The organism is Desulfovibrio sp. MES5 (genome assembly GCF_002237645.1).
Classification (GTDB): domain Bacteria; phylum Desulfobacterota; class Desulfovibrionia; order Desulfovibrionales; family Desulfovibrionaceae; genus Desulfovibrio.
Window position 1 is genome coordinate 1 of the sequence record NZ_MJUZ01000013.1, and the last position, 57,671, is coordinate 57,671.

Consider the following 57,671-nt stretch of genomic DNA (forward strand, 5'->3'; position numbering starts at 1 on the left):
TTCCCTGGCAAGGTGTGCATAGCCCATACGCCCCTCAATCTTTGGTTGGATGGAGAGGCTAAAGGGCTATACCACCTTGCCTTTTCATTCAACTTTGAGGGTGTTGCACTTGCAAGTTGAATCCGCCAATCAAGACAACCATATATGACTGTGGCACAATGAATGCAAAAAACCTTGCAATTCCAGCATGTTACGAGACCGTATTAATTTCATATAACATACTGTTTTTATTGGCAAAAATTTCATGCTTCTTTTGCCATAGAACACCTTTCAGACGGCCGCCCCTTTTGCAACACCCGCCATCCTCGACTCTCTATTTAAAAACGCATATCATTTAGAGGCATGTTTGAGCAACACCCTTTGCTAACGCCTCGGCTTCAGACTTGTTTTGCAACATACCTCTTTCGTGATGCTTTTTCTTTTCCCGGCCTCTTGTGTTGCTGGACAGGGGCGGACTTTTTCAGGCGGCTTCATTGCACAACGACAAGCGCTGTTTCTGCATGCCGCAATGCCGAAAAAGGACCATGCGATTCAAACGAGGGCGTACCGGGGGGATCATTGAACCGGGCGTGCGCACCAGCAGACAAGGCATGGCGGACAAAGCCTGAGGGGCAAGACGCGACAGCCGAAGCATGGCGGGCCATGCTCTCTGCCTTTTACCGCCCAAAGGCTACGGCGGCGGGGCGGCGCTTCATTGCCGCTTCGGGAATCTTGAAAAAGCGCCTGTATGGCTGCCGCTGTGGACGCTTTGACCATGTTGCGCGCCGCCGACACTACACTGTTCGCTGCTCTTGATGAACTTGGCAGACTGCTGCGACCATGCGTCATGCGCCGCTCGGTCAGAGTGTCGTGAGCCGCCGTAAATGTCAAGAAAGAGGCCAGCACGGGTGTGGGGCGAACAAACGCCCCGCAGCTTGGAACCCCATCGCCCTGCCCGTGACTGTGCCCGTGATTGTGTTGTGATTGTGCCCGTGACAGCGCGCGGGCGGACGGAACGTTCGCGAAATGAGTGGTGAGTGCAGTTCCGTGACAGCGCGAGGGCGCGGGCGGCCCGCAGCCTGACGGCATTGAACCCTGGTCGGCGACAAAAGATCAACGCTCGGACGAGGGGTGACCGCCCGGCGCAAGGCTTTTCCCGTCCGGCGCGGGACTGAAAAACACCGCAGCCAGATCAGGCAAGCCACAGGGCGCAACGGCCCCGGCGGGGAAAAGGGGCTTTTCGCTCAGGTTCGCATCCCTCGTTCGCCCGCGCCTATCCTTCAAACTACAATTATTTCAGCGTACCGGCCCGCACGCCCTATTCTTCGAACCGCAGACGCTTCAGCGTGCCAGCCTGCACGGCCAGCAGTTCGGCCACAATGGACACGGCTATCTGCTGCGGGGTTTCAGCTTCAATGGTCAGCCCGATGGGGCAGCACACAGCGGCAAGTTCCGCGTCGGGCACGCCCTGAGAGCGCAGAATGGCATAGATCTGGTCGCGTTTGGTTTTGCTGCCTATCATCCCTATATATTGGGCATGGCTGGTCAGGGCCTGAGCCAGGGTTTCGCGGTCAAAACCGTGCCCGCGCGTGATGACGGCCACATAATGATGCCGCCCGATGCCGCAGGTTTCCACCAGATTTTCATAGTCGGGCAGCACATGGCAGCGCCGCGCCATGGGGAAGCGGTCCGGATTGGAAAACTCCGGCCTGTCGTCCGCCACGTCCACAATAAAGCCGCAGGCATGGGCCAGACGCGCCACCTCAAGGGATACATGCCCGCCCCCGCAAAGAAGCAGCACCGGCGGCGCAGCCAGCGGCTCAACATAGATACGGCATGCATCCGCCGTGACCAGACCGGGCTTGCCCTTGCGCTGCGCAAGCAAGGCGCGCACCGGGGCTATGTCCAGGCTGGCGTCCAGCGGCAGGGACGAATCCGCGGCCGGGTCAGCGTTTTCGGGCAGGCAGTCGAGATACAGTCGGCGCAGGGGCGGCTCGCGGTTCACGTCCACGACCCATACGCCCCCCACTCCGGCGCGCAGGGCACGGGCGGCAAGCGTGAACAGGGGGGCCGTGTCCGGCGTCAGAACTTCGCACAGCACGTCCATGCCGCCACCGCAAATCATGTCGCTGTCAGGGGTGAACCCGCTCATGTCGCAGGAAACCTGACTGGACTTGCCCATAAACAGGCTCTGGGCCGCAGCCTCAAAGGCGCGGGCCTCCAGAAGGCCGCCGCCCACGGTGCCTTCAGGCCCGTTTTGCGTGTACAGCGCGCGGGTGCCCGCATCACGCGGAGCCGAGCCTGTGCGGCTGATGACCGTCAAAAGCGTTACGCTTTCCCCACTGGCAAGCAACTGGGCCACGCGGGCTTCCAGAGTTTCCGCCCAGGGCGCGGCCATACCCCCTGAAGGGGCGGAAGGAGCGGAGGGCGCAAGAGGCGCGGAAGTCTTCATCGAGTCGGATGCGTCAGTTTTGCTCATCTCCGTCCTCCTTTACGTAGCCGCACCCCTTGACCGGGCACATGATCTTGGCGCCGGCCCGGCCCTTTTTTTCAACAAGGTATGGCGAATTACAGCGCGGGCAGGGGCCTGGCACGGGCCTGTCCCACAGGGCGAAATCACACTGGGGATACTGGTCGCACGAGTAGAATATCTTTCCGCGTTTGGTGCTCTTTTCCACCAGCTGGCCTTTCTGGCAGCGCGGGCAGGGAACGCCCGTGGACAGCGGGGCCGCATGCTTGCACTCGGGGTAGCCGGTGCAGGCGATAAAGCTGCTGCCAGTACGGGATTTTTTGATGACAAGGTCACGGCCGCACTGGGGGCACTGCCCCACTTTTTCATACTGCGGCTTTTCGGCGGCCACAGCTTCAACCCGACCTTCTTCGTTACGGGAAAAGTTGCTGGTGTAATTGCAGCCAGGATAGCCGGAACAGGCAAGAAAAGCCCCTGCCTTGCCGAATTTGATCATCAGCGGCTTGCCGCATTCCGGGCAGGGCAGGTCGGCGGGGATGCCGCCCTTGACGCTCTGCATATTTTTTGCAGCCGCCGCCAGCGTGGGATTAAAATCATCGGAAAAGGCGCGCAAAAGCTCTACCCAGTGGGCCTTGCCCTCGGCCACCTTGTCGAGCCCTTCTTCCATCTGGGCGGTAAAGCCCACATCCATGAGCCTGCCGAAGTGTTCGGTCAGCTGGCTGCAGACTACACGCCCAAGATCCGTGGGCACAAAGTGCCTGTCCACCAGACTGACGTACTCTCTGTCCTGAAGGGTGGAAATGATGGCCGCGTAGGTGGATGGCCGCCCAATGCCCCGCTCTTCCAGCTCGCGCACGAGGCTTGCTTCGCTGTAACGCGGCGGGGGCTGGGTGAACTTCTGCTCCTTGTCCAGCTTGTCCAGCTTGAGGGTCTGCCCGGCTTCAAGGGGCGGCAGCTCGGCGTCGGCGTCTTCCCCGGCGCGCGGCAGGGCCGCCAGAAAACCGGGAAAAAGCATCCGCTCGCCCTTGGCGCGCCACTGGCTGTGGGCACAGGCAATGGTTACGGTGGTGTCGTGAAAGCGCGCCCCGGCCATCTGCGAAGCCACAAAACGCGACCAGATGAGCCGGTACAGGTTGTACTGGTCCGGCGGCAGATGCTGCTTCACTTCATCGGGGGTGATGGTCACATCCACCGGGCGGACGGCTTCGTGGGCGTCCTGGGCGCTGCCCTTGGTCTTGTAGACGCGGGCGCGCTTGGGCAGATAGTCCTTGCCAAAGTGCTTGCCGATAAAATCCTTGGCGGCATCGCGCGCTTCATCGGCGATGCGCGTCGAGTCCGTACGCATATAGGTAATGAGGGCCGTAAGGCCACGGTCGCCAAGCTCCACGCCTTCATAGAGGCGCTGGGCGATATTCATCGTGCGCTTGGCCGAATAGGAAAGCCTCTGGTTGGCCGCCTGCTGCAAGGTGGAGGTGATGAAGGGCGGCTGCGGCGCGCGTTCGCGCTCCTTCTGCTCCACGCTCTCCACCACAAAGGGCTGGCCCCTGAGGGCGTCTTCCAGCGCCTGCGCCTCTTCGGCATTGGCGATGACCGCTTTTTTGCCGTTGATCTTGGCGAGGTCGGCCTTGAAGGGCGGCGGCGTTTCACCCGAAAGCAGCGCCTTGAACAGCCAGTATTCCTCAGGCTTGAACACCTCGCGCTCTTCCTCGCGCTCGGCGATGAGGCGCAGGGCCACGGACTGCACGCGCCCGGCGGATATGCCCCGCTTGATGGTCTTCCACAGCAGGGGAGAAATCTTGTAGCCCACCAGCCTGTCCAGAATGCGCCTGGCCTGCTGGGCGTCAAAAAGGTCTTCATTGAGGTCGCGCGGGTGCGCTAACGCTTCTTTGACAGCCTTGGCGGTAATTTCGTTGAACTGTATCCGCTTGATGTCCTTGGCCTTGTCGCGGATGAGCTCGGCCACATGCCACGCAATGGCCTCGCCCTCGCGGTCAGGGTCAGGGGCAAGGTAAACAGTGTCGGCCTTGGCGGCGGCGGCGCGCAGTTCGCTAACCACATTTTTTTTGTTATCTATGATTTCATACTGGGGCGCGAAGTTGTCCTCTTCATTCACACCGAGAGCCTTGGCGGGCAAATCACGGACATGGCCAACACTGGCCTGCACCATGTATGACGGCCCAAGAAACTTTTTGATGGTCTTAACTTTGGCCGGAGATTCCACTATTATCAACTGTTTGCCCATGCTGTCCTCGACTGCTTTCCGGCTGCGCCGGTACTGTCTGACGCGCCTTTTATGTAACGGCAAGATACGATAAAACCCACAGGCGTCAAGTGCGCATCGTCGTAATAATGCTGGTTGCCCCGTGCCTGCGGCCCCGATATGGCCCGGCTGCGTGCAGAGCGGCAAGCGTGACCAACACGACCGCACGGCAGTAAAAACTTTTAATTATTGGGGAGATGCCATATGTCTGCCATTCGTATGACAAAAGGTACGGCCAACTGGACAGGCATGTGTAACTTGCGGTAATCTTGTAGAAGATTTCAACCAAAATGAGAGCTATATGCGTATATGTTCAGTACTATACCGCCTTACGGCGGCACTGTGTCTTACCATGCTGTTCATGGCGGCGGCGGGTTGTTCCTCCCACCAGAACAGCGGCAATACGGAAGAATCGGGCTTTCCGCCCGGCTCGCCCGCTGACCCGCGCGCCAACCAGGCCCAGGCCAGCCCCGAGCCGCTGCCCACAATAAAGGCCAAACCGGGGCAAAGCGTCTTTGTGGACGTGAGCGGCGGCAGCGCCAGTTTCAATGCCGACCTTCAGTCCATGCTCACGGCCTACCTGCAGAGCGAGCGTGAACTTGTGCCCGCCGAATCGGCCAAGGAGGCAGACCTGACCCTGCGCGTGGTGGTGGAGGACGTCACCCCTCTGGGCTCGCGCAGCACGCCTGCCAGCCCGGGGCGGACCCTGGGCCACGCAGGCACGGGCGCCATGCTTGGCGCGCTTGTGGGCGGTTCCGCAGGCGGAGGGCGCGGCGCGGCCTGGGGCGTGGGCGGCGGCCTGCTGCTGGGCCTCGGGGTCAGCATGCTTGACGGCGGCACAAGCAACATGTGGGGCATGCGCGCCCAGGTGGGCGTCGGCAAAAAGGGCAAGCAGCCAGACGCCATGCACACGGTGGTTGTAAGCGCCGAGGGTGAAAACATGGGGCGCGACGCCATCCTCCCGGCCCTGGAAGACAAGCTGAGCAACGAGATCGTCAAGGCCGTGAAGCCCTGACAAAATAATAACCTGACAGGCCAGCCTGTCGGGACGCCGCAACGGGCGTTGCCAAGATTTTGTTCACGCCGCAACGCTCCCGGCCACCCCCCTGCCGGACGAATAACGCCCCGGAAAATTCGCGCTGCAATTCGGAAAAACCCGCGTGCTGCAGCCCTGAAAAAAACCCTGGCGAAAGTACGGATATTCCGAAAATTGCCCAACCCATAACACAGCGAGAACTCTTGGCCCTCGGGCACAGGATATTTCGCCATAAAACATACCGCATTTCATGGATTTGCAGCAGACCACCCCCTGCGGATGACAGTCCTGCCACGAAGAAATGTTGCTGCGGACGTGTTCATAGGCCCAAAAAATGCATGTATGGGGACATGCATGGCGAAAGCCACATGCTTTCGCTTTCAATACCAGCCGCGTTTGTGACGGCAAGGATCGAGGTTTTCTTATGATGTTTAAAGGACTGCGTTTTATTGCACTGCTGCTTTGCGTGAGCCTTGTGCCGCTTGCAGCCTGCGTGCGTCAGGCCGCTGACCCGGACAAGCTGGAAGTGCTGCGTTCAGGCAAGCTGCAGGAAGCACTGGATGATGATACAGTTGCGGACACTGTTTACGTAAATGTGCGCGACAACACCAACCGCGTTTTCGGGCTGCGCGCCCAGGCCGAATCCTGGCTGCAACGCAGCGGATTCACCATTGTGGGCAATCCCAGCGAGGCTGGAAACATCGTGCAGATCACGGTGCTGTCCGCCGGAAATACGGAGCCCACCCACCTCAGGCAGACGGTTGCGGCAGGCTACGACACGCCTTCCATCCTCAAGGGGGCTGGCGCCACAGCGGTAATGGCCGACGTATTGCTGGTGCAGCGGCGTGTTCCCAGCGCACAAAGGGAAAGCAAGGCCAAACTCAAGAACATATCCAGCCGCAACGCCCTTTCCAACAGCCAGATGCGCATAGCCGTGCTGTTGCCGGGGCAGATACGTATGGACGCCGGAGCGCCCACCCTGTTTACGGAAACGCTGGCCCGTGAAATCGGAACCGCCATTCATGCCACCAGCAAGGCCGCAGGCCAAAGCCCTGGCCAGACCTCAGCCCAAATCCCTGGCCAAAGCCCTGACCAAAGCCCTGGTCAGACCGCGCCCGCTGGAGCTGCAAGGCCGCAACAATAGAGCAGTTTACAAATGAAATGAGTTAACGGCTCTGCAAGGATTTTCTTGAAAATCCTTGCCGCGAAATGTGCGTACGGCAGGCTTTTGCCTGCCGTACGCGAGCATTTCAAGCGTTAACCGCTCCAGAGCGGGCACCTCTTGATTTGAAATGCTTTGTGGGGGAGGAGCCTTTGTAACAAGGGGGCTTCGCCCCCACGCCCCGCCCATAGATTTTTTATTGTCCTTGCGTGCGACGCCTCCGGCGGCTGCCGCCCGCCGCCGCAACCGGCAGCGCCCTCCGCTCCCTCAGCGCCCTGTCGCGCACTATTGCCTGAGGCAAAATGGACTGGCCGGATTTTCCTGATGTGTTTCAGGAGAATCCGGCCAGTTTTGTCTTGTTGCTCTCGTAATATCGGGGCTGAAGCGGGAGTGGCGGCACGTTGATTTTGCCGCGCGCCATCACGGCATGTCCGTCACGGAGCGTCAATCGCCACGCGCCAGACGCGGATCAGCACTCCCCGTTTGCGCTCGCGGCGCGTCAGCCTCGCTTCAGGGTATCGACCAGGGCGTCCAGGGCCTGCGCCTGCGCCGCCAGGTCAGCCACGGCCTTGGAGGCCTCGGCCATAGCTTCGGCGGTCTGCCGCGATACGGTATTGATATGCACTATGGTCTGGTTGATCTGCTCGCTGGCGGCAGACTGCTCCTCGCTGGCCGTGGCAATGGCATTTACCTGATCCGCCGTGGATTCCACAGTGCCGACGATCTCGCCCAGGGCCTGACCCGACTGCCCGGCATAGTTCGTGGCCTGTTCCACCTGCCGTACGGCCTCGTCCACGCTGGCCATGCTCTTTGTGGTGCTCTCCTGAATGGCCCTGATGGCATTGCCCACATCAGTGGTGGACGCCATGGTTTTTTCCGCCAGTTTGCGCACCTCGTCGGCCACCACGGCAAATCCGCGTCCGGCATCCCCTGCCCTTGCAGCCTCAATGGCCGCATTGAGCGCCAGAAGGTTGGTCTGGTCGGCAATGTCGGAAATAACGCTCATGATCCGGTTGATGTCCTGAGCATGCGTGTTCAGAAGCGCCATGTCGCGGCGCAGCGTTTCAGAAACCTCACGTACCTGCCGGATGCTCTGCAACGACTGCTCCACTATGCTTGCGCCCGCCAGCGCTCTTCGCTTGGTTTCCGTCGACGCTTCAGACGCCTGGCTGGCGTTGCGGGCAACTTCCTGCACCGTGGCGTTCATCTGGTTCATGGCCGTGGCAGCTTCGGCAAGCCGCTGTGAAGACTCCGCCGCGCTCCTGTCCGACTGCTCGATCTGGGCCGACAGCTCCGTGGAGGCCGACGAAACCACCGACACCACCGCTTCAAGCTGTTCCGCCGCAGCCAGCATGCCGTCCCTGCGGGCGCTTTCCGCAGCTTTGCGGGCGTCCTCAGCTTCCAGCATGGCATGGTGCGCCTTTTCCGACTCTTCGCGGGCCGCTTCGGTCAGGGTTTCCGCCCTGCTGATGCCGTCCAGCAACGCGGCGATCATTTTTTTCAGCGCTGCGGCGAGTTCCTTCATTTCACCGCCGAAGCCGCTGTCGTCAATATTCTGGTCCAGCTTGCCCCCGGCGATGACGCCGGCAGTCTCCGCCAGATAGTTGACCGGGCGCAGCGCGCCGCGAATGACGAGATAACTTATGCCAAGCAGCACCAACAGGGTTATGGCCGAGATAATGACCGTAATGCGGCTGATGTCCCTGGCCTGGGCCAGCACCTCGTGTTGCGGTACAGTCACGGCAAGATACCAGTGCTGTTTGCCGCCCCTGAAATCAACGGGATAAAAATAGTGCAGCAGTACGCCCTGCGCGCCGCTGACATCCTCGGTATAGGCCTTGCCAGCGGCAAAGGCCTTTGCGGCCGCCTCTTTCTGCCTGACAACGCCCAGATCAAAAATGTTTTTGCCGATCAGGGATGCGTCGTGATGCGCCAGAATATCGCCCTTCTCGCTGACAAGCGAGGCATAACCACTGCCGTACAGACTGATGGCCGAGACTATCTGCTGCAACCGTGCAAGGGAGATATCCACCAGCACCGCGCCGAGCAGGTCCTTGTCATGCAGTATGGGACAGGCCACCGTGGACATGAGCACGTCCTCGCCATTGACCTTGAAGGGAATGGGGTCGGAAACATAGGTCTGCCTGGTTTGCCTGGGGATGGCATAATAGGGCTGATCCACCTGCTCGCCCAACTCTACAAGCTCGGCCCCACGGGAGAGGTAGGGCATAAAGCGCCCCTTGGCGTCGCTGCCTGGCGCGCCCGCATACAGCATATCGCGGTTGTCAAACGCGTTCGGCTCCCAGATGATGCCCACGCCGAAAAAGTCGGCATTGCCCAAAAGCATGCCGCTGATCATGGCTATTACGCCCTGCCGGGTGGGAGCCTCATTTTGGGCTACGCTCTGCCCCAGAGCGCCAGCCAGGGCCGATGCCTCATCCACTGCCATGTTCAGGAACCGGGCCATGGAGTTTCCCTCAGCCGCGCCAAGAGCGGCCAGCTCACGGCGGGCGACGGCCTCTATGGCCACGCTGCTGCGCGCCTGAATCTGCCAGGTCAGCAGCCCCAGACACACCACAAGGGCAAGGGCCACGGGAATCACAATCTTGGGAGTCATGCGCAAGGATTGATACCAGGCGAACATAAAGGCTCCATTGGTTAACGGGACACCAGAACACGTCAGCTTTGCCAATGCATCCTGCCAGAACTGACAAAGCGCTCTCTTGGCCCTCAGGACCGTTTCATCCTGAAACCGCCCTGACGACTGAGGGATCAGCCTCATCGCGAAGGCACACGCGCCGTGCATCCACGCGGGTATGCGCGACGCGGACAATTTCAAGCGCCGAGAATAGATATTCTCACAGGTTGTCTGCCAGCCGCAAGCTGCCCGTGCCTACGCCTCCCCGTAGGGGGACGCTGCCCGCCAGCCATGGGAGCATTGGCACAGCAACGCCTTTTGGACTGCTTTTTGGAACCGCTGGCAGCACAAGCAACGCCACCGGCCATATCAGGCTTTTCGGTATTTTTTTTGACCAGCTTTAGCGGACGGGCAGGGTGCGAGAGCCCTTTTACATTGCAATATTCTGACGGCTGCGGAAAAAACGCCAGCTGTGGAAGAACAAACACTGCTTATCCACACGGTTACGCGCCGACGCCAACCATTCAGAAACACAGGATGCTATTGATAATTTTTTTACGCCCCCGCTGGGCAAGATACGTGTCAAAGACCGCGAGAAGGGCTTTATGCAGGGGAGGGCGTCAAAAACCGCGAGAAGGCGCTATACGCTGGCGGGGCTGCACTCTGTCGGGTGTGCCTGCGCCGCCGCGCGCTACGGTGACGCACAAAAGCACGCAGGAAGGCCGTGATGCGAATGGCAGTCACGCATCCGGCAGTGTCTGCCGGAATATTTTTCATCAATGCACATTTTCTTCATCTTTTCTCATAAAAACAATATTTTTGGCAGGTTACATTTAAAAATATCTCCTGGATCCGCAAACGGCCCACACCGCCCGCCATACCGACAACCACCTGAAATAAAAAAAGTTCCACAAGAAAAAAAATACAACGAAAACAGCTTTGTCAGTGCGCGAAACCCATAAAAAAATCAGCTCGGCATAAAACAGAGTAAAAAACTATGTATTTTTGGCGTGTTCTGAAAAATCTATAAATAGATATTAATTTTTGATCCATTATATGTGGACCTGGCCGTTATAAAATAATAATAAATTATATCAAACTACTATCTGGATGCACATCAAATAAAACCCACACAATAGAAGAAGTCTTGTTATAGGCCAGCCGCCGTTGACAAGGCTAATGACAGACATTATCAAATAATCGATGGGTTCTGCCCAGATCGTGAATCACACATCCACTGATTCACCCACATGCTTCCCAACAGTGCACTCTTCACCAGAGGCAGAGGGGTTCCCCCTCAGAGAAGCAAGCCACACGCTTGCCGATCTCTCCTTCCCAGCCTTTCGGAATGCTCGCAGAGCGTTACCGTAATATCAATAGATTAAAGCTCATTATGGAGGCTCCATGCCTACAGTCACTCTTTCACGTCCTGCCCAGGGGCAGGAAAAGATAATTATTGCATCCGACCAGAACGCCATGTTCGCTCTTGAGTTCTCGACCAACGACGTTACCCTGTCGCGCGATGGGGATTCACTGGTGTTTACCTTTGAAGATGGCGCAGTCATTCGTATAGATGATTTTTATGCCAGCTATAACGCTGATAATATTCCTGAATTTGAAGTGGCGGGCAAAGTTGTTTCCGGTGCGGATTTTTTCAGCGCTCTTGGCCCGGATCTCAGTCCTGCGGCTGGTCCGACCGCTGTGGAACGCTCTTCTCATTATACGGAGCACGGCGATTCCGCCCTTGCCTCGGGCCTTGACCATCTGGACAGTCTTGACTACCGCACTGAAAACGCGGCTTTTTCCGACGGTCCCCTACTTATGGTCGGTCCCGACATGGCGCGCGCGCCTTCGGTTGCCAATGGCGGCCCCGGCGGCGGTGGCGGAGGTGGCGATGACGGCGACAACGGACAAAACACGCATACTCCCTACCACACAAGGCTCATTGTCTCCGACACAAACGCCAACACCTTCAGCTTCTTTGCCGTGGACGAGGACGGAAACATCGTCAATGACGCCAGCAAGATCACCAATCTGGAATTTGATGGCGACAACACATATTTTACCATTACGGGCGTTGCCCCCGACGGCAGAATAACCGTGGAGCTTACCGCCGCCGGGCTTGACGCATTGAACGACGGCACGCTGGCGTCGGACATGCTGCTCATTACCGTTGACGGCGTGGAATATAAAATGCCGCTGCTGATCACCGGCGGCCCTGCGGGCCAAAGCTATGACGCCGCGGACGAAGAAGCTCGCGCCCAGATAGGCACTGACCTCAAGGCCGAATGGTATGCCACTGACTCCAAAACTGTGAGCAATGACACCATCACCCTTGGCGGCACGAGCTACAATCAGGTAGACATTGACCAGTCCAACAGTGACCCCGTCAACGACGTTGCGGGTGCAGTGAATTCAAATATTGACATCTCGGCCTCCTCAAAGGGAGAAGTCAATATCACAGCCATCACACCTGGTGACATCAACAACCCTACATACGGGGTAGCCACTCATGAGAGCGACAACGCCTCATCTTCTATTCGCGGAGGTGATGCCAGCTCCATAAATATCAATGCTCAAAGCAGCACGTCAGGTTTTGTCTATGGCGTGTATACAAAGGCTGACCAGAACTCCACCGCCGCAACAACGATTGAGGGCGGCAATGTTTCCATCACGGCGCAGGGAGGCGTAGGCTACGGCGTGTATGCGGGCGCAAACTCCAGCAACGTCATCAATGCCGCCCAGAATGTGGACATCAATATGCAGGCGTCTTCCGCCAAAGCCTGGGGCATATTCGCCTCCGCTGCCGACAACCAGCCTGCAACCAACATAATTACCGGGCATGACATCACGGTAAGCAGCAGCTCCGACATCGACGACGCCTACGGCATGCTGGCAAAAGAGGGTGGAACCAATAGCATTACCGGCAGTGGCGATGTGACTGTTACTGCCAACAGTGTTCTCCTCGGTTCTGGCATGAACGCGAGCAATTCCGGCAGCAATACCATCACTGCAAGCGGCGATGTGAACATCGCCGCCAACAGCGTAACCAATGCCAGCAGAGGCATGTTTGCCGATACCGACAGCAGCAACACCATCAACGCAAGCGGCAGCGTAAGCGTGTCGGCCACTGCCCCAGGCTCCAATTTCCAGGCATTTGCCAACAGCTACGGCATGTATGCCGCTGACGGCAGCAGCAACACCATCAACGCAAACGGCGATGTGGACGTCTCCGCCCACAGCATAACCCAGACCGGCACTGGCATATTGTCCTTTGCTTCAAGCAGCAACACCATCAACTCCCAGAGCGGCAATGTAACTGTCAGCGGCTCCAGCGACTCGCATCTTGCTTATGGCATTCAGAACTCTGGCGGCGCCACTACCATCAACGCAGAAAACGGCGATGTGAACGTCTCAGCCCACAGCGTAAACCAGGCTGGTTACGGCATGGAGGCATCTGGCGGCGATGCCGTTATTACCATTAACGCTAAAAACGGCAATGTGACCGTCAGCGGCACCAGCGATAACGCTTACGGTGTCGGCATGCAGGCCTACTCCGGTAGCGCCACCATTAACGCGAGTGGCGATGTAACCGTCTTGGCCGGCACCGAAACCAGCGGCAACAGCTACATCCTCATGGGAGCGAACTCAGGCGGCAGCAATGCCATCAACGCTGGCGGCAATGTGACCCTTGCCCACACCGGCGCCAGCCCCGGCAAGGGCGGCGGCATGTATGGCAGCGGTGCTCACAGCAGCAATACCATCAACGCTGGCGGCAACGTGACCCTTACCACCGGCAGCAGCAGCATGAGTGCCAGTTCTTCCGCCAGCAACGCCATCACCACTGACAGCGGCGATGTGGCCCTTACCGTCAAAAGCGACATCGGAAATTCAAATGCAACCATGTCCACCTATGCGTCCGGCAGCAACACCATCACCACTAAGAGCGGTAATGTGACCCTGACCAGCACCAACGGAATCATGGTTGCCGATTATGCCAGCAACGTTGGCCAAGACAATGGCAGCAATACCATCACCACCGACAGCGGCAAGGTGACCCTTACCGGCGGTGGCGCTGGCATGCAGACCAGGTCCGGCAACAACGCCATCACCACAAATAGTGGCGATGTGACCCTGACCACCGCCGGTGGCATCATGAATGCCAGTATATCAGGCAGCAATGCCATCACCACCGACAGCGGCGACGTGACCCTTACCGGCGGCGGGGCAGGCATGGTTGCCGAGGCATCCGGCAGCAATACCATCACCACAAAAAACGGCAATGTAGTCCTTACCAGCGGCGCACGCGGCTCAGACGCCGGCACTGGCATGCATGCGAACTCCGGCAGCAACAGTATCTCCACTACGGGGGGCACTGTGGAGGTTACCAGTACCACCAGCAACAGCAAGGTAGAGAACTACGGCATGTCTGCCGCGTATAAATCCAGCAATAACATCACCACAGAGAGCGGGGATATCAACGTTACAGCTACCGGACCCAGCACCAACACATACGGCATGTCTGCGAGAACTGCCAGCAGCAACGACATCAAATCTGACAGCGGCAATGTGACCGTTATCAGCAACGGTTCCATTGCCAGCAGTTACGGCATGTTTGCCGTGGGCGCCAGCAACACCGTCAACAGCAACTCCATCACCACAGTAAGCGGAGATGTGACCGTATCAGCCCTCGGCCACAAAGGGGTTGGCATGCATAGCGATATTGGTAAAAACACCATCATCACGGAAAGCGGAAATGTGAACGTGTCAGGCGCCGGCACGGGCACTGACAGATTCTCCGACTCCTCCGGCATGCACGCTTCCGGCTCTGGCCTCGGCGAAAACGCGATTACAACAGGCAGCGGCAAGGTGACTGTATCAGGCGTTGGCCACAACGCTTCCGGCATGTGGGCAGAATATTCTTCCGGCAACAGCAACATTATCACCACTGATAGCGGCGATGTAAGTGTATCCGGCATCGGCACAGGTTCCGGCTATGGCATGGTTACTGCCGTTGGCAACGGAAAAAACAGCATCACCACTGTAAGCGGGAACGTAAACATTGACGCCCAAGGTGTGAACGAATCCTCTGCCTTGCGGGCTGATTCGCAAGGCGGCAATACCATCACCACCGTAAGCGGCGATGTGAACGCTTCCGCCAGCGGCGGCATGACCAGCACCGGCATGGACGCAGCCGCCAACGCCAGCAATACCATCATTACCGAAAGCGGCAATGTAACCCTCAGCGCTCAGGGCAATAGCGCGAGCCAGGCCATGTATGCCGAGGCTTCAGGCAAAAATGCCATCACCACAAGGGACGGCGATGTGAACGTCTCCGCCCACAGTGCAAACGGCGACGGCAATGGCATGTATGCCACGAGTGGCGGCAGCAACACCATCAACGCTGATAACGGCAATGTGACGATCAGCGGCAGCAGTGATGCACAACTCGCCTACGGCATGTTTGCCTCGCTTTCGGGCGGCAATACCGTCAACGCTGGCGGCGACGTGACTATTATGGGCGATAGCAACACCGACAGCGCCGGCATGGCCGCGATCAGTTCCGGCAGCAATACCATCAATGCGGGCGGCAACGTGACTGTTACCGCCAACGGCAACGGCTCAGGCGTGTACGCCGGTGGTTATGCCCAAAGCACCATCAACACTGACAGCGGCAACGTGAATGTTACTGTCGACGGAAAGAATGCCGCCGGCACGACCCTTGGCATGGCCAGCTCAGACCACGCCAACAATACCATCAAGACTGGCAGCGGCGATGTCAGCGTTACCGCCATCGGCAACACCAACAATACCGCCTCGGCCATGTACGCCATCACTTCCGCCAACACTGTCATCACCACCAAAAGCGGCGACGTGACCCTTACCAGCAGCCACAACGGCATGTTTGCCGATACTTCCGGACGCAACACCATCACCACTGACAGCGGCAAGGTGGACATTACCGCCGGCAGCGGCTTCACCGATGGCTCCGGCATGTATGCCTCGCAATTCGGGCGCAACGACATCATCACCGCAGGCGGCGATGTGACGGTTACCGCCAGCGGCAGCAACAACAACCAGGGCATGTCCGCTGAATCCGGCTCCAACAGCATCACCACCTCCGCCGGCGGCAACGTAACCGTTACCGCTGGCGGCAGCGGCACGGGCTACGGCATGCGTGCCGATGGCGTCGGCGGCAATGTCATCAAGACTCAAGACGGCAACGTGCATGTTGCCGGTGGCGAGTTGGGCGTATCCGCCGCTGGTTACGGCATGTTTGCCGATAATAAAGCCACTAACACCATCACAACCAGTGGCGGCGATGTGAGCGTTATCGGCGGTGGCGACAGCGCCCACGGCATGGCGGCCGCCAACGGCGGCTCCAATATCATCAAGGCCATCGGCGGCGAGGTGGACGTTACTGCCCATGGCAGCAGCAACAGTTATGGCATGGCTGCCACAGACGGCGGCATCAATCTCATACAGCCTGGCAGCGGCCCGGTGACCGTCACCATTACCGCCACAGCGGACAGTGCCGAGAAGGCCATTGCCATGTGGGCCGATGGCGGAAACTCCGTAAACTACATCACTGGCAGCTCCACATCGGGAGGCCCGGGCGACAGCATCACCCTGAATGCCAATAACGGCCAGGGCATCGCCATGCAGGCCGAAAACGGCGGTCAAAACATTATCACCACCGGTGCGGGCAACGACAGCGTGACCATCAACGGCGCTGTCAAAGGCGCAGGCAATGAGATCAACTTGGGCCGTGGCGACAACACCCTCACCATCAACGGCGCGGTAGACCCCGGCAGCCTCAACGTCAAGACCGAGGGCATCGGCGCCAGCGCCGGCACCTACACGCTCATACTCCAGGCGCCCGATGCCGAAAGCTTTGTCAGCCACTATGGGGCCTGGCTCAACGACATCGGCTCAGATCCCCTCATTACAGGCGGCATGACGACCATACGCTTTGACGGGCTGGACGTCGCTACCCTGCCCCCGGACTTCCTGGCGGAATTTAACGACATTCTGTGGGACTTGCAGGCTGGCGGCGTTGCCATTGAGCCTGCGGAGCTTGCCGACCAGTTGCACGACCCCGCCGGTTCCTTCAGCGCTCCCCTGTCCGTCATGGCTGACGAGACCGGCGCGGAGCACCATACGCAGGACGCGCAGCATGCCGCCGGACACGACGACGCGCAGTCTTCGCTGCTGCCCGCGCATGACGGTCAGGACTCCGTGACTGACGACGGCCAGCACGCCGCCAACGAGCACAGCGACCCTGCGGGACATATAGGCATTCCCGGAGCGGGCATTCCTGAGACAGGCAATCCCGGGGCGGACTCTCCTGAGCATGACCCCACAGTAGCGGCGCACTTCAGCGCACAAGCGGACGAGCAGATTCAGCCGCTTTTCGCCTCCCTGAGCGGCCATGCCGACGACATGTCCGCAAACGCCTCGACAGACCTGCCCCTTGAAGGGGGGGATGACATCTTGCACAGCGGCCATCTGGGCAATGAGGCTGCCGACAGTGGCGCTCTTGCCGGGCTTCATGCCTCCATCACGCTGGCCTACGCCAATGAAAAATTCGACAGCCTGTTTGTAGCCACCACCGTGCAGGTTGCTGAACAGGACGAAACCGGGCCCGAAGCAACCGCCCTGCATGACGTGCCCCTGACCAACATGAACGCGGTTCTTGCTCAGAGCCACTTTGCCGGATCAGCTGCCCACGATGCCCCTGCCGTGGTTGCAGAAAGCACGATCACCGTAACGGGCGAAATCAGCAGCGTCTCCAGCTTGATGGACTCCTGCCAGGAAAACACGGACAACGCCGCAAGAGAAATGGCAAGCAGTTAGGGCATTTCAACTTCGAAAACGTGTGCATGCTCTAACTCTGCACGAAAGTGCAGCGCCCCACAACGTGGCGTGCATTCAGCCGAAAATCGTATTTTTCGACTGAATGAAAACTTTGAAATGTGAAGCATTTCAAAGTTAATCTGCCTAGGGCAGGTTCACTTTGAACTGTTTTGTGTGGGAGGAGACCCTTTTGCAAAAGGGTCTCCTCCCATGCCCACGCTCATTCATACCATTATTGCTTGCAGTACAACGAGCCTGCGAATCTGAACGGGGAGAGGCCAGAGGCCGCGTCTTCCGGGGCATCACACCATTGCAGCGTTTATTGCTCCAGGGCAATGCGTTGCGAATATACCCAGCGCCTCAAGGCGTTCGCGATAGCGCATGCAGCGCAAACAAGCGCAGCTGCATCCATTGGCCCCCAGGGCAAAGGATGCAGCTGCGCTTGTTTCTTTGCGGCGGACGTCTGCTCACGCAACCGCCAGAACAATCTTTAACTTATGAGGCTCTGATTCCTGTTTTTCAGCCTGTCGATAAGCTCCCGTAGTTCAGTCGCCATCTTGGCCACCGCCCGCACCTGATGGTCGGCTTCGCCCATGGCCGTTCGGCTGGACTCGGCAATGTCCTGCACGTTCTTCATGCCCTGCGTCACATGCACCACAGTGTCGCTCTGCTGCTGCGCAGCCACGGCCATGCCTGCGGCGTTCTCCACGTTGGAGGCGGCCAGATCAAGAATCTGCGTAAGCGCCTCCCCTGACTGCTGCGCAAGGTCATTGGACTCGTGCACGGCCTCGCTGGTCTGCCCCATAAAGGCCACGCTGGCATGGATGGATTCCTGAATGCCGGTGATCTTGGCCCCCACGGCCTGAGTGGCGGCAACCGTTTTTTCCGCCAGCTTCCGCACTTCATCGGCGACCACCGAAAAGCCGCGCCCCGCCTCGCCAGCCCTGGCTGCCTCAATGGCGGCGTTGAGAGCCAGCAGGTTGGTCTGGTCGGCTATGTCGGTAATAACACTCATAATGCCGGTAATACCCTGGGCCATCTCGCCCAGTTCGGCTATCTGCCCGTTCTGCTTGGACGCGAGGTCGTTGACCCGGCTGATGGCCTGGGCGCAACGGGTCACCACATCCACGCCGCTTCCGGCGTACTCCTTTGAACTGCGCGCCCCGTGGGCCGAATGCTCCGCATTGATGGCAATTTCGCTGGCCGCCGTTGCAAGCTGCTCCAGATCGTCAAGGCTGCCGCGCATAAGACTGTGCTGGTCTTCGCTGCCCTTGTAGACGGTTTCCACCCGCTCAGCCAGAGTGGTGGAATGCTCGGCCAGGTCACCGGCAATAGCATCAGCCTGAGCGGCTATGGCGTTCATATTTTCCAGCAACGCGGCAATGCGGGCCTCTTTTTCCTCCGCATCCTTGAGGGCGCGCTGGGCATGGTCGGCACTGGCCTGAGCCTCTTCAGACTTTTTCTGATTTTCTGTGAGCTTGAGCTTCAGGCTGTCCAGCAGTGAACCAAGCGCGCTCGACAGCGCGCCGATTTCATCCTTACGCTGCAGGCGCAGGTTCACATCCAGATTGCCTGCCACCACTTCGGAGGACTTGCTCACGAGCCAGCGCAAAGGGTTGCGGATGGAGCGCGTAATGGCCACGCCGGAGATTACCATACATCCCAACACGGCCAGCAGCAGGACAACAACCACGTATTTTTCGCGATCCATGATATGCTTGTAGGTTGCCTTGTCTGCATCGGCGGCGTGCAGCATCATAGTGCGCAGCTGCGCGAGCGTTTCCACAACAGCCGCCGATTTGCCCAGCGTAATGGAATTGAAATGCTGCCGGGCCCCTTCAAGGTCGCCAGCCTGCACCATGCGCTCAATATCCGCAGCGCTTTTGTGCAGTTCCAGGTGGGAAGCTTCCATCTGCTTGAAATAGGTGGCCGTGCCGGGCAAGATGGCCTCCACCTCTTCACGACCGCCATTGTAAAACCATTGGCCGAAAAGGCACTTGTGCCCGTCTTTCTGCACATCAAGCTTGCCGTCGGCAGGCGGCATGGCCACAAAGCTGCCGACACGCTCCTTCCAGTGCAGATGGTCGGCCTCACGCATGGCAAAAACAAGGGCGTTGCCCTGTTTTTGCAGTGCGCTGTCGGCCATGGTCATGACTTCATTGGAGGCCTCCCATGCAACCAGGGCATAACAGAGCATGCCCACCAGGCTGACGCCGAAGCCAAAACACAGCTTCTTTCCTATTGAAAGGTTTTTCCAAAACATGGTTCCTCTCTATATATTAACTGTGTATAATCACGAGAAACACGCTCAACTTTGCAAACATTGCCCCAAATTTTGACAGCAGTATGCCAGTGCCGAATAAATTCGGACACAAGCAGGCCCATGACAAGCTTGAACACGTCGCCCTGAGCCTGCCAGCTGCCTTACAAGAAAGAGCATCAATTATTATTTGTACTTTTTAAAATGATACCTAATGGGAGGACTTTTCATTGTCAAGCTGCCCAACCTCAATATTCCCGTTATTAATGCGCATTGCACAGCATGTTGTGCTCCGTCATGCCAGGCAGTTCTGGCCATGCCAGTATAATAATTATTATTATTCACGTCGGTTATCCGATTTTTTGGCGTAGCGTAAAACGACGTTCGCAGGGGCTGCAAAGGGCAAAAATATGTGCTATTAATCACGGACAAACCGGGCGGACGCGAATTGGCGGGGTTTCCCTCCTGCCGGACGCGCGGACGAATGGTGATGACGCCTTTTTGTATTTTTTTTTCGCCGCAAAGAGCCCCCTTGTGACCAGAATTTCGGGATCTAGCTGGAATATCAGACAAAATAATCCTCATCGCAGGCGAAAAAAATTTTTCCCCGACACGCTATTTAACTGTTCAAACAACCAGCTCTGTGGTATGGACACATTGCAACGACAACTGCGGCTTTTTTGCCGCGTTTTGGGGCTCCATAATCTTTTATGGACGCCCATGATTTGATGCGATAAATTTGACCAAACGCGTGACTCCAGAAACCCCCTAATGTTCCCAAAGTAAACCGCACCCCGCACAGCTCTTTGCATAGTGCGGGCTTTACCCCAGGCCGCACCGGCCACGCAGAAATTGGAAAAAATATTGCGCGCCTCAGGGCGCCAAGGAGGAACAGATGGCTCATATGAAAACCATGGATGGCAATAACGCGACAACGCATATTGCCTACGCTCTGTCGGAAACGGCGGCGATCTACCCCATCACGCCCTCGTCCGTCATGGGCGAAGTCATGGACCAGATGGCCGCCAAGGGAATGAAGAACCTGTTCGGCCAGAAAGTGATCGTCCGTGAAATGCAGTCTGAAGCAGGCGCCGCGGGCGCTGTGCACGGCATGCTTTCCGCCGGTGCTCTGACCTCTACTTACACGGCTTCTCAGGGCCTGCTGCTCATGATCCCCAACATGTACAAACTCGCCGGCGAACTGCTCCCCGGCGTTTTTCACGTGTCGGCCCGCGCCCTGGCTTCCCACGCCCTGTCCATCTTTGGCGACCATCAGGACGTCATGGCCGCCCGTCAGACGGGCTTCTGCTTCCTCGCCTCCGCCTCGGTGCAGGAATGTATGGACCTGGCCCTGGTCGCCCACCTGTCGGCCATCGACGCCAGCCTGCCCTTCTGCCACTTCTTTGACGGCTTCCGCACCTCGCACGAAGTGCAGAAGATCGAAACCATCGACTACGAAGACATCCGTAGCCTGGTGAACTGGGACAAGGTGGCCGAATTCCGCTCCACCGCTATGAATCCCGAGCATCCCCACATTCGCGGCACTGCCCAGAACCCCGACATTTACTTCCAGAACCGTGAGGCTGCCAACCTCTTCTACGACGCCGTGCCCGGCATCGTGATTGAAAACATGAAGAAGGTTGAATCCATCACGGGCCGCAAATATCGCCTGTTCGACTACGTGGGCCACCCCGAAGCCGACCGCATCATCGTCTCTATGGGTTCGTCCTGTGAAGTGGCGGAAGAAACAGTCAACTACCTGAACAACCAGGGCCAGCGCGTTGGTCTTGTGAAGGTGCGTCTGTTCCGTCCCTTCTCCACCGAGCACCTGCTGCGCGCCCTGCCCGCCACCACCGCCTGCATCACCGTGCTTGACCGCACCAAGGAAAGCGGCGCTCTGGGCGACCCCCTGTATCAGGACATCTGCACCGCCTTCCTCGAAAAGGGCGAAGCCCCCACCATCGTGGGCGGCCGCTACGGCCTGGGTTCCAAGGATTTCACCCCCGGCATGGCCAAGGCCGTGTACGACAACATGCTGGCCCTGCAGCCCAAAAACCACTTCACCGTGGGCATCAACGACGACGTCACCAACCTCTCCCTTGACGTGGACGAGGAAATCGACACCGTGCCCGCCGGCACCGTGCAGTGCAAGTTCTTCGGCCTCGGCGCCGACGGCACCGTGGGCGCCAACAAGCAGGCCATCAAGATCATCGGCGACAACACCGACCTCTACGCCCAGGCTTACTTTGCCTATGACTCCAAGAAATCCGGCGGCTTCACCGTGTCGCACCTGCGCTTCGGCTCCGCCCCCATCACGTCGTCCTACCTCATCACCAAGGCTGACTACGTTGCCTGCCACAAGGCCGCCTATGTGACCCAGTACGACATTCTTGAAGGCATCAAGGAAGGCGGCACCTTTGTGCTGAACTCCAACTGGTCGCTGGCTGACCTCGAAAAGCACCTGCCCGCCGAAATGAAGCGCACCATCGCCCGCAAGAAGCTCAAGTTCTACAACGTGGACGCCGTGAAGGTTGCCCAGGAAGTGGGCCTTGGCGGCCGCATCAACATGATCATGCAGACCGCCTTCTTCAAGCTGGCCAACGTGCTCGACTTTGACAAGGCCGTGGCCCTGCTTAAGGAATCCATCAAGAAAACCTACGGCAGCAAGGGCGACAAGATCGTCAACATGAACATCGCCGCCGTGGACAAGGGCATGGACGCCCTGGAAGAAATCAAGTACCCCGCCAGCTGGGCCAACACCACCGAAGGCGCTGAAGTGTGCCACTGCAACGATGATGACTACATCCGCGGCGTGGTGCGTCCCATTCTTGCCCAGCAGGGCGACAAGCTGCCCGTGTCCGCCATGGATCCGGCCGGTTTCATGCCCCTCGGCACCGCCGCCTGCGAAAAGCGCGGCGTGGCCATTGCCATTCCCGAATGGCAGGTCGAAAACTGCATCCAGTGCTGCCAGTGCTCCTTCGTGTGCCCCCACGCGGCCATCCGCCCCGTGCTGGCCACTCCCGAAGAACTGGAAGGCGCACCGGCCAGCTTTGTGACCAAGGACGCCATGGGCAAGGAACTCAAGGGTATGCAGTTCCGCATTCAGGTTTACCCTGAAGACTGCCTGGGCTGCGGCTCCTGCGCCGACGTGTGCCCCGCCAAGAACAAGGCCCTGGTCATGAAGCCGCTGGAAACCCAGATGGACGCCCAGAAGGTCAACCTCGAGTTTGCCGAAACCCACGTGACCCTCAAGGACAAACTGCTGGCTCGCGACACCGTCAAGGGTTCGCAGCTGCAGCAGCCCCTGCACGAGTTCTCCGGCGCGTGCGCCGGTTGCGGCGAAACCCCCTATGTCAAGGTGCTCACCCAGCTCTTCGGCGAACGTATGATCGTCGCCAACGCCACGGGCTGCTCCTCCATCTGGGGCGCTTCTTCGCCCACCACGCCTTACTGCACCAACAAGGAAGGCTTTGGTCCGGCCTGGGGCAACTCCCTGTTTGAAGACGCCGCCGAATACGGCTGCGGCATGGGCCTTGCCTACGAACAGCGCCGCAACCTGCTGGCCATGAAGATCGAAGAAGCCCTGAAGGAAGAAGGCATCAGCCCCGAACTCAAGGAAGCCATGGAAGGCTGGCTGGCCAACAAGGACGACGCCGAAGGCTCCCGCAAGTACGGCGACATGGTCATTGCCAACCTTGATTCCTTTGAAAGCCACCTTGCCCACGAAATCTGGCACATGGACGACCTCTTCACCAAGAAGAGCGTGTGGGTCTTCGGCGGCGACGGCTGGGGCTATGACATCGGTTACGGCGGCCTGGACCACGTGCTGGCCACCGGCGACGACATCAACGTCCTGCTGATGGATACCGAAGTGTACTCCAACACCGGCGGTCAGTCCTCCAAGGCCACCCCGCTTGGCGCTGTGGCGCAGTTCGCCGCCGCTGGCAAGCGCACCGGCAAAAAGGACCTTGGCCGCATGGCCATGACCTACGGTTATGTGTACGTGGCCTCCATCTCTATGGGCGCCGACAAGCAGCAGACCCTCAAGGCCTTCCGCGAAGCCGAAGCCTACAAGGGCCCTTCGCTCATCATCGCTTACGCTCCCTGCATCAACCAGGGCCTGCGCAAGGGCATGGGCAAGAGCCAGGAAGAATCCAAGCTGGCCGTGCAGACCGGCTACTGGCCCCTGTACCGCTACAACCCCGAACTGGCCAAGGAAAAGAAAAATCCCTTCCAGCTCGACTGCAAGGCCCCCAGCGTCGACATCCAGGAATTCCTGGGCGGCGAAACCCGCTTTGCCTCGCTGGAAAAGACCGATCCCGAAGCTTCAAAGACCTTGCGCGCGGAACTGGCTGCCGCCTACGCCGAACGCTACGCCATGCTGAAGCAGCTGGCTGACCTGCCCTACCCCGACGCCAGCGCAATCGCCAGCGAAGACAAGTAGGGACTGACGAATGAATACCGCATCCGCCACAAGGCTCCGCTATGGGCTCCAGGCGGCGGATGCGGTCATGCCATAGAACAATAGGCCGGGGCGCAGGTAATGGCCTGCGCCCCTTTTTCGCGTCATCCTGCCAGCCTGCCCGGCACAATCAGGGGAAGCATATGTATAACGGACTCTATATCACAGCCACCGGTCCCATGACGGGCAAAAGCGCTATCGCACTGGGAGCCATGCAGCTGCTCAGCCGCAGCATGCGCAACGTGGCGTTCTTCCGTCCCATCATCAATGAACCGGTATGGGACGACCGGGACCCGGACATCCATCTGATGATCGAGTACTTCAAGATCAAGATGGATTATGCCGACACCTTCGCCTACACCCAGCGTGAAGCACGCCAGATCATCAACCAGGGTTCGCGCAACCTGCTCATCGAGAACATTATCCAGAAGTATAAAAAACTGCTGGAAACTTTTGACTTTGTTCTCTGCGTGGGTACGGACTTTCTGGCCAAGGACCCGGTGTTCGAGTTCGACCTTAATGCCGAAATCGCCGCCAACCTGGGCACGCCCGTCATTCTTGTGACCAGCGGGCAAAAAGCCACGGCAGAAGACATTCGCGAGTCTCTCCAGATCACCATGGACAGCCTTGCCCCTTTTTCACTGGATGTGGTGGCCACCATCATCAACCGCCGCAACCTCACCCAGACCGAGCTTGACGAACTGCGCACCCATTTCAGCACGGACGAGCGCAAGGCTCTTATCTACGCCGTGCCCAACGAGCCCACCATCGGCCAGCCCACCATGGGCGACGTGAAAAAGGGCCTTGACGCGGAAGTGCTGTTTGGCGAGAACCGCCTGGACGCCCTGGTGGACGACTACCTCATCGCGGCCATGCATGTGAACAACGTGCTGCCCTACATCGCCAAGGACCAGCTTATCGTGACCCCCGGCGACCGCGCCGACGTGCTGCTGGCGGCCATTGCCTCGCGCCTTACCTCCTCCACGCCGGACATCGCGGGCGTGCTGCTCACCGGCGGCATCCGCCCGGCCGAGGAAGTCTGCAAATTTATTGAAGGCTGGACGGCCTCTCCCCTGCCCATCCTGCTGACCAAGGGCCACACCTACAATACCATGCTGGCCCTGCAGGAACTCATCGCTCCCATCGAGCCCGGCAATGTCCGCAAGATCAACACCGTGCTGGGCCTGTTTGAGCAGCACGTCAATGGCAAGGAGATCGCCAGCCGCATTGTGAGCAAACGCAGCGCGCGCATTACCCCAATGATGTTCGAGTTCGAGCTTATCGAACGGGCCAAGGCCAACAGAATGCGCATCGTTCTTGCCGAAGGCACTGAAGAACGCATCCTCCGCGCCACCGACATCCTGCTGCGCCGTGACGTGGCCCATATCACCCTGCTGGGCGATGTGGACGAAATACGCGCCAAGGCCAAAATTCTGGGTCTGGACATCGACAAGGCCACCCTTATCGATCCCATCAAATCCGAAAAGTTTGAAGAATACGCCAATACTTACTACGAACTGCGCAAGAAAAAGGGCATCACGCCGGAACAGGCCCGCGACACCATGGCGGACGCCACCTATTACGGCACAATGATGGTCAAGCTTGACGATGCCGACGGCATGGTGTCCGGCGCGGTCAACACCACGGCCCACACCATCCGCCCGGCTTTTGAGTTTGTGAAGACCAAGCCCAACTTCTCCGTTGTGTCCTCGGTCTTTCTCATGTGCCTCAAAGACCGCGTGCTGGTCTTTGGCGACTGCGCCGTCAATCCCAATCCCACAGCGCAGCAACTGGCTGAAATCGCCATTGCCTCAGCCCACACGGCCGCAGTTTTCGGCATTGAGCCCCGCGTGGCCATGCTTTCATACTCCACCGGCACGTCCGGCAAGGGCGCGGATGTGGACATTGTGGTGGAAGCCACCCGCATCGCCAAGGAAATGGCCCCCGAACTCGCGCTGGAAGGCCCCCTGCAGTACGACGCCGCCATCGACCCCAGCGTGGCCAAAACCAAAATGCCCGACAGCCAGGTGGCCGGAAAGGCGACCGTTTTCATCTTCCCCGATCTCAACACGGGCAACAATACCTACAAGGCCGTACAGCGCGCGGCTGGCGCGGTGGCCATCGGCCCCGTGCTTCAGGGCCTCAACAAGCCTGTGAATGACCTGTCGCGCGGCTGCACCGTGCCCGACATTGTAAATACTGTGGCCATTACGGCTGTTCAGGCCGCCGCCGAAAAAAAGGCGACGGGCCAGTAGCCGCCAACCGTGTTACTGCCGGGGGCGGGCCGCCGCCCCCCGGCGCTGCCAACAAGAAAAGGAATACACATGAAAATCCTGGTCATCAATGCGGGCTCCTCGTCCTGCAAGTACCAACTGCTGGAAATGGATACCCACGCCGTCCTCTGCTCCGGCATCGCCGAACGCATCGGACAGGATGGAGGCCGCCTGACCCACAAGATCGCCCCTGACACGGACAAGGAAGAAAAGATCGTCCGCACGGCGCATTTTCCCACCCACGTCGAGGCCATGGAGCTGGTCATCTCCCTCCTTACCGACGCTGAAAAAGGCGTTATCAAGGACAAGAGCGAGATTGCCGGTATCGGCCACCGTGTGCTGCACGGCGGCGAAGCCGTCAGCGACCCCGTGCTTGTGGACGAGCGCGTGAAAGAAATCGTGCGCGAATGCTCGGTGCTTGGCCCCCTGCACAACCCCGCCAACCTCATGGGCATTGAAGTTGCTGAAAAGCTCTTCCCCGGCGTGCCCAATGTGGGCGTGTTCGACACCGAGTTCGGCATGGGCATGCCCAAGGAAGCCTTCATGTACGCTCTGCCCTACGAGCTGTATGAAGACCTGCGCATCCGCCGCTACGGCTTCCACGGCACTTCGCACAAGTACATCGCTGGCGCCACTGCCAAGTACCTTGGCAAGCCCCTCAGCGAACTGCGCTCCATCACCATGCACCTTGGCAACGGTTCGTCCATGAGCTGCGTGAAAAACGGCAAGTGCTTCGACACCAGCATGGGCCTCACCCCCCTGGAAGGCCTCATCATGGGCACGCGCTGCGGCAGCATTGACCCCGCCATCGTGCCTTTTGTGATGGAAAAGAAGGGCCTTACCCCCGAGCAGATGGACACGCTCATGAACAAGCAGTCCGGCCTGCTGGGCCTGTGCGGCTTTACCGACATGCGCGACGTGCACGCCGAAGTGGAAAAGGGCAACGAGCGCGCCGCTCTGGCTCTTCATATGCTGACGCGCAGCATCAAGAAGATTCTTGGTTCCTACTACTTCCTGCTCGACGGCAACGTCGACGCGCTGGTCTTTACCGCCGGCATTGGCGAAAATGACGACATCGTGCGCGCCGGAGTGTGCGCCGGGCTCGAACACATGGGCATCAAGATCGACGCCAAGGAAAACGGCATCCGCAAACCCGGCGCGCGCGCCATCTCCACGCCGGACAGCACCGTGCCCGTTCTCATTATTCCCACCAATGAAGAACTGCAAATCGCCATGGCCACTGTGGAAGTGCTGGAAAAATAATTCCCGCACACCGGCTACGCCTGCTGTACCGGAGCAGACCAACTGAAGCGCTCCGGTCCCCATATATTGAAGGCCGCCCCAAAAGGGCGGCCTTTTTGCTGGGTACGCCGCAGAGGCAGCCCTTGCCGCGTCTGTCCGGCACGCGACGATTCACTTCCTCAAAAATATCTGCCATCAGGCTTTCTGGACAGCGCTCCCACAAGCGCATATTTACAGACAAAATCTATCACCAAAAAATGCGCTCACAGCGCAGGCATCCGCGCCCGCGCGCCGGGAGAACCAGATGAGACGATTGCACAGGGACTTTTCCACTACCGCCGCCGTGGCGGGCATGCTGGCGGTTATTGTGTCCTACGCGGGTTCGGCGGTGCTTATTTTTCAGGCGGCCAGGCTGGCGGGCCTTTCAGACGAACTGACGACCTCGTGGATATGGGCGGTATCCATCGGCAGCGGCCTTTCGGGTCTGCTGCTCAGCTGGAAGATGCGCATACCCGTCATCACGGCCTGGTCAACCCCGGGCGCGGCCCTGCTCATCACCATGCTGCCGGGCATCCCCTTTGCGCAGGCCGTGGGCGCTTACATCGTCAGCGCCGTCATCATCACCGTCATCGGGCTTACAGGCTCCCTGGACGTCATCATGCGGCGCATACCCATTGCCGTGAGTTCAGGCATGTTCGCCGGAATCCTGTTCAGCTTCGGGGCAAAGGTCTTCACGTCGGTTGCGGCGTCGCCGTTGCTTGGCCTGTCCATGCTGCTCTGCTTTATGCTGTTCCGCAGGATATGCCCCCGTTACGCCATTGCCGCGGTTCTTGTGTGCGGCACGGTCATTGCGGCCCTGACGGGGATGCTGCACGTGGACACGGTGCACTTTGCCCTGGCAAGGCCGGTGTTCACCATGCCGGAGTGGTCAGCCGCCGTCATTGTCAGCATAGGGCTGCCGCTGGCCCTGGTGACGCTGACAGGCCAGTATATATCGGGCATGGCCGTGCTGCATGCCTCGGGCTACCCGGTAGTGTCCAACGGCATCATGACCGTGACGGGTATTACCTCCCTGCTGCTGGCCCCCTTTGGCTCCCACGCCATCAACCTTTCGTCACTCACCGCCGCCATCTGCACGGGGAAAGAGTCGCATGAAGACCCCGCGCGCCGCTACATTGCCGGCATGGTCTGCGGCGGCCTCTACATACTTGTGGGCTTGTCCGGCACGGCGCTGACGTCGCTTTTCGCGGCATTGCCCAGCGTATTCATTGCCGTTCTGGCGGGCCTTGCCCTCATGAGCGCTTTTGCGACGGGGCTTTACGGCGTCTTCAAGGACAGCGACAATATGGACGCAGGAGTCATCGCCTTTCTGGCGACGGCGTCAGGCATGGAGTTTCTTGGTCTGGGCGCGCCCTTCTGGGGCCTGGCCTTCGGCACCCTCGCCTATTTTATCCTGAAAAAATAAAGGCCGCGTAGTGCGGCCTTGAACAGGTTCACAAGCAACCTGTGGTGATTCAGAGTCTGACAGAATGTGTCCAGCTAAATTTGCCTGGCAGGATTTGCTGGCAAGACTTGCCTGACAGGATTTATCCGAAAGGATTTGCCTGGCAGCGTCTCCATTTCGGCTCTTCTATTGCCAAAACGGTTCTTTTGCCAAAACTGGTTCCATTGCCCGGGTTTTTCCCTACCGGCGGCAACCCTGGCTATTTTTCCACCGGAAACCACAGAGGGTTAAGGAAGCGCAGATGGCAGGTTTCGCCCTCTTGCGGCCCGCTGGCATAACGCCCCTTCTGCACGCGCACCTCCTGATCACCCACCATAATCTGATAGTCGGTGACTTCACCCAGAAAGGTACGTCGCATCACTGTTCCCGGAATCCCGCCGTCGTCAGTAAAATCTATTTCATTGGGGCGGCTGGCGACCGTACCCTGTCCAGCACTGATGATTTCATTCGCGGGCGCGCGCCCTTCAGCAAAGGGAACAGATACGCCGTCCAATATCATAGCGTTTTCAGTCACATTCATGTTTGTGAAATTTGAAAGACCAATAAAGCTGAACACAAAACGGTTTGCCGGTTTCGTATACACTTCAAGCGGCGAGGCTATCTGCTGCACGACACCATTTTTCATAATCAGGATGCGGTCTGAAAGGGCCATGGCTTCAGATTGGTCATGCGTCACATACATGATGGAGAAGCCGTAGATTTTCTGCAATTCCTTGATCTCAAAGCGCATCTCTTCGCGCAGATGCGGGTCAAGGCTTGAGAGGGGCTCGTCCAGCAGCATCACCGAAGGGTTGATGGCCAAGGCCCGCGCCAGGGCGACACGCTGCTTGCCCCCGCCAGAAAGATCCGCAGGGCTTTGGGAGGCAACGTCAAGCAGGCTCGTATGCTTCAAGGCCTGCGTGGTTCGCTTGGCAATTTCGTCCGCATTGATTTTTTTGAGGCGCAGGGGAAAAGCCACGTTTTCAAACACGCTCATATGCGGCCACACGGCAAAGGCCTGAAAAACCATCCCGAAATTACGTTTCTCTGGCGGGAGATAATACTTCTTTTCGCTTGATGACAAGAGTACGTCGTTGACGCTGATCTCACCCTCATCAAGGTCCTCAAAGCCCGCGACCATGCGCAATGTGGTTGTTTTTCCGCAGCCGGAAGGCCCAAGCATTGAAAAGCACTCTCCATCGCCAATCTTGAAATTGAGAGATGAAACAGCTTTAACCTTGCCAAAGTACTTGGTTACGTTTGTAAGAGTTACTGACATGATCAGGCCTGCTTGGTTTTGGCAAAGTGGTTGATAATCGTCTGCCCGGTCACAATCAAAATCAGGGCTATGCCAGCCAGCGCCGCAGAAGTGACGGTTTCGCCATCTTCGTTGAGCGTATAGATGGCCACGCCTATGGTTCTGCTGGTTGTGCCGTACAGCATGACGGAAACCGTCAGTTCACGCAGGGCAGGCAAAAAGATAAGAAAGAACGCAGCGACCATGCCGGGGCGAACCAGAGGCAACACAATATCACGCAATGCCTGCCACATGGATGCGCCGCAAGCCCGTGCCGCCTCTACCAGAGAATCGTGCACCTGCTCCAGGGCGGCGGAGTTTGCCTTGAGCGAAAACGCCATATATCTGGCGATGTAGGCGATGAGGATAATCCAGATCGTGTTGTAAAGATTGATGCCAAAACGCCCGCTCCAGGCCAGGATAACGCCCAGCGCGATAACTGAGCCGGGCACCGAAAACGGCAGCATCCCGAGGAATTCCAAAATCCCCTTGCCCCGCACCTTCATCTTGACGATGACATAAGAAATCATCACGCCAGAAAACATGGTTATGGTTGCCGCGCCAAGGCCGAGCCCGATACTGTTTTTGATGGCCTGCTGCGTCTGGTCCCACTCAAAAAGAACGTACTTATAGTTATCCAGCGACAGGTTCTCCCACGTAATGGGGATCCCGTAGGTTTTAAGCCCGCCAACCAGAAAGATGGTCACTGTGGGCAGTACGATGGTCAGCCCGATATAGAGCAGGCAAAAAACAAACAGCGGCGTGCGCAGGCCGCGCAGTTTGAGCTCCATTGGGCGAAAGCTCTTGCCAGCAATGATCTGGTATTTTCCTGATCCAAGAATTTTTCTCTGCAACCAGATGATGAGCGCCGCCGTAACAACAAGAACCGATGCCAGCACTGTTCCTGTGCGGATGGAATCAAAGCTGCCCGCACTCTGGTGAATGCGCTCATAAATCAGCGTCGGGATGTTGTAGATGCCTACTTCAATGCCAAGAACAGCCACTGTGCCAAAGTGCGCCATGGAATACAGCATGATCAGCAATGCACCGGAAAGAATGCTGGGCATCACCAGGGGCAGCGTTATCTTGCGGGTAATGGTAAAGAGCCCGGCGCCGGAAATCCGTGCAGATTCTTCCAGCGTGGGGTCCATGCGTTCCAGTGCGCCACAGACCTGAATAAAGACAAAGGGGAAAAGATACATTGTTTCGATGCCGATAATGCCGCCAAAAGAAAAAATATTGAACAAGGCGTCTTCTGCACCGGTGACGTCGCGCCACAAGCGGTTGATGTAGCCAGCGCGGGGCGAAAGCAGCATCTTCCAGGCAAGAGCGCCGATAAATGAAGGCAGCATAAAGGGCACAAGAAACATGCCCTTCATAAAGCCTTTATAGGGAATGTCCGTTCGCGTCACCAGCCAGGCAAAAAAGGTGCCCACAGCCGTGGCGCACAGGGTCACGCCGCTGGCTATGAACAGCGAGTTCAGCAGCGCCTGGTAGGTTTCGCCCTCGCTCAGGGTTTTGACCAGGTCAGCAAGGTTAAACTGGCCGTCAACAAAAAAGGCGTTAAAAAAGATGAGTGCTACCGGCACCACAACCACAATCAAGAGGATGGCAATAGACAAAAGCAGAATGATCTCTGCCACGCCGAATGTGCGCTTTTGTTTGACTGCTTGCATAGTTTTATCCGATTTGATGCGCAGCATGCCCGAAAAATTTACACCGTAACTATCGGGGATTGTAACCAGGCAGGGCTGACGCCTTTACATTGGGATACGGGGAAAGCAACGGCAGAAGTGCTATTTGAACCAGTGGAAATTCCGCAGGGTAAAAACGCACTCCTCGCCCTCTTTGAGCAACAAATCATTGGCCAGGGCTTCATGCGTATCTACTGCCGTGCGCACGTGCTGGCCGTCCACCTCAAGCTGATAGTCCGTGATGGCCCCAAGAAAGCTTGCCCGATGCACGGTTGCCTTTATGCCCTCGCCGCTGCGGCGTAACACCACGTCAGACGGGCGAAAGCCAATACGGCCATTGCCGGAATGCTCGCTCCCCGAAGCCATAGGAAAGCCGTATCCCTGAAAACGCACCATTCCGCTTTCTGCCTGCACGTGCAAAAAGTTGCTCATGCCAAGAAACGAGAACACAAATTCATCGGCTGGTTCGGAAAAAAGTTCCGTCGGCGTTCCAATTTGCCGTATGACGCCGTGTTCATCCATAACAGCCATCCGGTCTGAAATGGCGAGGGCGATCTCCTGGTCGTGCGTGACATAAAGAATGGTAACGCCAAGATTTTTTTGCAGCCTCTTGATCTCAAAGCGCATTTCTTCGCGCAGATTCGCATCAAGATTGTTGAGCGGTTCATCCAGAAGCAGCAGGGTTGGTTCCGCAACAAGGGCGCGCGCCAAAGCCACCCGCTGCTGTTGGCCCCCGGACAGCTGTGAAGGCAGCCTGTCTTCCATGCCGGAAAGATTGACGTCATCAATGCTTTTTTGCACCAGCCTGGCCGCGTCCGCGGGGTTACGCTTTGCAATCTTGAGGGGGTAGCCGACATTCTGGCGTACGGTCATGTGCGGCCACACGGCATAGTCCTGAAAAACAACCCCAAGACTGCGCTGCTCCGGAGGCAAGGAATCGCCAGTGCCGGCATCGGCGACAACGTCGGAGCCAATAGACATGCTGCCCTGATCAAGCGACTCGAACCCGGCGATAATGCGCAGCAGCACCGTTTTGCCGCACCCGGAGGGGCCAATGAGGGTAAAGCATTCTCCATCCTTCACGGTAAGCGAAAGATTTTGCAAGACCGCGTGTTCGCCATATGATTTGGCAATATTATTAAGAGAAATTTCTGCCATAATGATCCCTGCTTGTGTCCACGCTTTGAAAAAAGCTGAACGCGAGCACTTTTTGAAGGAGAAACAGGCGCGCGCCGCGCCGACGTTCTTTATTGCAACGCCGACGCGGCTTACAACGCCTGCATTTGGCGATGTTGGCGCTATTTCGACATCATTATATCAGTAAATTTTTTAATGCTGGCTTCTTTTTCAGTCAGCACCTTCTGGTAATCAATTTTGATTCCGCGTTCAAAGGCTTCTTCACTGGTAGGAAGCTTGTATTCCTTGGGCGGAATGATCCCCTTGCGCACGGGCAATGTGCCCTGCTCTGCCAAAATCTTCTGCCCTTCCTCAGAGAGAAGATAGTCCACAAACTTCTTGGCGGCCTCAAGGTTGGGAGTGCCCTTGAAGATGGCCACGGGGCTGGGGATTACCAGCATTTCAGGGGGGTACGCCAGGGCAAGGCTTGCGCCTTTTTTGATTTTATCATTGACGATGTAGTCGACGCCTATGCAGGCAAGAAGGTCGCCCGAAGCGGTATCGTCCACAACCTGTCCGGAACCCTTGCCTATACGGCCGCCATTTTTGCTGATTTTTTCAATATACTCCCAGCCGAACTTGTCCACGAGCAGCTGAATGCTCATGTAGGCTGTGCCGGAAAGCGCGGGATTGGCAATGCCAAAGGCTTTTTTGTATTCGGGCTTGGTAACGTCGCTCCACTGGGTGGGCGCTTGTTTCACGAAGCGGGTATTGTACGCAATGCCAAGGGTTCCAAGCCTGACGGCAGTAAACGTGCCATCATAGTCGGGAAAAGGATTGATGAGGTATTGCAGTTCGGGGGATTCGTATTTTTCCAAAATCCCTTCCGCGCGCATGTTAAAAAAGTCCGGCACTTCGCTTGTCCAGATGACGTCGGCCATAATCTTGCCAGACTGACGCTCCGTGGCCACCTTGGCCATAAGTTTGCCAGCGCCCGCAGATTGATAGTCCATGGCGATGTCAGGATGCTTTTTTGTGAATCCTTCCTTGAGGGAACCAATGATGGATTCCTTCATCGAGGTATAGACAATAAGTTTTTCAGCCGCCATTGCTGAAAATGCCGAAGCAACCAACATGGTTGCCGCAAGAAGAAGGATACTGCATTTTTTCATCAGATATTCACTCCGATTGAGGATTTGCAAAAATGTTATCCCTAGGCCAATGTTTTCATTAATTTTTAAAAGTCCACAGTGGCAAATGCCAAGAGATTGCTCTTGAAGCTGATCATATGTTCAGTGATAACGTAATCCTTGCGGGTTCGCGCAGAAATATAGCAACCGCCTTAAGTAGCTGATCATATTAAAGCAGAAGTGATATCGGCAGGCGTTCAACGGAAAGATCACGTAGTAAAATGTATTCTTTATCGATTTACATTATTAACTAGCTAAAACAAAAAATTAAGTTCATCAAGTGCCAATAAACGCAGCAGCGGCAACTCGCAATATAGCGGCATTGAGAGGCTCAGGGGGCCAAGTATGGGCCCAATTTTATATGAAATAAATATGGATGGCTTTGATGTGATCTGACAGGCTGCCCCTGAAAGGAACGGAAAAGCCTTGTTGATAAAAGCGCAATGACGCCAGCAAGTCGCGCACCCTGCCCGCAAAAGCTCTCATGAAAAGGTTTACCCAAGGCGTCATAAGGCGCGCAGCCGGGTTCTGGATTTCGCCGCCAAATTCGGCACCATCTTCATGAATTGCAGTGGGTCATGCGTTTCACGACATACGCGTTACCAAGAGTCGACAGCGCAGGCCGCCGGGGTGGAGCGGCCAAACCTGCCTGATGCCAGTCTGCCTGATACCCGTCTGCCTGATACCCGTCTGCCTGATGCCCGTCTGCTGGATCTAAGTCTGCCTGATGCCTGCCTGTCTGCCTGATGCCAGTCTGCTGGATGCAAGCAGGCCAAAAAATGCTGATGTCGCGCTGCTGCCGCCCAGCTTACTCCGGCAGCAGTTTTTCCTCCAGGGTGGCGTCCACGGGCACCTCGCGCGAGGCCAGCACCTTGTCTATGCGTACGGTGCCCGCCGGGGCATTGCGCATGGGCTTGACGTGGCGCACCTCGGCATACTGGATGCGGGCATGGGCCGCGTCCCTTTGCCAGCTTTTGCTGGCCGCCAGCGAACCGGCCTCGTCCAGCGTTCGAACAGGCACGTCCTGGCCGCCGTGGGTTCGCCGTATGATGACGTGCGAGCCCGGCCCGTTTTCGGCATGCAGCCAGATATCGTGAGGGGCCGCCAGTTTACGGGCAGCCAGGTTGCCCTTGGCGTCACGCCCGCGCAGCAGGGCAAAACCGTCCGAGCTGACAAAAAGCTGTACATTCTTGGGCAGAGCCGCAGGCATGCCCGCAGCAGCGCCCGCGAGGGTTCCGCGCCCGCCTGCCTTGCCGCTTCCCGTTTTGCCAGAGATTGTCTGGCCGTTGCCCCCCTGACCGCCGCCTGCGCCAAGCAGACTGTCGCGGTGGGCGCGGGCTATGCCCGCCATTTCTTCCTCCAGCGCCATGCGGCGCTGCGCCAGATGCTCCAGGCCGCGCCAGCCGCGCCGGGCCGTATGGAAGAGCCGCGCCATTTCCTCGCGCACGTTGCGCCGTGGGTCCAGGCGGATCTCGCGGGCAGGGCTGTGCGCGCCCGCAGCCACCGTAACGCTGAGCGCCCGGTATTCCGCAGGCCATTGCCACAGGTTTTCCTGAAGCGCCAGCGCGTCGGCCTGCGCCTCGGTCATGGCCGTGAGGCGGCGCTCTTCTTCACGCAGCTTGTCCAGCAATTTTGCGAGCTTGCGCCCGCGCCTGTCCAACGGCAGGGCCGCCTCCTTTGCCTGCTCTCCAGCGAGTCGCGCCAGCACCATATCCTGCCCGGCTTTTTCCGTGAGGCGCAGCACGTCCGCACCGCACTCTTCACGCAGAACAAGGCCGGACGCCCGCTCATCCTCTGCCAGCAGGGCCGCGCACTGCTGCGGCGACAAAGGCCATGCGCTGATGGCCCGAATGGAACGGATGGAGCGGATGGAGCGGGGGGCGCGGCCAGCGAAAATACCCGTGGCAGCGGCGGTTGCGAAATCGTCGGCAATGGCCGCAATGGAAGGTATGGAAGGGCCGGAACCGCCGGGAGCCGCTGCATCCACGGCAGGGGGCAGCCCGCCCGGGAACTCGCCCTTCGAGAACTGCCTGTTCGGAAACTGATCGTCCGTGAGCCGCCTGTCAGCGCCCCCCACCGAGCTCTCCGCCGCTTGCGGCAGTGCCGGGCCGTAACAGAACACGTCGCCGCCTCCGGCCCGCAAGTCTTCCACCAGGGCCCACTGCTCCGGCTCTTCCAGACAGGCCAGGGTGCGCCGCAGCGCCGGAGTGAGCACGGGCCACGCGCGCCAGTCCTGCAGGGCCTGAGCCAGAGTGTCCGGCCCGGGCCAGTCGGGAGCTTCCTCTTCCGGCGCTTCGCCTTCGGTCAAAAAATGCAGGGACGGCCCTTCCCGCAGGTCCAGCAAAAGCCAGGCGAGCCGGGATGCCTCAGTGTCAGAACCCTTGCCGCCCTGATCCGCCATCAGCGCGCTGTCGCCTCCGGCCAGCAGAAGCCATATCTGCCGTGCGCAAAACCTGACCACGCAGGACGCGATGCGACGCCCGGACGCGTATTTTCGCAGGCGCATGATCTGGGCTGAAGGGGCCTTGCCCGCTGTGATGCGGCTGGAGCTCAAAAAGCAGAACGGCTCCTTGCGGGCGTGCCGCAGGCACAGCTGGCGCTTGCGACCGCCGCCGCCATACCAGGTGAGCACCAGAAGCCCCGGGGCCGGTTCCTGCAATTTTTCAATCCGCGCCCCGGTAAGCTGGGGCGTCAGGTCTTCACAAAAGCGGCGAAAAAGATGTGCGTCCATAGGTATGAAAAAACCCGCCTGAGGGCGGGAAAGTTATGCCTTCAGTCCTGAAGACGATCCGTACGCGCCCCGTAGCCGGGGCGTGGTGCAAGAGCGGGGCATAAAGAACAGCGCGGCGCCCCATAATAAGCCCGGGCCGCGCCTCACAACAGACGCGGCCCTTTGGGCGAAAACGGCATGGCGGAATGAGGGGGGCGCAAAGGCCGCTCCTGCTTCTTCAGCCGTGAATGCAAACCCGGTTTTGCCAGGCGTTCAGCCTCGCACATTGCCAGGTTTTTTGAAGAACCCCGGCAGTTGTTCCACAGGCCATCCGGAAATCCCGGCTGGGCCTCTGGCCCCGGTAGTACTCCGGCCCCGGTTGAGCCTCTGGCCCGGCCCCGGCTGTGAAGCGGGGTGGGAGCCGTCCGGCACAAAACAGGCGACGCCGTAACCCGCAGGCGACCATGGCCGCCGCGAACAGCGCCTCAGTCGCCTCTCAGGTGTTCGTCCTCTTCCTGTTTGGCTTTGCAGTTGATGCACAGCCGCGTCACAGGACGGGCCTTGAGACGCGGGATGCTGATGTCGTCGCCGCAATCCTCGCAGATGCCATACGTTCCGTCATCAATACGCGTCAACGCTGCCTGAATTTTGCGAATAAGGCGGCGCTCCCGGTCACGGATGCGCAGGGTAAAGGCGCGGTCAGACTCTGCTGTGGCCCTGTCGGCAGGGTCAGCAAATACTTCATTACTGTCGGTAAGTTCTTCAATGGTGCTGTCGCCCTTTTGCTGGGCTTCTTCAAGCATCTCTGAAAGAAGTTTGCGAAAATATTCCAGGTCCTTATGATCCATGTAATCCTCCGGCGGACGCCGCTGGGGGCGTAAACACAAACTATTAACGCAATGGATACATATATCTTCAAGCCCTATCTTTGTAAAGCAGACCCTGCGCCTTTATCGGCGTCTTTCGCAGTACGGTGGCAGACTATTCCGCATCTTCCGGCGCGGGCTTGTGTTTGCCATGCAGTGACATGGCGAGGCGATCCTTGGCTTCGGCCCTGATAACAGCCTTCACATCATCCCAGAGCGCTTCGCCCCAAGCCTCTCCCAGCCGTTGCGGCGTCACGTCCATCTCAAAGGCCGCGTCGCCCTCGGCCTGCCCCTGCCGCACGCGCACGGCCACAGGGCCGCCCGCAGCCACAGCCTTGGGCGCGTAGGAGGCCGCATGGGCCGCCGCGCTTTCCAGCACATGGCGGGGCCAGTCCGCGCCGCAGCGGGCCAGAGCCATAGGCCCAGCCAGGTCACGCAGGCGCAGCAGCATGTCGTCAGGCTGCATGGCGGCGGCCAGCTTGTCGTTGTCCGCGCTGTTGCGGCCAATGCAGAGCCAGTAATGGTTGTCGCCTTCATGATGCCAGAACTGACGGCCAAGATTGGCCAGGGTAAAATCCTTGTCGCCAGCTTCGGGCAGCAGGGTGAGCACGGTCCAGTAGCGTCGGGCGTTTTCTTTTTCCGTCAGGCGGCACCCGCCGCCGGGGGTGGGAATCTCCGTAATGCCCAGCTCCGCCGCCAGATCCAGCTGATCGCGGCGACCACGGCCAGAAAAGCTCAGCAGGCGGGCGCGGTCCACAAGGCCGCTTTCTTCCATTTGCGTCACCGGCAAATGCGTGGCGCAGAGGGGCCGCAGCAAAATGCCGCTGACTCCCGCGTCGCGCATGATAAGGTGCAGCGTGTCGCGCCTTTGCGACATGGGCCGCTGCCCAAGCACCTCGCCAGTGGCGAGCCCCTTGGCCCCAACTGACTCCATATAGAGGCGCGCCTTGCGCAACAGCAGAATCTTGCAGTCCACGCAGGGGTTCATGACCTTGCCGAAACCGTGTTCAGGCCGCTGACGCAGCATTTCTGCAAAGTCTTCGCCCACATCGCGGCTCACGATGTCCAGTCCATAGACCTTGCGCCAATAGGGCACGGCCTTGGCAGAGCCGAAAAAGGGCGTGATAAAATGGATACAGCGGACGGTAAGTCCCTGCCGTTCCAGTACCTTGGCCGCCAGGATGCTGTCCAGGCCGCCGGAAAAAAGCACGATGATGTCAGGCTGATTGCTCATGACCGCGCTTGTATGCCAGACACGCCGCACTGCGCAAGAGGCGGACAGGGGAAATTTCTTGCCAGACGCACTATCAATAATTATAGTCAATAAACTGAGTCAATCAGAAAACGCCACTATTGCGGCTACATGTTCTCAACGGGCACGGCACGCCCGTTACGGCGCGCCGCAACGCAGACGAGAAACCGGGCCGCAGGGGCAAGGGCATTTGCCTTGCGCCCGGGCCTTTGCTATAATGATGTGCTTGAAGATATCTTTACCCGGAGCAAAAAAGCTATGGCCAAAAAACCGGCCCTGAGCCCTGAAGACGCGCGCGCGGAAGCCCTGGGCACCGCCCTTGCCACCATTGAACGCAAATACGGCAAGGGCGCTGTCATGAAGCTTTCTGACGACGCTCACGTGAATATACCTGTTATCCCCACAGGTTCCATTGGCCTTGACCTGGCCTTGGGCGTGGGCGGCATACCGCGTGGCCGCATATCGGAAATTTTCGGGCCCGAATCTTCGGGCAAAACCACCCTTACCCTGCACATCATTGCCGAATGCCAGCGCATGGGCGGCACCTGCGCCTTTGTCGACGCCGAACACGCCCTTGACGTGACCTACGCCAAGCGCCTTGGCGTCAACACGGACGAACTGCTCATCTCGCAGCCCGACTACGGCGAACAGGCCCTGGACATTGCCGACATGCTGGTGCGCTCCGGCGCGGTGGACCTTGTGGTGGTCGACTCCGTGGCGGCCCTCATTCCGCAGGCCGAGCTTGAAGGCGATATGGGCGAAACGCAGGTAGGCGGCCATGCCCGCCTCATGTCGCACGCCATGCGCCGCCTCACGGGCACGATCCACAAGTCGCGCACCTCGGTCATCTTCATCAACCAGATACGTATGAAGATCGGCGTCACGGGCTACGGCAGCCCCGAGACCACCACGGGCGGCAACGCGCTGAAGTTCTACTCGTCCGTGCGTCTGGACATCCGCCGCATACAGACCCTCAAGGACAAGGAAGAATCCTTCGGCTCCCGCACCAGGGTCAAGGTGGTTAAAAACAAGGTTGCGCCGCCCTTCCGCAGCGCGATTTTCGACATTCTTTACGGCCAGGGCATCTCGCGCTCGGGCGAACTGCTCGATCTTGGCATTGAGGCCAAAATCATCGACCAGAGCGGCTCATGGTTTGCCTTTGGCTCTGAAAAACTGGGCCAGGGCCGTGAAAAAGTGCGCGCCCTGCTGGACGAGAACATCGACCTGCGCAACCAGATTGAATCCAAGGTTGTGGAATTTTTGGGTCTGCACCCCAAGGAATTCACCCCCACAGCCGAAGACCAGGATGAGGGGCTGGACCCCGTCTCCGTTGACGACTAGACCATTTTCACGTTGAAGTGCTTGCTTGGCGGACGAAGCATCCCTTGTCTTCATCCGCTTTTTGCGGCGCTTGTTGTCAAAGGAACCTGCGCATGGCGGCCCGGGTCGCAGTGAACACCTTGTGTTGCGACACACGCTGTTTTTCAGGCGCAGTTTCCCCAAGCACAACGGATGAGCCTTTGTCGCCATGGCGAAGCGTTTCAATGTCTTCGCCCGTAACGTGCTTCGTCGCATCGGACGAAGCACGTTCGCCCTGCAAGTATTTTCGTGGCGCGGATTTTTACAAAAATCCGCGCGGAGCGGACAGATATTTTACTATTAACCTGCTCTTCCAGAGCAAAGCACTTTTGCGATGCTTCACATTTCAAAAGTGAATACACGCTCGCTTCGGCGCTTAACCGCACAAATCAATTGCGCTTACGCCTTCGCAGCGGGCGACTGCTCACACAGTCGCCAGAGCAGTTTCAAAGAGAAAATGCTCTACAGTCCGGCAAGCCAGCCCGCGCCGTAGCGGGTGGAACGACCGCGACCGTGACCCTTTACGGCAATGACACGCCCCCCCTGTACGGCGGGGGTCACACCGAGCAGCCTTCATCAGGAGCCCCTATGCTCACCGCTAAAGAAATCCGCCGCCGCTATCTTGAATTTTTTCACCGTCATCAGCATGAAATCGTTCCTTCCGGGCCTATCATTCCGCCCAACGATCCTTCGCTGCTTTTTGCCAACTCAGGCATGGTGCAGTTCAAAAAGCTTTTTCTCGGTGAAGAAAAGCGCTCCTACTCACGCGCAACCACCTGCCAGAAATGCCTGCGCGTTTCGGGCAAGCATAACGACCTTGAAAACGTGGGCCGCACCGCGCGCCACCACACGTTCTTCGAGATGCTCGGCAACTTTTCCTTTGGCGACTATTTCAAGCGCGAAGCCATCACCTGGGCATGGGAATTCGTGACCAAGGAACTGGAACTCCCCAAGGACAAGCTGTGGGTCACGGTCTTTCGTGAAGACGATGACGCCGCCGACCTCTGGGCCGAAATTGCCCAGCTGCCCGCCGAACGCATCGTGCGCATGGGCGAGAAGGACAACTTCTGGACCATGGGCGATACCGGCCCCTGCGGCCCCTGCTCCGAAATTTACGTGGACCAGGGCGAAGACATGTCCTGCGGCCCCGACTGCGGCATCGGCGTTTGCGACTGCGACCGCTTCCTCGAAATCTGGAACCTCGTGTTCACCCAGTTCGACCAGAGCGCCGACGGCACCCGCACCCTTCTGGCCAATCCCAACATCGACACGGGCATGGGTCTTGAACGCATGGCCGCTGTGGCTCAGGGCAAACGCTCCAACTTTGACTGCGACCTGTTCCAGGACATTATCCAGTTCGCGGCCGGTCTTGCTGGCGTGAAATACAGCTTCAGCGCCCCTGACACCAATGATGTGGACACGGCCCTGCGCGTCATCGCCGACCACAGCCGTTCCGCCGCCTTCCTCATTGCGGGCGGCGTGCTGCCCTCCAATGAAAACCGGGGCTACGTGCTGCGCCGACTCATCCGCCGCGCCCTGCGTTTCGCCACCCTCATGGGCGTGAACGAACCCTTCATGCACAAGGTGGCCCGCAAGGTCACCGAGGTTATGGGCGACGCCTACCCCGAACTTGTGGAAAGCGCCGATTTCATCGACCGCGCCGTGTTCGAGGAAGAACAGCGCTTCTCCCTGACGCTCAAAAAAGGCCTGGACCTGCTTGATGAAGAGCTGGCCTCCCTCAAGGCGCAGGGCACAACGCTCATTCCCGGCGATTTCTGCTTCAAGCTGTACGACACCTACGGCTTCCCGCTGGACATCGTGACCGACGTGGCCGAAAAGCGCGGCTTCAGCGCAGACGCCCAGGGCTTTGAAAAATACATGCAGGAGCAGCGCCAGCGCGCCCGTGAACACCAGAAAAAAGGCGGGCTGCTCGGCCAGGGCGACAATGGGGACAATCCCCTTAAAGCTCTCGCCGACGGCGGCGCGCAAAGCCGCTTTGTGGGCTATGAAGGTTTGACGGCCCAAAGCGTCGTCACCGTGCTGCTCAACGCCTCAGGCCAGCCCGTTGACGTGCTCGGCGAGGGCGAGAGCGGCTATGCCGTTACCGAGGCCACGCCCTTCTACGGCGAAAGCGGCGGCCAGGCTGGCGACACGGGCCTCATGAGCGCCACCTCCGGCGAGGCCAGGGTCATTACCACTCACAAGCCCGCGCCGCAGCTGCTGGTGCATGAAATCGAGATCACCAGGGGCGAACTGCTGCAAGGCAAGGAAGTGCGCCTGTCGGTGGACCCCGATGAACGCAAGGCCACTGCCCGCAACCATACCTGCACCCATCTGCTGCACGCGGCCCTGCGCCGGGTGCTGGGCACGCACGTCAAGCAGGCCGGTTCTCTGGTGGACGGCAGCCGCCTGCGCTTTGACTTTTCACATATCGCGGCCCTGACGCCTGAAGAGCTTGCCGCTGTTGAGCGTCAGGTCAACGCCGCCATTCTGGCCGATCTTGAGGTTTCCGCCAAAGAAATGGCCATGGCCGACGCTGTGGCCTCCGGCGCCATGGCGCTGTTTAATGAAAAATATGGTGACACTGTGCGCGTGCTCACAGTTTCAGGCGCTGAAACGTGCGATCCTGAGTCCGTAGAACTGTGCGGCGGAACACATCTGTCCCGCACGGGCGAAGCCGGGGGCTTTCTCATTGTGAGCGAAAGCGGCGTTGCCGCCGGTACCCGCCGCATTGAGGCCGTCACAGGCTGGAACGCCTACGGGCACGCCGTGGAACAGCGCGCGGAACTGGACGGTCTTTCCGCCCTGCTCAAGGCAAGGCCCGGCCAGCTTGCCGAACGCGTGCAGGCCCTGTACGCCGAAGTGAAAAAACTGCGCAAAGCCTCGGAAAAAGCCTCGGCTGCTCCGGCTTCCGGCGCAGAACTGGCAGCCCGTGCCGAAGACGTCAACGGCGTGCGCCTGTTGGCTGCCCGGCTGGACAATGTGCCCGTCAAGGCCCTGCGTGAAGTTATGGACGACGTACGCTCGCGCCTTTCTGAAAATGCGGTGGCCTGCCTCGCCACGGTGGAAGAAGGCAAGGTGGGCATGCTTATCTATGTTTCCAAGGATCTGCACGGCAGATTTACGGCGCCCGCCCTTATCAAGCCTGTGGCCGCGCCCTGCGGCGGCGCTGGCGGCGGCAGACCGGATCTGGCTCAGGCGGGCGGCACTCAGCCCGAAGGTCTGGACGAGGCCTTTGCCATACTGAAAAAATGCATCGAACAATAAGGATCGTGTGATGATTGGCATTTCCAAGTTGTACTGCGACCAGGTGGAGCCTTCAGACGCGCTGCGTTATGGCCGTGAATCCGGCAAGCTGCCTTCGCACCTGCTGCAGTTTTCCAAGGATAAAAAGCCCGTGGTGGTCTGGAACATGACCCAGCGTTGCAACCTCAAGTGCGTGCACTGCTACGCTCACGCCATCGAGGTTGACGGATCGGACGACATCAGCACCGATCAGGCCAAGACCATGATCGATGATCTGGCCGCCTACGGCGCGCCCGTCATGCTTTTTTCCGGCGGCGAACCCCTGGTGCGCAAGGACCTTGTTGAACTGGCCAGCCATGCCACCTCCCGGGGCATGCGCGCGGTCATTTCCACCAACGGCACCCTTATCACCAAGGAAAAAGCGCGCGAACTCAAGGCCGTGGGCCTTTCGTACGTGGGCATCTCCCTGGACGGCATGGAAGAAATACACGACAAATTCCGCGCCGTACCCGGCGCTTTTCGCAAAGCGCTGGAAGGCATCGCCAACTGTCAGGCCGAAGGCCTCAAGGTGGGGCTGCGCCTCACCATCAACAAGCGCAATGCCAGTGAAATCCCCGGCATCTTCCGCCTGCTCAAGGATATGGAAATCCCCCGCGCCTGTTTTTACCACCTTGTCTACTCCGGCCGTGGCTCGGAGCTGATCAAGGAAGACCTGGACCACGCGGAAACCCGTCAGGTGCTGGACCTCATCATGGACGAGACCCGCGCCCTGTTCGACGCCGGCAAGGGCAAGGAAATCCTCACCGTGGACAACCACGCCGACGGCCCCTACGTGTGGATGCGCCTCAAACGCGAGAATCCCAAGCGCGCCGAAGAAGTGTTTGAACTGCTTCAGTACAACGAGGGCAACAGCTCGGGCCGTGGCATAGGCTGTATTTCCTGGGACGGCAAGGTGCACGCGGACCAGTTCTGGCGCAACCATGTGCTCGGCAATGTGCTTGAGCGCCCCTTCTCGCAGATTTGGGACGACCCCTCCATCGAGCTTCTGCACAAGCTCAAGGACAAGAAGGCCCACGTCACAGGGCGCTGCGCCAAGTGCCAGTTCCTGAACATCTGCGGCGGCAACTTCCGCGCCCGCGCCGAAGCCTATTATGACGACATATGGGCCCCGGACCCGGCCTGTTACCTGACTGATGAAGAAATCGGCATCAAGTAGCCTGCGGCGACGCATTCTGCTGACCGTATGAAACTTGGCGGCGCGCCACGGGTACGTAGACGCCTACGCTCCGTTCAGGCGCGCCGCCTGTTTATTTGACAGCAAAATTTCATGTTTGATACGGGCCGTGGCGTGCTGCACCACCAACAGCAGCAATAACGTTGCAGTCAAAACGGGCAGCCCGGTATTTGCGGCAGGCGAACACCCTGCTCCCACTTCAGTCACACTTGCGTGACTAGGACAGATTAACTTTGAAATGCTTCACATTTCAAAGTGTTCATTCAGCCGAAAAATGCGATTTTCGGCTGAATCCACGCCACGTTGTGGCGCGCTGCACTTTCGTGCAGCATTAGAGAATTTACACTTTTTCAAAGTTAAAATGCTCTAAGAAACACGACGCGCCCCGTCAAAGCCGCGCCGCAGCAATCCCTACAGGCTGGCACAGCAAAGGTCAGCACAAAGGACAACAGTCATGACAGCATTCCATCGCGGCCGCCGTTTACGTGCCACTCCCGAACTCCGCACCCTGGTGCGCGAAACCGCGCCCCTGCTTGTGGAAGACCTTATCCAGCCCTATTTTGTGGTTGAGACGCAAGATCGCAACTTTCGCAAAGAGATAGGCTCCATGCCCGGCCAGTTCCAGCTGAGCCTCGACGAGTTGGAAAAACAGGTGGAGCGGGCCGTGGATACGGGCCTGCATTCCGTCATTCTTTTCGGCATTCCCGCCGTCAAGGACGCAAAAGCCTGCGGCGCTTACGCTGACGACGGCATCGTGCAGGAGGCCGTGCGCCTGCTCAAGAAGCGCTGGCCCAAGCTTTTTGTCATTACCGATGTGTGCCTGTGCGAATACATGAGCCACGGCCACTGCGGCATCCTGACGCCCGACGGCGTGGTGCGCAACGACGCCACCCTGCCCCTGCTGGCGCAGACGGCGGTGAGCCATGTGCGGGCCGGGGCCGACATGGTGGCCCCCTCAGACATGATGGACGGCCGCGTGGCCGCCATCCGCGAAGCGCTGGACGACGCTGGCTTCACGGGCACGCCCCTCATGTCCTACGCCGTCAAATACGCTTCCGCCTATTACGGGCCGTTTCGCGAGGCCGCTGAAAGCGCGCCCTCCAGCGGGGACCGCAAGTCCTACCAGATGGACCCGGGCAATGCCCGCGAAGCCCTGCGCGAAGCCTATGCGGACCTTGATGAAGGCGCGGACGCCCTCATCGTCAAGCCCGCCGGGCCCTATGCCGACATCATACGCCTTGTGCGCGACCATGTGGACGTGCCGCTGTGCGCCTATCAGGTCAGCGGCGAATACTCGATGATCCGTGCCGCCGGAATCAACGGCTGGGTGGACGAACGCGCCGTCATGCTTGAATCCCTCACGGGCCTCAAACGCGCGGGCGCGGACACCATCATCACCTACTTTACCGAAACCCTGCTGGCGCAAAAGCTGGCACGGTAAGGCTGAAAAATAATGAGCAACCATTCGCACCACGCCGGGGGACATCCCGGCGGCATGCCCGGCAGCGCGGGCAACCCCATCAGCGGCCACCCCGGTCAGGCTGGCGAGCACGCCGGGGGACATCCTGGCGGACACCCCGGGGGACACCTGGGTCAGCCTAGCGGACATCCGGGTCAGCCTGGCGGACATCCGGGAGGACATCCGGGAGGCCAGGCGGGCATGAGCGCCCCCCTGCGCACGCTGGAAGACGGCAGCCCGGCCTGCCGCCTCATCGCCTGGGAAGTCACGCGCTCCTGTAACCTCGCCTGTCAGCACTGCCGTGCCGAAGCCCACCCGGAACCCTACCCCGGCGAGCTTTCCACGGCGGAAGCCAAGGCGCTTATCGACACCTTTCCCCAGGTGGGCAATCCCATCATCATCTTTACGGGCGGCGATCCCATGATGCGGCCCGACGTGTACGAACTTGTGGCCTACGCCCACAGCAAGGGGCTGCCCTGCGCCTTTTCGCCCAACGGCACCCTGATCACCCCGGAAACCGCGCAGAAGATCAAGGAAGCTGGCGTCAACCGCTGCTCCATCTCCATTGACGGCGCGGATGCGGCGAGCCACGACGAATTCCGCGGCGTGCCCGGCGCATTTGAAGCCTCCATGCGCGGCATCGAGTACCTCAAGGCCGCAGGCGTGCCTTTTCAGATCAACACCACGGTCACGCGCAATAACCTCACCAGTTTCAAAAAAATATTCGAACTGTGCGAGCGCATAGGCGCGGCGGCCTGGCATATCTTTTTGCTGGTGCCCATGGGCCGTGCGGCTGGCCTTGCCGATCAGGTCATCACCGCAGAAGAATATGAAGAAGTGCTGCACTGGCTGTACGACTTCCGCAAGACCACCAAGATGCACCTCAAGGCCACCTGCGCGCCGCACTACTACCGCATCATGCGCCAGCGCGCCAAGGAAGAGGGCATCAGCGTCACGCCCGACAACTTCGGCATGGACGCGGTCACGCGCGGCTGTCTTGGCGGCATAGGCTTTTGCTTCATCAGCCATGTGGGTCAGGTGCAGCCCTGCGGCTACCTTGAACTCAACTGCGGCAATGTGCGCGAAACGCCCTTCCCCCAGATATGGCGTGAGAGCAAGTACTTTCTGCAGTTCCGCGACCAGTCCTGCTATACGGGCAAATGCGGCGAATGCGAGTACCACAAGGTCTGCGGCGGCTGCCGCGCTCGGGCGCACAGCATGGACGGCGACCACATGGGCGAAGAACCGCTGTGTACCTATATTCCGGCCAAGACGCGCAAGAAGGAAAAGTCATGACCACCCAAGCCCACACCGCAGAGCCCCCGGTCAAGCACAAAGATTCGGCCGGGCATAAGGATTCGGCCTTGAAGGATTCAGCCATGATGGACAGCCTGGACAGACAGCTGCTCGACATCATACAGACGGATTTTCCCCTGTGCCCCCGGCCCTACGCCGAACTGGGCCAGCGCCTGGGCATTGATGAACAGGAGGCCTTCGACAGGGTGCGCGCCCTCAAGGGCCGCAAGATCATCAGGCGGCTCGGGGCCAACTTCCAGTCGGCCAAGCTCGGTTTCGTGTCCACGCTGTGCGCCGCCAAGGTGCCGCAGGACAAGATGGAAGCCTTTGTGGCCGACGTCAACGCCAAGCCCGGCGTGACCCACAACTACCTGCGCGAACACGACTACAACATCTGGTTCACGCTTATCAGCCCCTCGCGCGAAGAGGCGCAGGCCACCCTGGACGGCATAACCCAATGCACGGGCATACCCATTCTCAACCTGCCCGCCACCAAGCTGTTCAAAATCCGCGTGGACTTTCGCATGGACGGCGGCGACTAGCGCAATGCCGCTATGCGTGCTTTGTGCGGAGAGAGGGGAGAAATACTTCGTGGGGGAGGGACCCTTTTACAAAAGGGTCTCCTCCCCCCCACCCCCACCCCCTAAAACCTTTACTGAATTTACTGCGTAACTTTGAACAAGATTACATACTTTTAAGCCGCAAAATTTCTTCTTTTGTCCCATATGCGAAGAGCGCGCCCAACCGGCGCGCTCTTCCGCGTTTTTATGCACAGCCTTTGGCAAACCCTGTTTTCAAAGGACGTGGCAGGCCATTGTGATGCGCAAAAACCTGGAAGAGTTACCTCTTTTTATTCGTAGCTGCTCTAAAAACACAGCATAAACAAGCCCGGCAAAGCACCTGTGCGGGCATCTCACACACCCGCCATCACGGCCCGCGCCTTGCCCCACTACCGCCAGAACAGCAGCCACGGCATGGCAACACGAAAACGCGCCGGGCCGAAAGCGGATTTATCCATATGCTCCGGCCTATTGCCATGCCCGGCCAACTTTAGTACATCTGCAGGACGCACTGTTTAGCAATTATCTATACAAAATCCAGAATCAACTCCTTCGGATGCGTCCGTGAAAAGCCGTACCTTCCGGATGGGCCAAAACGGAAAAAAGCCAGGCAGCGCTTTGGCAAGCCCGCAAAGTCAGCCCGAGCGCCCCCCCGCCCTGCTAAAAAAATTGCTTTGCAGCGCCCGATGACTGAGGTATTCCCAAAGCTTCAGACATGCTCTTTACTTACAACCTGCGGGCCAAGGCCAGTTTGGCCTTGCCCGTTTACCTGAAGTCTGTTCCTGCGCCACAGCCCAAGGATTGCCCATGATCTGCTTCTTCCGTCGCCTGAAGTACAGCGCGCCTTCGTCCAGCCTGCCACTTTTTTTCATTGCCCTGTGCATGGTGCTGCTGCGCCCCGGCGTGGCCTTCAGCGCCCCGGCGATCCCCCAGCACGGCTCCCTTGAAACCTGCTCGGCCATTCTGTACGACCTGGACCACGACGCCATACTTTTTGAGCAGAATGCTGATCAGCACATCCCCCCGGCCTCGCTGACAAAGGTGCTTTCAATGTTCCTGGCCATGGACCAGATCCGCCAGGGGACGGTCAATCTGAACAGCCCCGTCATCGTCAGCCGGGCTGCCGCGCGCACGGGCGGTTCACGCATGGGCCTTAGCGAAAAAGACAACGTGACCCTTGAGCAGTTGCTCATGGGCATGGCCGTGTCTTCCGGCAACGACGCCAGCGCGGCCGTGGCGGAATTTGTGGGAGGTTCCACCCCGGCATTCGTGAGCATGATGAACGCCAAGGCCCAGTCCCTCGGCATGCGCGACAGCCAGTTTCGTAATCCCCACGGGCTGCCCGCCGCCGGACAGTACACGACAGCCCGCGATATGCTGACCCTGGCCCGCGCCTACCTGCAGGCCTACCCCGACGCCCTGCGCTTCCACAATACCCACGTCATTAACCACAAAGGCCGGGTCACCTGGAACAAGAACCCCCTGCTCGGCCAGTACCCCGGCGCGGACGGTCTTAAAACAGGATGGGTCAACGCCTCGGGCTACAACATCATCTTTACTGCCAGCCACGGTTCCAGACGCCTGCTGGCTGTCATTATGGGCGCGCCGGATTCCCGCACACGCGGCGTAGAAGCATTTCGCCTGCTGGACGCCGGGTTCCAGGTTTGCGACAACCGCGCAGCCTCGGTTGTGGCGGCGCTGGACTGCCTGCCCGCCGATCAGTACAGGTTCGACATGCACAAAACCGCCCGTGAAGCCCGCCTCACCTACGCCAGCGCCGACGATGCGCCCGTCAAAAAGCTCGGCAAGGGCAAAAACGCCCAGGTCAGCAAGTCCAAGCAGACGGCCAAGAGCAAAAGCCAACCCAAAAAGAAAGAAGCCGCCAAGGCTGGCGTCAAACAAAAACGCACCTCGGATCAGGCCGCAAGGCGTGCGGCGGACAGTGCGAGCTAACGCACAGCATTGTCACATTGAAATACTTTGTGAGGTAGGGCCCTTTTTGCAAAAAGGGCTCCTCCCCACGCCCCCACCCCCTAAAATCTTTATCGCCCTTTAGTGTACTGGCGGCTGCTGTCGTAACAAGGGATTTCGCTTAAGAACAAAAACGGCCCTTTGCATTCCGGCAGAACAGAAACAATTCTGCCGGAATGCAAAGGGCCGTTTGGCGTGACATTCAAGAAAGATCGCAGTGAGCAGCCCTGAAACAGGGGAAAACTCTATGCCTCACGTTCGCCCGCCTGCCCTGGAATGTGTTCTGTGGCGTGTTCTGTGGCGTGTTCTGTGGCGTGTTCGGCAGCGTGTTGCGGAGTGCCCGGCGCGTACCCGGCGGCGTGTTTGGGGACTTTTGACAGAGGCTCTTCGATGCGGGGCAAAAACAGACTATCCCCTGTCCAGAACCCGCAGGGATACAGCCTCCGCCAGATGGGCGGCGTCTATGCGCTGCCGCCCCTCCATATCCGCAATGGTGCGCGCCATGCGCAGCACCCGCGCGCAGGCGCGGGCCGACAGGGCAAGGCGGTTCACGGCCGCTTCCATCAAATCATGGCCTGCGGCGTCGAGCGCGCAGTGCTCATCCAGCAGCGCGCCTGAAAGCTCCGCGTTACAGTGCGGGCCGTCAGCGCCATAGCGCTGCCGCTGCACCGCACGGGCCGCAAGCACCCTTTCACGCATGGCGGCCGAACCTTCACCGGCGCGGCCCTGACGCAGATCCGCATAGGGCACGGCGGGAACTTCCACATGCACATCGATGCGATCCAGCATGGGGCCGGACACGCGCGCCTGATAGCGGGCCCGCTGGTCGGGGCGGCAACTGCACTCATGCGTGGGATCGCCGTGATAGCCGCAGGGACAGGGATTCATGGCCGCCACCAGCATGCAGGCAGCGGGAAAAATCACGCTGTGCGCGGATCTGGCAATGTGAACAACGCCGCCTTCCAGCGGCTGACGCAGGGATTCCAGCGCGCTCTTCTGAAATTCCGGCAGTTCATCCAGAAAAAGCACGCCCCTGTGGGCAAGGCTGACCTCGCCGGGGCGCGGGTAGGCTCCCCCACCCACCAGGGCCACGTCCGAAATGGTGTGGTGCGGCGCGCGAAACGGCCTCTGACGCATCAGCCCCTGATGGTCGGACAGTTTGCCAGCGACGCTGTAAATCTTGGTGACTTCGAGCGATTCCTCAAAGTCCAGCGGCGGCAGAATGGTGGGCAGGCGCTGCGCAAGCATGGTCTTGCCGCTGCCGGGCGGGCCGAGCAACAAGACGTTGTGCCCGCCAGCCGCGGCTATTTCCAGCGCGCGCTTGGCGGCCTCCTGCCCTTTGACTTCGGCAAAATCAAGGCCGTGGCCCAGAGGCGGCAGATCGTCCATTTCCGGCTCCGGCAGAGGCTCAAGAGGCTCCGCACCTGCCAGAAAGGCCGCGCACTGCGCGATATTACGGGGAGTATAGACGCAAAGGCCTCGAACAACAGCGGCTTCAGCCCCATTGCCCGGCGGCACGATAATGCCCGCCGCCCCGCGCTCGCGGGCCAGCAGGGCCAGCGGCAAAACGCCGCTCACCGGGCGCAGGTCGCCGCTTAAGGAGAGTTCCCCGGCCATGAAGAACTGCTGCAGACTCGCGGCGGGAATGCCCCCGGAGGCGGCCAGCAGGCCAACGGCAAGAGGCAGGTCATAGCTGGCCCCGCTTTTACGCCGCCAGGCAGGAGCCAGATTGACGGTGATCCGCGCGGGCGGCAGCTTGAAGTCGGCAGCCCTCAGGGCAGCAAACACCCTGTCCTTGGCCTCGCGCACCGCCGTTTCAGCCAGCCCCACCATAGTGAAGCCCGGCAGGCCCTGGCGCACGAAGTCCACTTCCAGTTCCACGGGATAGGCGTCAACGCCTTCCACGCCGCCGCTGTTCAGCCGGACTACCACCGGGCCTCCTTGCAACGCTTCAACCATCGCAACGGTGGGCGTCCGCTCGCGCGGACGCCTGGGCTACACCATAAAAAATCTATTCTACCTTTTTGCCCATACGGTCCCAGCGCATGTCGCCAAGGCCGCCCCAGGACCAGTAGATGCGCCATGCCTTGGCGCGAATGGCGCTACGGTCCACAAATCCCCAGAAGCGCGAATCCAGCGAATTGTCGCGGTTGTCGCCCATGACGAAATACTTGCCTTCCGGCACTGTCACCGGCCCGAAATTGTCGCGCACCGGCTCTATACGGTCGGGCTGGGTAAAGCGGATGTAGCCTTCCTTGACGGCCTCGCCGTTGCGGAACAGCTGCTTGTTGCGCACCTCGATAACATCGCCGGGCACGCCCACAATGCGCTTGATGTAGTCCACGCTAGGGTCGTTGGGATATTCAAAAATGATGATCTCGCCGCGCTGCGGGTCACTGCCCTTATAGACGTAGTAATTTGTAAAGGGGACCTTGACGCCGTAGGAGAACTTGCTGGCAAGCAGATGGTCGCCCACAAGCAGGGTTTGTAACATGGATTCCGATGGTATTTTAAATGCTTGCACGACGAATGTACGAATTACGAGAGCAAGCAGCAAGGCCACTAAAAGGGCTTCGCCATATTCGCGCCACAGGGGCTTCTTGGGAGGCGCAGATCTCAAAAGCGTGGTCATACGGTGCTGTTCCTTATTCTTTATGGCCCTTACGGCCCAATTAGAGCATTTAAAACACTTGAAATGCTCGCCTACGGCAGGCAAGAGAGTCTGCCCACTCGCATTTCGCGGCAAGGATTTTCTTGTAAAATCCTTGCAGAGCAGTCAACTCATTTCATTCGTGAACTGGTCCAAATGCAGGCGGCAAAGTATGCACTTATGCGCGCCCAAAGGCAAGGCGGGTTGCGGATTCTTCGCCAGAGCTTTTGCGACGAACAAGCACTTTGGCGGCTGCATGGGTAGCCGTTCGCCCCGAGTGTGCAAGCCGGTGACGGGCAGTGCGCGCTTTCGCCCCTATACGTTGGGATGCTGTGCTGCCCGGGAGCCGCTGCCTTGAAATGCCCGCCTCGGAGCAGAAAGCTCGCAGAAAACTCTTAGTGCTTTACGACCATACAATTAGAATTTTAGAGGGTGGGGGCGTGGGGGAGGAGACCCTTTTGCAAAAGGGTCCCGCCCCCGCAAAGCATCTCAGCATAAAGCCGCTTTAAAACAATACCTTCACAACGGCTGTCTGCTCAAAAACAAAGCCCCGGTTTGATCCGGGGCTTTGAACACGTGTGCTGGCCGCTCAAGCCTAGGGCAGGCGCAGGGCAAAGTTGATCACAAAGCACAGGGCAATGCAGAGCATGACGAGGTTGAGGTCCTTGAAGCGCCCGGCCAGAGCCTTGATGCCCACCCAGCTCACAAAGCCGAAGCCGAAGCCCGTGGCGATGTTGAAAGTCAGGGGCATGCTGATGATGGTCAGAAAGGCGGGCAGCGCCACGGTAAAGTCCTTGAAGCTGATGCGCCCCACTTCCTGCATCATCATGGCGCCCACGATGATGAGCACGGGCGCTGTGGCATAGGCGGGCACCATTCCCACCAGGGGGGAGAAAAAGAGCGCCAGAAAGAAAAGAGCGGCAATGGTGACGGCAGTGAGGCCCGTGCGGCCGCCCTCGGCCACGCCTGCGGCGCTTTCAAGATAGCTGGTGGCGGTGGTCGCGCCCATGACGGCGCTGGCCATGGTGGCCATAGAGTCTGTGATAAGGGCTTTGTCGAGGTTCTCGATGTGGCCGTCTTCACGAATGAAGCCCGCCTTCTGCGAGAGGCCGATGAGCACGCCCATATTGTCGAAAAGGTCGACCATGGTCAGGGTAAAGATGATGGAAATAAGGCCGTGGTGCAGCGCGCCCTTGATGTCCATCTGCATGAAGGTTTCAGTGGGCATGGGCAGGCTGGCGGAAAAAATCGGCCCTTGCGGCAGGGGCGACACGCCAAGGGCGATGCCCGCCACGGTGATGGCCAGAATGCCGATGATCATGGCCCCGCGCACGCGCAGCGACAGCAGGCCGCCAATAAGAAAAATGCCCGCCACGGAAAGCAGGGTCTTGGGGTTGCCAAGATTGCCCAGGGTCACGAAGGTGGCCGGATCTGCCGCGATGATGCCGCAGCTCTTCATGCCGATAAAGGCAATAAAGGCCCCGATGCCCACCACGATGGCGAACTTGAGATCCATAGGCACGGCATTGATGATGAGCTGGCGGATGCGCGTGACGGTGAGCAGCAGAAAAACTATGCCCGATATGAACACGGCCCCGAGGCCCGTCTGCCAGGAATAGCCCGCAGGGCCGCAGACGTAGTAGGCGAAAAAGGCCGTGATGCCCAGCCCCGGAGCGACGCCCACGGGAAACTTGGCCCAAAAGCCCATAACAAAGGTCGCGAGAATGGTCACCCATATGGTGGACGCCACGGCGGAATCCCTAGGCATGCCCGCGTCGGCCAGCATGCTGGGCACCACAAAGATGAGGTAGCACATGGCCATAAAGCTGGTGAGACCGGCCAGCATTTCCCTTTTGACCGTGCTGCCTCTTGCGGCGGGATTGAACAGTTTTTCCAGCACACTCATGGCGTTTCCTCCTTGCTGTGCGACGCCAGACGGGATGCGAGCATCAAGGCCCGTCCCAGAAAAAAACAATAAACCCAAACGCCGCCCGCAGGATGCGCCGTCTTCAGTGGCGAGATGCTGTCTTTGCAATTCAGACAACAACCACCGGACGGGGCAGGGGCATATGGACTCAACAAACTGTATGGATATGAAACGAAAGTACAGGCATGTTTCCGCCTGCGTAATGAAGGCGGGAGCATGCCACATACGGCCCGTTATGTCCACAGGCTTTTATCCGCGCCACGCCTGAAAAAACGAAGACTCCCCGGCTGCCGTTCGCTGCCGGGGAGTGTGAATTATTTTGAAAAAAGGAAACCAGTTTCGCGCCGGGCACAAGGCGCACGCGGGGGCAAACGGGGGCGTGCACTATCACCTTGCGGCCACATTCTACCGGGCCGGGCACACGAGGAGCGACACTCAGGACGCTAGGGGCATCTGCCCCTCTGCGGCCAGATATCTCCCGGCAGATATGCCGCGCCCAGCGCTGCGGCAGATATGCTGCACTCAGCGCTATAGCATGCCATGAGGCGTGCCTGCCACTGCGTGTACTGGCCGCAATGCCAGCCTTCATGACGGGTCCCGCCAACGCGGCCGCCAGAGCCGTGCAAACTGAAAAGACGCTTACTACGGGCCTAACGGCCCACACCTATGCTCGTCTGCACCTGCCCCTTGGGCTGCACGCGCACGCCCTGCCCGCAGCCGAAAAGCAGCAGAGACGCCAGCAGGGCCACCAGCAAAAAGCGTAGCGAAACCCGGCGGCCAGGCCGCCGCAAACCCGCATCAGGCACGCGGGCGCTCCTGAAGAATGCGCGCGCCGTCGGGCACATCCTGGGTAATCCACACATTGCCGCCAATAACAGCGCCCTTACCTATGGTCACGCGCCCAAGAATGGTGGCCCCAGCGTACACAGTCACATTATCGCTGAGTATGGGGTGCCTCGGGATGCCCTTGGTCAGGGTGCCGTCCGCGTTTTTGGGAAAGGACAAAGCCCCCAGAGTAACACCCTGGTACAGACGGCAGTTGCGCCCGATAATGCAGGTTTCGCCAATGACCACGCCCGTGCCGTGGTCAATGAAGAATTCTTCGCCGATGCTCGCGCCGGGGTGCAGGTCAATGCCCGTTGCCGAGTGCGACATCTCCGAAATGATGCGCGGAATCACCGGAACCTTGAGGTTGTAAAGCTCGTGGGCGATGCGGTGGTGCAGCATGGCCTGCATGGACGGATAGCAGAAAATGGTCTCGCCGGGACTTGTGGCGGCAGGGTCGCCCTCGTAGGCGGCCTTGGCGTCACTGGCCAGCAGGCGGCGAATCTCCGGCAGGCGGTCCATAAAGGCTCCGGCGGCTTTTTCGCCATCCGACTCGCAGGTCGTACAGGGGTTGCTCTCGCCTGCGCAGCCAAAGCAGAACCCGCGCACTATCTGTTCGCACAGCATGCGGTAAATGGTATCGAGATTGGCCGAAAGGTGGTAGCGCATGGACTCGCGCCATACCCGCGCGGAACCGAAATACCCCGGAAAAATGGCCGCCCGCAGGCGTTCCATAATTTCGGTAAGGTCCTTCAGCGAAGGCATGGCCGCGCCCTGAGCCGGACGATGCCACACCGCGTCCAGTGAGGAGGGGTGGCAAAGGCGCTCAACCACGCTATCCAGCAGGGGCATGGTCGTAGCCTTGAGGTCACGCATTTCACTCATAGTAGCATCCTGTGTTTTTCTTTCTTGTATACTGAACGGCATGCTCAAGCAACACCGTTGCCATGCGGCGCGGCGGCGGCCCGGCGGACGGAGCGGAGGGTGGCAGTGTCCGCTGATTCTGTGCTGGTAGGCGGCGCTGAATTGCCCGGCAGTTCGCCGGGTCTGAGTCAGCCGGCAGCGGCGCGGCGGCTCTGTGCACGGTGGCGGTACTGTGCTGCCGGACGGCGTTGCTCTGCCCTACGGCTGTACTGCGCTGTCCGGTGGCGGGCGACAGCGGCGCGGGGGACGCCGGGTAAGTTTTTTCGCCAGCCAGCCGATAAGACTGTTGCGGCAGGTACGTTCCCGCCGCAAAGGAGCATGCCATGAATGACGTGCAGATGGGCATGAGTGTTACCATCAGTCGTGAAGCTCTGGATTTTCAGGCCAGCATGTCTGCCGCTGTGATCAACGGCAGCATCAACAAGGGGCAGGAAATGCAGATGCGCATGGACAAGGATGCCGGTTTGGCGGCTCAGGGCATTGGCGGCAAGATCAACATTGAAGTCTGATCGCCGCCGACGCGCCAGCATACGGGCCACGGGGATTTGGAGCGATGTTCCGAGGCCCCGTGGCCCGCACGCGTTCTGGCGGCGCCGCGCCTCGTTGACAATTTCCGGTCTTGGGGTAAGCCTGTACGCCAGCCGCCCCGGATGTTTTTACGGGTTCAGGGAAACGCTGATTTATTCCGTTTGGCGTCGTTGCTTCACTTTTTTGAAACAGTCGAGGACGGAAGAGTCCACTCCTGCTTCAAAAAAAGATCGCGCCTAGCCAAACTAGAGCAGATTAACTTTGAAATGCTTCACATTTCAAAGTTTTCATTCAGCCGAAAAATGCGATTTGCGACAGCCATCAGCAGGTGGCTCATTCTATTAACCAATTGCTGTCTTTGCGGCAGCCGTTGCCCGCAGGGCTTGCCTGAACCGTTGGCGGGAACCGCCTTACGGGGCAGGACAGCAGCGCTACGGATGGCGAC

At 59.1% G+C, this 57,671-nt stretch carries 33 protein-coding genes; 16 read left to right on the forward strand and 17 right to left on the reverse strand.

The annotated features are described in order from the left end of the window. Window positions 1-727: 727 nt before the first annotated feature. The gene (locus BCS36_RS04940; RefSeq protein WP_291301802.1) at window positions 728-853 is read left to right on the forward strand and encodes a hypothetical protein; all 126 of its coding nucleotides are present in this window, start codon (window positions 728-730) and stop codon (window positions 851-853) included. A 444-nt stretch (window positions 854-1,297) separates the two neighbouring features. Here BCS36_RS04940 and BCS36_RS04945 read toward each other — a convergent pair whose 3' ends face one another. Then, complete coding sequence (locus BCS36_RS04945; protein WP_291301803.1) at window positions 1,298-2,458, reverse strand: XdhC family protein; 1,161 nt, start codon at window positions 2,456-2,458, stop codon at window positions 1,298-1,300. Continuing rightward, the gene (gene topA / locus BCS36_RS04950) at window positions 2,445-4,691 is read right to left on the reverse strand and encodes a type I DNA topoisomerase (RefSeq protein ID WP_291301804.1); all 2,247 of its coding nucleotides are present in this window, start codon (window positions 4,689-4,691) and stop codon (window positions 2,445-2,447) included. The genes BCS36_RS04945 and topA overlap by 14 nt, the downstream gene beginning before the upstream one ends. A gap of 319 nt (window positions 4,692-5,010) precedes the next feature. Here topA and BCS36_RS04955 point away from each other — a divergent pair, with 319 nt between their 5' ends. After that, complete coding sequence (locus BCS36_RS04955; protein ID WP_291301805.1) at window positions 5,011-5,724, forward strand: hypothetical protein; 714 nt, start codon at window positions 5,011-5,013, stop codon at window positions 5,722-5,724. Window positions 5,725-6,169: 445 nt separating this feature from the next. Beyond that, a complete protein-coding gene (gene traT / locus BCS36_RS04960; RefSeq protein ID WP_291301806.1) occupies window positions 6,170-6,889 on the forward strand; it encodes a complement resistance protein TraT in 720 nt (239 codons plus the stop codon). 517 nt (window positions 6,890-7,406) lie between these two features. On the opposite strand, the gene BCS36_RS04965 is transcribed toward traT, so the two are convergent. Then, on the reverse strand, window positions 7,407-9,551 hold the full coding sequence (locus tag BCS36_RS04965; RefSeq protein ID WP_291301807.1) for a methyl-accepting chemotaxis protein: 2,145 nt from the start codon (window positions 9,549-9,551) through the stop codon (window positions 7,407-7,409). Window positions 9,552-10,949: 1,398 nt separating this feature from the next. Here BCS36_RS04965 and BCS36_RS04970 point away from each other — a divergent pair. Beyond that, window positions 10,950-17,402 carry a hypothetical protein gene (locus BCS36_RS04970; protein ID WP_291301808.1) on the forward strand — a complete coding sequence of 2,151 codons (6,453 nt, stop codon included), beginning with the start codon at window positions 10,950-10,952 and terminating at the stop codon, window positions 17,400-17,402. Between the two features lie 490 nt (window positions 17,403-17,892). On the opposite strand, the gene BCS36_RS04975 is transcribed toward BCS36_RS04970, so the two are convergent. Beyond that, the gene (locus BCS36_RS04975) at window positions 17,893-19,665 is read right to left on the reverse strand and encodes a methyl-accepting chemotaxis protein (RefSeq protein WP_291301809.1); all 1,773 of its coding nucleotides are present in this window, start codon (window positions 19,663-19,665) and stop codon (window positions 17,893-17,895) included. 892 nt (window positions 19,666-20,557) lie between these two features. Between BCS36_RS04975 and nifJ the strand changes: the two genes are divergently transcribed. The 4 genes from nifJ (at window position 20,558) to BCS36_RS04995 (ending at window position 29,104) form a co-directional block, all read left to right on the forward strand. Next, window positions 20,558-24,106, forward strand: coding sequence for a pyruvate:ferredoxin (flavodoxin) oxidoreductase (gene nifJ / locus BCS36_RS04980; RefSeq protein ID WP_291301810.1), 3,549 nt, complete (start codon window positions 20,558-20,560; stop codon window positions 24,104-24,106). A gap of 161 nt (window positions 24,107-24,267) precedes the next feature. After that, on the forward strand, window positions 24,268-26,379 hold the full coding sequence (pta, locus tag BCS36_RS04985) for a phosphate acetyltransferase (RefSeq protein WP_291301811.1): 2,112 nt from the start codon (window positions 24,268-24,270) through the stop codon (window positions 26,377-26,379). A 69-nt stretch (window positions 26,380-26,448) separates the two neighbouring features. Continuing rightward, window positions 26,449-27,660, forward strand: a complete 1,212-nt coding sequence (locus BCS36_RS04990) for an acetate kinase (protein ID WP_291301812.1) — start codon at window positions 26,449-26,451, stop codon at window positions 27,658-27,660. A gap of 283 nt (window positions 27,661-27,943) precedes the next feature. Beyond that, window positions 27,944-29,104, forward strand: a complete 1,161-nt coding sequence (locus tag BCS36_RS04995; protein WP_291301813.1) for a benzoate/H(+) symporter BenE family transporter — start codon at window positions 27,944-27,946, stop codon at window positions 29,102-29,104. Window positions 29,105-29,342: 238 nt separating this feature from the next. Here the strand turns inward: BCS36_RS04995 and BCS36_RS05000 are convergent, their stop codons facing one another. From BCS36_RS05000 to BCS36_RS05030, 7 genes are all read right to left on the reverse strand, one after another. Beyond that, window positions 29,343-30,401, reverse strand: coding sequence for an ABC transporter ATP-binding protein (locus tag BCS36_RS05000; RefSeq protein ID WP_291301814.1), 1,059 nt, complete (start codon window positions 30,399-30,401; stop codon window positions 29,343-29,345). A gap of 2 nt (window positions 30,402-30,403) precedes the next feature. Then, complete coding sequence (locus BCS36_RS05005; protein ID WP_291301815.1) at window positions 30,404-32,095, reverse strand: iron ABC transporter permease; 1,692 nt, start codon at window positions 32,093-32,095, stop codon at window positions 30,404-30,406. Between the two features lie 120 nt (window positions 32,096-32,215). Beyond that, window positions 32,216-33,271 carry an ABC transporter ATP-binding protein gene (locus BCS36_RS05010; protein WP_291301816.1) on the reverse strand — a complete coding sequence of 352 codons (1,056 nt, stop codon included), beginning with the start codon at window positions 33,269-33,271 and terminating at the stop codon, window positions 32,216-32,218. Between the two features lie 140 nt (window positions 33,272-33,411). After that, a complete protein-coding gene (locus BCS36_RS05015) occupies window positions 33,412-34,401 on the reverse strand; it encodes an ABC transporter substrate-binding protein (protein ID WP_291301817.1) in 990 nt (329 codons plus the stop codon). Between the two features lie 826 nt (window positions 34,402-35,227). Continuing rightward, complete coding sequence (locus BCS36_RS05020) at window positions 35,228-37,150, reverse strand: NFACT RNA binding domain-containing protein (RefSeq protein WP_291301818.1); 1,923 nt, start codon at window positions 37,148-37,150, stop codon at window positions 35,228-35,230. Between the two features lie 464 nt (window positions 37,151-37,614). After that, entirely contained in the window at window positions 37,615-37,977 is a 363-nt protein-coding gene (gene dksA / locus BCS36_RS05025; protein ID WP_179980589.1) for an RNA polymerase-binding protein DksA, read from the reverse strand. A 133-nt stretch (window positions 37,978-38,110) separates the two neighbouring features. Beyond that, window positions 38,111-39,229: a tRNA(5-methylaminomethyl-2-thiouridylate) methyltransferase gene (locus tag BCS36_RS05030; protein WP_291301819.1), complete on the reverse strand. Its 1,119-nt coding sequence runs from the start codon at window positions 39,227-39,229 to the stop codon at window positions 38,111-38,113. A 276-nt stretch (window positions 39,230-39,505) separates the two neighbouring features. Here BCS36_RS05030 and recA point away from each other — a divergent pair, with 276 nt between their 5' ends. Beyond that, the gene (recA, locus tag BCS36_RS05035) at window positions 39,506-40,588 is read left to right on the forward strand and encodes a recombinase RecA (protein WP_291301820.1); all 1,083 of its coding nucleotides are present in this window, start codon (window positions 39,506-39,508) and stop codon (window positions 40,586-40,588) included. A gap of 76 nt (window positions 40,589-40,664) precedes the next feature. Here recA and BCS36_RS05040 read toward each other — a convergent pair whose 3' ends face one another. Continuing rightward, entirely contained in the window at window positions 40,665-40,847 is a 183-nt protein-coding gene (locus tag BCS36_RS05040; protein WP_291301821.1) for a hypothetical protein, read from the reverse strand. A 347-nt stretch (window positions 40,848-41,194) separates the two neighbouring features. Here BCS36_RS05040 and alaS point away from each other — a divergent pair, with 347 nt between their 5' ends. The 6 genes from alaS (at window position 41,195) to BCS36_RS05070 (ending at window position 50,354) form a co-directional block, all read left to right on the forward strand. After that, window positions 41,195-43,873 (forward strand): alanine--tRNA ligase, encoded by a 2,679-nt coding sequence (alaS, locus tag BCS36_RS05045; protein ID WP_291301822.1) that lies wholly within the window; start codon window positions 41,195-41,197, stop codon window positions 43,871-43,873. A gap of 10 nt (window positions 43,874-43,883) precedes the next feature. Continuing rightward, window positions 43,884-45,068, forward strand: coding sequence for a 12,18-didecarboxysiroheme deacetylase (gene ahbC, locus BCS36_RS05050; RefSeq protein WP_291301823.1), 1,185 nt, complete (start codon window positions 43,884-43,886; stop codon window positions 45,066-45,068). A gap of 472 nt (window positions 45,069-45,540) precedes the next feature. Next, on the forward strand, window positions 45,541-46,527 hold the full coding sequence (gene hemB / locus BCS36_RS05055) for a porphobilinogen synthase (protein WP_291301824.1): 987 nt from the start codon (window positions 45,541-45,543) through the stop codon (window positions 46,525-46,527). 219 nt (window positions 46,528-46,746) lie between these two features. Continuing rightward, window positions 46,747-47,841, forward strand: coding sequence for a heme b synthase (gene ahbD / locus BCS36_RS05060; RefSeq protein ID WP_291301834.1), 1,095 nt, complete (start codon window positions 46,747-46,749; stop codon window positions 47,839-47,841). Between the two features lie 83 nt (window positions 47,842-47,924). After that, window positions 47,925-48,383 carry an AsnC family transcriptional regulator gene (locus tag BCS36_RS05065; protein ID WP_367209210.1) on the forward strand — a complete coding sequence of 153 codons (459 nt, stop codon included), beginning with the start codon at window positions 47,925-47,927 and terminating at the stop codon, window positions 48,381-48,383. Between the two features lie 825 nt (window positions 48,384-49,208). Next, window positions 49,209-50,354, forward strand: coding sequence for a D-alanyl-D-alanine carboxypeptidase family protein (locus BCS36_RS05070; RefSeq protein WP_291301825.1), 1,146 nt, complete (start codon window positions 49,209-49,211; stop codon window positions 50,352-50,354). A 426-nt stretch (window positions 50,355-50,780) separates the two neighbouring features. On the opposite strand, the gene BCS36_RS05075 is transcribed toward BCS36_RS05070, so the two are convergent. The 5 genes from BCS36_RS05075 to epsC form a co-directional block, all read right to left on the reverse strand. Next, window positions 50,781-52,304 (reverse strand): YifB family Mg chelatase-like AAA ATPase, encoded by a 1,524-nt coding sequence (locus BCS36_RS05075; protein WP_291301826.1) that lies wholly within the window; start codon window positions 52,302-52,304, stop codon window positions 50,781-50,783. Window positions 52,305-52,383: 79 nt separating this feature from the next. Then, on the reverse strand, window positions 52,384-53,004 hold the full coding sequence (lepB, locus tag BCS36_RS05080; RefSeq protein ID WP_291301827.1) for a signal peptidase I: 621 nt from the start codon (window positions 53,002-53,004) through the stop codon (window positions 52,384-52,386). A gap of 613 nt (window positions 53,005-53,617) precedes the next feature. After that, the gene (locus BCS36_RS05085) at window positions 53,618-54,928 is read right to left on the reverse strand and encodes an NCS2 family permease (protein ID WP_291301828.1); all 1,311 of its coding nucleotides are present in this window, start codon (window positions 54,926-54,928) and stop codon (window positions 53,618-53,620) included. 671 nt (window positions 54,929-55,599) lie between these two features. Then, entirely contained in the window at window positions 55,600-55,755 is a 156-nt protein-coding gene (locus BCS36_RS05090; RefSeq protein WP_291301829.1) for a hypothetical protein, read from the reverse strand. Then, window positions 55,748-56,659: a serine O-acetyltransferase EpsC gene (epsC, locus tag BCS36_RS05095; RefSeq protein WP_291301830.1), complete on the reverse strand. Its 912-nt coding sequence runs from the start codon at window positions 56,657-56,659 to the stop codon at window positions 55,748-55,750. The genes BCS36_RS05090 and epsC overlap by 8 nt, the downstream gene beginning before the upstream one ends. Window positions 56,660-57,021: 362 nt before the next feature. Here epsC and BCS36_RS05100 point away from each other — a divergent pair, with 362 nt between their 5' ends. Further along, window positions 57,022-57,207, forward strand: coding sequence for a hypothetical protein (locus BCS36_RS05100; RefSeq protein ID WP_291301831.1), 186 nt, complete (start codon window positions 57,022-57,024; stop codon window positions 57,205-57,207). Window positions 57,208-57,671 lie beyond the last annotated feature (464 nt).

Bases quoted from the DNA above. Each gene is read 5' to 3' on its own strand.
- BCS36_RS04940 (WP_291301802.1), top strand. From the start codon at position 728: ATGGCTGCCGCTGTGGACGCTTTGACCATGTTGCGCGCCGCCGACACT.
- BCS36_RS04945 (WP_291301803.1), bottom strand. From the start codon at position 2,458: ATGAGCAAAACTGACGCATCCGACTCGATGAAGACTTCCGCGCCTCTT.
- topA (WP_291301804.1), bottom strand. From the start codon at position 4,691: ATGGGCAAACAGTTGATAATAGTGGAATCTCCGGCCAAAGTTAAGACC.
- BCS36_RS04955 (WP_291301805.1), top strand. From the start codon at position 5,011: ATGCGTATATGTTCAGTACTATACCGCCTTACGGCGGCACTGTGTCTT.
- traT (WP_291301806.1), top strand. From the start codon at position 6,170: ATGATGTTTAAAGGACTGCGTTTTATTGCACTGCTGCTTTGCGTGAGC.
- BCS36_RS04965 (WP_291301807.1), bottom strand. From the start codon at position 9,551: ATGTTCGCCTGGTATCAATCCTTGCGCATGACTCCCAAGATTGTGATT.
- BCS36_RS04970 (WP_291301808.1), top strand. From the start codon at position 10,950: ATGCCTACAGTCACTCTTTCACGTCCTGCCCAGGGGCAGGAAAAGATA.
- BCS36_RS04975 (WP_291301809.1), bottom strand. From the start codon at position 19,665: ATGTTTTGGAAAAACCTTTCAATAGGAAAGAAGCTGTGTTTTGGCTTC.
- nifJ (WP_291301810.1), top strand. From the start codon at position 20,558: ATGGCTCATATGAAAACCATGGATGGCAATAACGCGACAACGCATATT.
- pta (WP_291301811.1), top strand. From the start codon at position 24,268: ATGTATAACGGACTCTATATCACAGCCACCGGTCCCATGACGGGCAAA.
- BCS36_RS04990 (WP_291301812.1), top strand. From the start codon at position 26,449: ATGAAAATCCTGGTCATCAATGCGGGCTCCTCGTCCTGCAAGTACCAA.
- BCS36_RS04995 (WP_291301813.1), top strand. From the start codon at position 27,944: ATGAGACGATTGCACAGGGACTTTTCCACTACCGCCGCCGTGGCGGGC.
- BCS36_RS05000 (WP_291301814.1), bottom strand. From the start codon at position 30,401: ATGTCAGTAACTCTTACAAACGTAACCAAGTACTTTGGCAAGGTTAAA.
- BCS36_RS05005 (WP_291301815.1), bottom strand. From the start codon at position 32,095: ATGCAAGCAGTCAAACAAAAGCGCACATTCGGCGTGGCAGAGATCATT.
- BCS36_RS05010 (WP_291301816.1), bottom strand. From the start codon at position 33,271: ATGGCAGAAATTTCTCTTAATAATATTGCCAAATCATATGGCGAACAC.
- BCS36_RS05015 (WP_291301817.1), bottom strand. From the start codon at position 34,401: ATGAAAAAATGCAGTATCCTTCTTCTTGCGGCAACCATGTTGGTTGCT.
- BCS36_RS05020 (WP_291301818.1), bottom strand. From the start codon at position 37,150: ATGGACGCACATCTTTTTCGCCGCTTTTGTGAAGACCTGACGCCCCAG.
- dksA (WP_179980589.1), bottom strand. From the start codon at position 37,977: ATGGATCATAAGGACCTGGAATATTTTCGCAAACTTCTTTCAGAGATG.
- BCS36_RS05030 (WP_291301819.1), bottom strand. From the start codon at position 39,229: ATGAGCAATCAGCCTGACATCATCGTGCTTTTTTCCGGCGGCCTGGAC.
- recA (WP_291301820.1), top strand. From the start codon at position 39,506: ATGGCCAAAAAACCGGCCCTGAGCCCTGAAGACGCGCGCGCGGAAGCC.
- alaS (WP_291301822.1), top strand. From the start codon at position 41,195: ATGCTCACCGCTAAAGAAATCCGCCGCCGCTATCTTGAATTTTTTCAC.
- ahbC (WP_291301823.1), top strand. From the start codon at position 43,884: ATGATTGGCATTTCCAAGTTGTACTGCGACCAGGTGGAGCCTTCAGAC.
- hemB (WP_291301824.1), top strand. From the start codon at position 45,541: ATGACAGCATTCCATCGCGGCCGCCGTTTACGTGCCACTCCCGAACTC.
- ahbD (WP_291301834.1), top strand. From the start codon at position 46,747: ATGAGCGCCCCCCTGCGCACGCTGGAAGACGGCAGCCCGGCCTGCCGC.
- BCS36_RS05065 (WP_367209210.1), top strand. From the start codon at position 47,925: ATGATGGACAGCCTGGACAGACAGCTGCTCGACATCATACAGACGGAT.
- BCS36_RS05070 (WP_291301825.1), top strand. From the start codon at position 49,209: ATGATCTGCTTCTTCCGTCGCCTGAAGTACAGCGCGCCTTCGTCCAGC.
- lepB (WP_291301827.1), bottom strand. From the start codon at position 53,004: ATGACCACGCTTTTGAGATCTGCGCCTCCCAAGAAGCCCCTGTGGCGC.
- BCS36_RS05085 (WP_291301828.1), bottom strand. From the start codon at position 54,928: ATGAGTGTGCTGGAAAAACTGTTCAATCCCGCCGCAAGAGGCAGCACG.
- epsC (WP_291301830.1), bottom strand. From the start codon at position 56,659: ATGAGTGAAATGCGTGACCTCAAGGCTACGACCATGCCCCTGCTGGAT.
- BCS36_RS05100 (WP_291301831.1), top strand. From the start codon at position 57,022: ATGAATGACGTGCAGATGGGCATGAGTGTTACCATCAGTCGTGAAGCT.